This is a genomic window from candidate division WOR-3 bacterium, assembly GCA_016934535.1.
In the GTDB taxonomy this organism is placed as follows: domain Bacteria; phylum SDB-A; class SDB-A; order SDB-A; family SDB-A; genus JAFGIG01.
Window position 1 is genome coordinate 1 of sequence record JAFGSQ010000024.1, and the last position, 57,671, is coordinate 57,671.

At 43.5% G+C, this 57,671-nt stretch carries 47 protein-coding genes, 1 tRNA gene and 1 pseudogene (1 of these 49 running past the window's edge); 20 read left to right on the forward strand and 29 right to left on the reverse strand.

From position 1 onward, the window contains the following. Both JXL83_04440 and JXL83_04445 read left to right on the forward strand, forming a co-directional pair. A partial coding sequence (locus JXL83_04440; GenBank protein ID MBN2363362.1) for a T9SS type A sorting domain-containing protein occupies positions 1–1,333 on the forward strand: 1,333 nt, incomplete at its 5' end. A 55-nt stretch (positions 1,334–1,388) separates the two neighbouring features. Further along, positions 1,389–2,690, forward strand: a complete 1,302-nt coding sequence (locus JXL83_04445; GenBank protein ID MBN2363363.1) for a T9SS type A sorting domain-containing protein — start codon at positions 1,389–1,391, stop codon at positions 2,688–2,690. A gap of 32 nt (positions 2,691–2,722) precedes the next feature. Here the strand turns inward: JXL83_04445 and JXL83_04450 are convergent, their stop codons facing one another. The 5 genes from JXL83_04450 to JXL83_04470 are packed head-to-tail and all read right to left on the reverse strand — an operon-like array spanning position 2,723 to position 7,452. Then, positions 2,723–4,066 carry a hypothetical protein gene (locus tag JXL83_04450; GenBank protein MBN2363364.1) on the reverse strand — a complete coding sequence of 448 codons (1,344 nt, stop codon included), beginning with the start codon at positions 4,064–4,066 and terminating at the stop codon, positions 2,723–2,725. An 11-nt stretch (positions 4,067–4,077) separates the two neighbouring features. Beyond that, on the reverse strand, positions 4,078–5,154 hold the full coding sequence (locus tag JXL83_04455) for a hypothetical protein (GenBank protein MBN2363365.1): 1,077 nt from the start codon (positions 5,152–5,154) through the stop codon (positions 4,078–4,080). Further along, positions 5,151–6,509 carry a long-chain fatty acid--CoA ligase gene (locus JXL83_04460; GenBank protein MBN2363366.1) on the reverse strand — a complete coding sequence of 453 codons (1,359 nt, stop codon included), beginning with the start codon at positions 6,507–6,509 and terminating at the stop codon, positions 5,151–5,153. Before JXL83_04460 ends, JXL83_04455 begins: the two co-directional genes overlap by 4 nt. 6 nt (positions 6,510–6,515) lie before the next feature. Further along, positions 6,516–7,214, reverse strand: a complete 699-nt coding sequence (locus tag JXL83_04465; GenBank protein ID MBN2363367.1) for an SDR family oxidoreductase — start codon at positions 7,212–7,214, stop codon at positions 6,516–6,518. Continuing rightward, positions 7,207–7,452 carry a hypothetical protein gene (locus tag JXL83_04470; protein ID MBN2363368.1) on the reverse strand — a complete coding sequence of 82 codons (246 nt, stop codon included), beginning with the start codon at positions 7,450–7,452 and terminating at the stop codon, positions 7,207–7,209. Before JXL83_04470 ends, JXL83_04465 begins: the two co-directional genes overlap by 8 nt. A gap of 225 nt (positions 7,453–7,677) precedes the next feature. Between JXL83_04470 and JXL83_04475 the strand changes: the two genes are divergently transcribed. Genes JXL83_04475 through JXL83_04500 form a run of 6 tightly spaced genes read left to right on the forward strand, consistent with a single transcriptional unit; the run spans position 7,678 to position 17,314 of the window. After that, on the forward strand, positions 7,678–8,628 hold the full coding sequence (locus tag JXL83_04475) for a flippase-like domain-containing protein (GenBank protein MBN2363369.1): 951 nt from the start codon (positions 7,678–7,680) through the stop codon (positions 8,626–8,628). Next, complete coding sequence (locus tag JXL83_04480) at positions 8,606–11,041, forward strand: hypothetical protein (protein MBN2363370.1); 2,436 nt, start codon at positions 8,606–8,608, stop codon at positions 11,039–11,041. The genes JXL83_04475 and JXL83_04480 overlap by 23 nt, the downstream gene beginning before the upstream one ends. Continuing rightward, positions 11,038–11,751 carry a polyprenol monophosphomannose synthase gene (locus tag JXL83_04485; protein MBN2363371.1) on the forward strand — a complete coding sequence of 238 codons (714 nt, stop codon included), beginning with the start codon at positions 11,038–11,040 and terminating at the stop codon, positions 11,749–11,751. Before JXL83_04480 ends, JXL83_04485 begins: the two co-directional genes overlap by 4 nt. Then, positions 11,748–13,136: a sugar transferase gene (locus JXL83_04490; GenBank protein MBN2363372.1), complete on the forward strand. Its 1,389-nt coding sequence runs from the start codon at positions 11,748–11,750 to the stop codon at positions 13,134–13,136. The genes JXL83_04485 and JXL83_04490 overlap by 4 nt, the downstream gene beginning before the upstream one ends. Before the next feature lie 16 nt (positions 13,137–13,152). Beyond that, positions 13,153–15,300, forward strand: coding sequence for a T9SS type A sorting domain-containing protein (locus tag JXL83_04495; GenBank protein ID MBN2363373.1), 2,148 nt, complete (start codon positions 13,153–13,155; stop codon positions 15,298–15,300). Between the two features lies 1 nt (position 15,301). Continuing rightward, the gene (locus JXL83_04500) at positions 15,302–17,314 is read left to right on the forward strand and encodes a hypothetical protein (protein ID MBN2363374.1); all 2,013 of its coding nucleotides are present in this window, start codon (positions 15,302–15,304) and stop codon (positions 17,312–17,314) included. Here JXL83_04500 and JXL83_04505 read toward each other — a convergent pair. The 19 genes and pseudogenes from JXL83_04505 to JXL83_04595 form a co-directional block, all read right to left on the reverse strand. Continuing rightward, positions 17,311–18,567 (reverse strand): glycosyltransferase, encoded by a 1,257-nt coding sequence (locus tag JXL83_04505; GenBank protein MBN2363375.1) that lies wholly within the window; start codon positions 18,565–18,567, stop codon positions 17,311–17,313. The genes JXL83_04500 and JXL83_04505 overlap by 4 nt on opposite strands. Positions 18,568–18,573: 6 nt before the next feature. Beyond that, entirely contained in the window at positions 18,574–19,578 is a 1,005-nt protein-coding gene (locus JXL83_04510) for a hypothetical protein (GenBank protein ID MBN2363376.1), read from the reverse strand. 2 nt (positions 19,579–19,580) lie between these two features. Then, entirely contained in the window at positions 19,581–21,530 is a 1,950-nt protein-coding gene (locus JXL83_04515) for a hypothetical protein (GenBank protein MBN2363377.1), read from the reverse strand. Then, positions 21,521–21,898, reverse strand: coding sequence for a YraN family protein (locus JXL83_04520; protein ID MBN2363378.1), 378 nt, complete (start codon positions 21,896–21,898; stop codon positions 21,521–21,523). Before JXL83_04520 ends, JXL83_04515 begins: the two co-directional genes overlap by 10 nt. Continuing rightward, a pseudogene (locus tag JXL83_04525) lies at positions 21,840–22,487 on the reverse strand (ribonuclease HII). Before JXL83_04525 ends, JXL83_04520 begins: the two are co-directional and overlap by 59 nt. Before the next feature lie 17 nt (positions 22,488–22,504). Continuing rightward, a complete protein-coding gene (gene rplS / locus JXL83_04530; GenBank protein MBN2363379.1) occupies positions 22,505–22,849 on the reverse strand; it encodes a 50S ribosomal protein L19 in 345 nt (114 codons plus the stop codon). Positions 22,850–22,853: 4 nt separating this feature from the next. Beyond that, complete coding sequence (gene trmD, locus JXL83_04535; protein ID MBN2363380.1) at positions 22,854–23,531, reverse strand: tRNA (guanosine(37)-N1)-methyltransferase TrmD; 678 nt, start codon at positions 23,529–23,531, stop codon at positions 22,854–22,856. Between the two features lie 45 nt (positions 23,532–23,576). Further along, positions 23,577–23,828 carry a KH domain-containing protein gene (locus tag JXL83_04540; protein MBN2363381.1) on the reverse strand — a complete coding sequence of 84 codons (252 nt, stop codon included), beginning with the start codon at positions 23,826–23,828 and terminating at the stop codon, positions 23,577–23,579. 10 nt (positions 23,829–23,838) lie between these two features. After that, the gene (gene rpsP / locus JXL83_04545; GenBank protein MBN2363382.1) at positions 23,839–24,087 is read right to left on the reverse strand and encodes a 30S ribosomal protein S16; all 249 of its coding nucleotides are present in this window, start codon (positions 24,085–24,087) and stop codon (positions 23,839–23,841) included. A 50-nt stretch (positions 24,088–24,137) separates the two neighbouring features. Next, positions 24,138–25,472, reverse strand: a complete 1,335-nt coding sequence (gene ffh / locus JXL83_04550) for a signal recognition particle protein (protein MBN2363383.1) — start codon at positions 25,470–25,472, stop codon at positions 24,138–24,140. Then, entirely contained in the window at positions 25,457–26,590 is a 1,134-nt protein-coding gene (locus tag JXL83_04555; protein ID MBN2363384.1) for a glycerate kinase, read from the reverse strand. Before JXL83_04555 ends, ffh begins: the two co-directional genes overlap by 16 nt. Next, on the reverse strand, positions 26,587–28,635 hold the full coding sequence (locus JXL83_04560) for a hypothetical protein (GenBank protein ID MBN2363385.1): 2,049 nt from the start codon (positions 28,633–28,635) through the stop codon (positions 26,587–26,589). Before JXL83_04560 ends, JXL83_04555 begins: the two co-directional genes overlap by 4 nt. Continuing rightward, positions 28,632–30,254, reverse strand: coding sequence for a hypothetical protein (locus tag JXL83_04565; protein ID MBN2363386.1), 1,623 nt, complete (start codon positions 30,252–30,254; stop codon positions 28,632–28,634). Before JXL83_04565 ends, JXL83_04560 begins: the two co-directional genes overlap by 4 nt. A gap of 9 nt (positions 30,255–30,263) precedes the next feature. Further along, positions 30,264–30,866, reverse strand: coding sequence for a hypothetical protein (locus JXL83_04570; GenBank protein MBN2363387.1), 603 nt, complete (start codon positions 30,864–30,866; stop codon positions 30,264–30,266). After that, a complete protein-coding gene (locus JXL83_04575) occupies positions 30,805–31,713 on the reverse strand; it encodes a PHP domain-containing protein (GenBank protein MBN2363388.1) in 909 nt (302 codons plus the stop codon). Before JXL83_04575 ends, JXL83_04570 begins: the two co-directional genes overlap by 62 nt. A gap of 6 nt (positions 31,714–31,719) precedes the next feature. Continuing rightward, entirely contained in the window at positions 31,720–32,313 is a 594-nt protein-coding gene (gene purN / locus JXL83_04580; protein MBN2363389.1) for a phosphoribosylglycinamide formyltransferase, read from the reverse strand. 16 nt (positions 32,314–32,329) lie between these two features. Continuing rightward, the gene (locus JXL83_04585; GenBank protein MBN2363390.1) at positions 32,330–32,941 is read right to left on the reverse strand and encodes a hypothetical protein; all 612 of its coding nucleotides are present in this window, start codon (positions 32,939–32,941) and stop codon (positions 32,330–32,332) included. Beyond that, positions 32,934–33,791 (reverse strand): carboxylating nicotinate-nucleotide diphosphorylase, encoded by an 858-nt coding sequence (gene nadC / locus JXL83_04590; protein ID MBN2363391.1) that lies wholly within the window; start codon positions 33,789–33,791, stop codon positions 32,934–32,936. The genes JXL83_04585 and nadC overlap by 8 nt, the downstream gene beginning before the upstream one ends. Positions 33,792–33,812: 21 nt before the next feature. Then, the gene (locus JXL83_04595) at positions 33,813–34,916 is read right to left on the reverse strand and encodes a GGDEF domain-containing protein (GenBank protein MBN2363392.1); all 1,104 of its coding nucleotides are present in this window, start codon (positions 34,914–34,916) and stop codon (positions 33,813–33,815) included. A 106-nt stretch (positions 34,917–35,022) separates the two neighbouring features. On the opposite strand from JXL83_04595, the gene JXL83_04600 reads away from it, so the two are divergent. Next, positions 35,023–38,892, forward strand: a complete 3,870-nt coding sequence (locus tag JXL83_04600) for a tetratricopeptide repeat protein (protein ID MBN2363393.1) — start codon at positions 35,023–35,025, stop codon at positions 38,890–38,892. Here JXL83_04600 and JXL83_04605 read toward each other — a convergent pair. The 5 genes from JXL83_04605 to JXL83_04625 form a co-directional block, all read right to left on the reverse strand. Next, positions 38,836–40,584, reverse strand: a complete 1,749-nt coding sequence (locus tag JXL83_04605) for a tetratricopeptide repeat-containing sensor histidine kinase (protein MBN2363394.1) — start codon at positions 40,582–40,584, stop codon at positions 38,836–38,838. The two genes, JXL83_04600 and JXL83_04605, sit on opposite strands and share 57 nt — an antisense overlap. A 204-nt stretch (positions 40,585–40,788) precedes the next feature. Next, positions 40,789–42,672, reverse strand: a complete 1,884-nt coding sequence (locus JXL83_04610; GenBank protein MBN2363395.1) for a T9SS type A sorting domain-containing protein — start codon at positions 42,670–42,672, stop codon at positions 40,789–40,791. A gap of 123 nt (positions 42,673–42,795) precedes the next feature. Next, on the reverse strand, positions 42,796–44,013 hold the full coding sequence (locus tag JXL83_04615; GenBank protein MBN2363396.1) for an asparagine synthetase B: 1,218 nt from the start codon (positions 44,011–44,013) through the stop codon (positions 42,796–42,798). After that, positions 44,010–45,416, reverse strand: a complete 1,407-nt coding sequence (locus tag JXL83_04620) for a CCA tRNA nucleotidyltransferase (GenBank protein MBN2363397.1) — start codon at positions 45,414–45,416, stop codon at positions 44,010–44,012. Before JXL83_04620 ends, JXL83_04615 begins: the two co-directional genes overlap by 4 nt. Next, positions 45,406–45,711 (reverse strand): nucleotide pyrophosphohydrolase, encoded by a 306-nt coding sequence (locus JXL83_04625; GenBank protein ID MBN2363398.1) that lies wholly within the window; start codon positions 45,709–45,711, stop codon positions 45,406–45,408. Before JXL83_04625 ends, JXL83_04620 begins: the two co-directional genes overlap by 11 nt. A 116-nt stretch (positions 45,712–45,827) precedes the next feature. Between JXL83_04625 and JXL83_04630 the strand changes: the two genes are divergently transcribed. From JXL83_04630 to JXL83_04680, 11 genes are all read left to right on the forward strand, one after another. Continuing rightward, the gene (locus JXL83_04630) at positions 45,828–46,697 is read left to right on the forward strand and encodes a CPBP family intramembrane metalloprotease (protein ID MBN2363399.1); all 870 of its coding nucleotides are present in this window, start codon (positions 45,828–45,830) and stop codon (positions 46,695–46,697) included. Between the two features lie 57 nt (positions 46,698–46,754). Beyond that, positions 46,755–47,156: a hypothetical protein gene (locus tag JXL83_04635; GenBank protein ID MBN2363400.1), complete on the forward strand. Its 402-nt coding sequence runs from the start codon at positions 46,755–46,757 to the stop codon at positions 47,154–47,156. Continuing rightward, on the forward strand, positions 47,146–49,998 hold the full coding sequence (locus tag JXL83_04640; protein ID MBN2363401.1) for a BamA/TamA family outer membrane protein: 2,853 nt from the start codon (positions 47,146–47,148) through the stop codon (positions 49,996–49,998). The genes JXL83_04635 and JXL83_04640 overlap by 11 nt, the downstream gene beginning before the upstream one ends. A gap of 5 nt (positions 49,999–50,003) precedes the next feature. Beyond that, on the forward strand, positions 50,004–50,936 hold the full coding sequence (locus tag JXL83_04645) for a sugar ABC transporter permease (protein MBN2363402.1): 933 nt from the start codon (positions 50,004–50,006) through the stop codon (positions 50,934–50,936). A gap of 49 nt (positions 50,937–50,985) precedes the next feature. Continuing rightward, complete coding sequence (locus tag JXL83_04650) at positions 50,986–51,747, forward strand: carbohydrate ABC transporter permease (GenBank protein ID MBN2363403.1); 762 nt, start codon at positions 50,986–50,988, stop codon at positions 51,745–51,747. After that, positions 51,744–52,994 carry an ABC transporter substrate-binding protein gene (locus JXL83_04655; protein MBN2363404.1) on the forward strand — a complete coding sequence of 417 codons (1,251 nt, stop codon included), beginning with the start codon at positions 51,744–51,746 and terminating at the stop codon, positions 52,992–52,994. The genes JXL83_04650 and JXL83_04655 overlap by 4 nt, the downstream gene beginning before the upstream one ends. A gap of 55 nt (positions 52,995–53,049) precedes the next feature. Further along, a tRNA-Leu gene (locus JXL83_04660) sits at positions 53,050–53,131 on the forward strand. A gap of 39 nt (positions 53,132–53,170) precedes the next feature. Next, positions 53,171–54,445 carry a trigger factor gene (gene tig / locus JXL83_04665; protein MBN2363405.1) on the forward strand — a complete coding sequence of 425 codons (1,275 nt, stop codon included), beginning with the start codon at positions 53,171–53,173 and terminating at the stop codon, positions 54,443–54,445. Next, entirely contained in the window at positions 54,432–55,082 is a 651-nt protein-coding gene (clpP, locus tag JXL83_04670) for an ATP-dependent Clp endopeptidase proteolytic subunit ClpP (GenBank protein MBN2363406.1), read from the forward strand. Before tig ends, clpP begins: the two co-directional genes overlap by 14 nt. Further along, positions 55,066–56,352, forward strand: a complete 1,287-nt coding sequence (clpX, locus tag JXL83_04675; protein MBN2363407.1) for an ATP-dependent Clp protease ATP-binding subunit ClpX — start codon at positions 55,066–55,068, stop codon at positions 56,350–56,352. The genes clpP and clpX overlap by 17 nt, the downstream gene beginning before the upstream one ends. Before the next feature lie 28 nt (positions 56,353–56,380). Further along, positions 56,381–57,671 carry the 5' portion of a hypothetical protein gene (locus JXL83_04680; protein ID MBN2363408.1) on the forward strand. 158 nt of this gene lie beyond the right edge of the window, so 1,291 of the gene's 1,449 nt are visible here — the first part of the coding sequence; its start codon is at positions 56,381–56,383; the stop codon falls past the right edge of the window.

Genomic DNA, 57,671 nt, shown 5'->3' on the forward strand with positions numbered 1-57,671 from the left:
AATCGCTCCGACGATAAAAAACAACATTATTACAGACTGCTCGTACGGTATCCATTTTCAGAATACCGGAAACACCATAGCTCCCAACCTTGATTTCAATGACGTCTGGAACTGCGGGCAGAATTACATAAATATCTCGGATTCAGGCGAAAATTCAATAAGTGAAAACCCGATGTTTACGGATCATTTGGCTGTTTATTGCGGATCGCCATGCATAGACAGAGGGAATCCGATTTACTTTTTCAATGATCCCGACGGCACGAGAAACGACATAGGCGCCACACCAGTTTTTCAGGTTCTCGGTTACGACGACATCCAAACCACTATAAATGATTTACACGATTATAATGTCATTGCTCTTCATTCAGGAACTTATAGTTTAAGCGAACCTCTTGATTTTCAAGGAAAAGACATTATTTTGATGTCTCATGATTATTTTTCGAGAGCCACAATTACGACATACAACGACACACTTGATTTGTTCGTTTTCGATGAATCCGAAACCGAATCGGCTGAGTTGAGAAACCTTATTCTTGAAGGCGGAAGGATTGCCGTTTGGTGTAAAAACTCTTCTCCCACAATAAGAGGAAACTTGATAATTAGTCAAAATGTACAGAACTGGGCTGCGATTGCTCTCTCAGGTATGAATTGGGCAAGTTCAGGAAATTCTCCGGCAAGGATAATAAACAACACAATTGCCAATTCTGCAAACGGAGGCATCTCGTCATTTTCAACATCCGCCCCGGAAATAAGAAACAATATAATCATCAACTGTACGTACGGAATTCATAAGCAAAGCCCTTTTTTGCCGCTTGTCAACGACTACAACGACGTCTGGAGCTGCACTAACAATTATATTAACTGCTTGGTCGGATCAAATTCGATATCTTGTGATCCGGATCTCAATGAAGATTTCCTTCTTAACGCTAATTCTCCATGCATTGACAGCGGTGATCCTGACACTGTATACAACGATCCAGACGGATCCCGAAACGATATGGGCTGGTTTCCTTACTGTCAATTATCATATGACCAATATGCATGTAGTGAATCGGATCATTCCCCTGTATTGTGGTTTAATTGTTCCAGTGTTTCCGAAGGATTTTCAATCTCTTTCCATCTGTCGTATCCATCAGATGTCAAAATTGATATCTACAGCGTTGATGGAAGACTTGTAATAAATTTTATGGAAGATTATCTGAATCAGGGAACACACGTTATCAATTGGAACGGAAAAAATATTTCCGATCAGATCGTGTCCAACGGTGTTTACTTTTTCACTTTCAGAACAGGCGAAATCATAAAATCCTTCAAATCTGTTGTTATAAGGTAAAAGCATGTTGCAAATTTGTATTTAAGTTATACAATATTAACAAAAGGAGGCGGTTATGTTTGGTACAATTCTGAGTTTTTTAATGTCGCTAGTCTCAACTCCTGAAGGCGCATTTACTTTGACAGGTCAATACGACACCCCTGGCTGGTCTCGTGATGTATTTGTTAGAGATAATTACGCCTACGTCGCTGACTATGATATGGGTTTGAGAATTATTGACGTTTCAAATCCCTCCAATCCCCAGGAAATCGGATTTTGCTCGACACCCGGATATGCATTCGGTGTTTTTGTAAAAGACAACTACGCTTATATTTCCTGCGATGTATATGATTATTTCTGTATTGTCGATATTTCGAATCCTTCAAATCCCGTCATCACCAGCTACACTCAAATATTCGGCTCGGGATACAATGTTTTCGTATCAGGAAATTACGCTTATCTTGCCGTCGGTGATTACTTGGGCGGATTGTACATATACAATGTTTCCAATCCGTATGAGCCTGCAATGACAGGATATTATTGGACATATTCCTCAATTGGGGTTTATGTTGTTGACAATATTGCTTTGCTTGCGGCCGGTTACCTTTTCACAATCGATGTAACAAATCCCAACAATCCGGTGCCGTTAGACAGTTATTATGACAATTACAACGAATACGCATACGACGTCTGTTGTGAAGGCAATTACGCATATTGCACCTTTGATTACGGCAATAAAACAAGTGAAGAAAATGACGCTTTGTTTTATTCAAAACTTCCAAAGTCAAATAATTCCGAATGTCTTGTTTCAAACGGCGGATTGAGGATTATTGATATAGCAGATCCTGCGAATATCCAACTTGCTGGCTACGTCAATACTTCCATGGACGCTTTTGGAGTATCCGTCAATGACGGGTATGCTTTTACCACGGGCTGGATAAACGGGGGAATACAGGCTGTAAATGTAATAAATCCTCTCAATCCTTTTCTTGCGGGATCATACAACACTCAGGGTGAAGCGAGAGATGTTTTCTGTTATGATAATTATATATTTCTTGCCGACGGTCAAAGCGGTTTGAAAATATTCCAGTATTCGGCGCTTGGAGTTGAAGAACAACCTGACAACAATGTACATAACAACAGTCTGACTATTACACAAAACCAAAACCGAGAAGTAACTTTTAATTATTTTCTCGAAGGACCTGCCCAAATTGAATTAAAGATAATTGACGTTTCAGGAAGAATTGTTTTTGAGTCCTCAGCAGGATTTCATGGCGGGAATCAACAATTCACATTCCGTGCTGAAAAAGCGGGCACATATTTTTTGATTTTCAAGAATTCAGAAAATATTTTAAACAAAAGCTTTATTGTTTTATGATTTGAATTTACTGACGCTTATGGGCGTTGCTCTTAAACATTGAAGATTTTTTTTAACTGTTCAATGTCCGTAAATTCAGCGTTTTGACTTTTAAGTAAATCAAGGATTTCAGTGTATTTCTCGAGCCCTTTTTCAAATCCCCCTTCCTCGCAATTAATGTTGTGCCAAAGAAGAGTGAAAAGCCCTCCCGTGAATTTGATGTGACCAATGATCTCGTTCACAAGATCTTTTTCGCTGGAAACTTTGTTTCCTATGTATTTCGTGTAAGTCCTATCCATGAAATTCAACGGAAAAGCCGTGATTTTCAAACTTTCTCCTTCTGTCAAAGGATGAAAAGGAACGGTTATACCGCCCCTGAATCTGCACGAATCGAAAAATCCCATAGAAAAATCGTTCTCAATTCCGGCTTTTTCCGAACTTATCCAGCTTTCAGGAAATACCATGTTAATGTAATGCTGTCTGTTGGAAGTCACTTTTTCACCCAAAAACTTTTCAAGCAACATTTTCTCTTCCATCATTTTATTGGGATCTTTGTTTGCGTAAAAAGAAGTGTGAAGTGCTAAAGAATTTCCTGATTTTTTCAAACGCTCGAAAAGCCACCCCGTTTTTTCGACAAAAACTGTTCCGCTTTTCTTAAAAACAGCTTTCAAAAAATTACCACTGTCGGTTAGAAAGAAATAAACTGATCTCGCGTCTTTTTCAGCTTCAGCTTTTTCAAAATCGCCGATGCAATTTAAATAGGGATTAGACCTGCCAAAAACCCTCAGAAAAGTTCTCATTGAGAAAACAATTTTAAGTTTTAATAAAAGCTGGAAGCTTCTCGCCAGCAAAAACAATCTCCAGGACGACAAATAGTCAATGTCGTGAGTCAATAATACATAAAATTTATCTTCACTGTTAAAAATAAATTTTTCGGTTTTCAAATATCCGTATGCAGATTTCAATATTTTTGCATAGTAATTTACGCTGGGAATACTCAAATCTTCATACAAAACATTTTCTCGGCTTATCACGCGTCCGTATTTATCCAAAGGGCTTTCTTCTTCATATTCGAGAGAAATAAGATACTGCGAGGATCGGACAGGGTCAAAGCGCAAAGCAATAGAATTCAATTCTTTCGAATAATAAGCCGCCGCCGATCCGTCTTCAAAAAACAGCATGATCTCGCCTTCAAAATCGGTTTCCGATGTGAAATAAACCGGTATCTTTTTTTCATCGATCACTATGACTTTTCTTTTTTTTTCAGTTGATAATATTACTATTTTGTTCTTCTTGTAACTGTCAGACCATTCGATCGATGACGCATATTGCGTTTCAGCAGGTAAAACCGAATCGAACAGTTTCAATATCTGATCTTGTGATTTTATAAGGTCCATGTCACCTCTTTTTATAGGGAAAGAAAAAATGAGTTGAAATCAATGTTTTTACTCCGTATGAAATCAGAATCTTTGCTTTTTATGTATATGTCAAAATTCATTTTTTTTCCAGGAAATAAATATCTTTTTAAACATGACATGACCTTGTTTTTTTGACTTTTATAATAAGGCATGGAAAATTCAGGAAACACGACACATGATACTTTTTTTTTCTTGGCAAGGTATAAAATATACTCGAATATACCTGAATACAGATTCAAATCCGCAACGTTCCAATATACTATCCAAATTGAGTTTTCCGGCTTTGTGCTTTTCCAAAGAATTATCCTTTTTTTGTTGTCCTCAAATTCGAGATTAATCAATCTTCCTGATTTAAAAAACCAGGAAACTGTTTTTGGATCAAGAGATATTCCCCACTGATTTTCAGTATATTCTTTTGTATACAATGCTTCTTCCGGTTCGTTTTCACTGTAACGAATATTTCCTGTTGAAACATTTGTAATAGAATTTTTCCAACTGTTCAATTTGTCAGACATTATGTTCAAAGCGAATAAAATCTTTATCGATATTTTTTGAAACGCGTTTTCAGCTGTTTCTTCCATGCTTTTATGTGAGATAATATTAAGGTACATTTTTTCCGACATGGAAATCTTTTTAAATCCGGACAATTTATTTATTAAACAAACACCGGGGTTCATGCTGATCGCATGAATTGGATCCACACCGTCTATCATTGCCGCATTGTATAAACTCATAACCATACCTGAAAGAAGCGGCGTATCTTTACTCCCGTCGAAAACTGCTGATTTTCTGTATTTTTGATCGAGAATCATGGCTTCCGATTTGCCGGATTTCATTTCTCTTCCATCTTTTATTATTTTCACGGGAATTACAGAGCAATGACCGATAATTTTTTTTCCATCGTAAGCGAATGAGTGGTATGAATAACCGTAAGGATTTTTATTGAATTTATTCAAGCAGTAATCAAAATCAGCAAACCGTGAATCGAATTTCCCGTACAGATCCGAAACAGTTTTGATTATTTCTTCACTCAATGGTCCTTTGACAGCTTCTACAGATAGACTCATGTATCCTTTTTATTTCTTGTTTTTTTTATTACAGAGGATTGCCCGTAAGATTCCATGAAATTCACCTCAACCGGTATTTTATATTCTTCGAGTTTTTTTCTGCAGTGAGCACGGATTCTTTTTTTAATTTCATTTTTTGTTATTTCTGATGTAATTAAAACATCGGCAGCGACAATTTTTCCAAGAATCGGATTGTTTTTACCATAAACCACAACTTCGGAAATTTCAGGCATTTCGTAAATGACGTTTTCAACCTCTAGAGGCAGGACTTTTTCTCCACCGACATTAATCACATCGGATTCCCTGCCCAGGATTTTAAAATACTCTCCGTCAACTTCTACTAAATCCCCTGTTGGATAAAATCCTTCTTCGTCAAACGGATTTTCTTCGTTCAAATATCCAATCATTGATGATTCGGTCTTAATGTACAATTTCGAATCAATTATTTTTGTTTTCAAAGATCCGTCATTCATTTTTATCCACTTTGAGTCCTTGCTCCTGTTTTTTGTCCTGAAAGAACCCGTCTCAGTCAAACCATATTTCTGGATTATCTTTACATGAGGAAATTGCTCATTGAGTTTCATCAAAACGGAATCCATTATGGGTTCAGCTCCGTAAGTAATTATTTTTAGAGAAGATAAATCGTGTTTTTGATACTCTTTGGACAACAATAAAAGATTTAAAAAAGATGGGGTTGTCGGAAGCAGTTCGATTCCGTACTTTTCAATTGCTCGGCATACCGAATACGGATCTCTGTTACGAACAGTAACTACCGTTCCTCCGTTAAGAAGAACATCAAAAAGGGTGTCGAGACCTCCGATATGATCAAAAAACATAAAAGGTATTGTTCGGAGAGAGGCGTGAACCGTGTTTTGAAATTTTCGCAGGAGTCTTGTCAAATCGTGTAAAACTCCCTTGCTCTTCCCCGTAGTCCCCGAAGTGAATAATACAATCCCGGGTCTGATTTGCTTCGAAAAATCTATTATCATTCTGTTTTTGGGATTTCTGCCAGTGTCTGTAAAATTCAATTCTCCGTTCTCGAGAATCACTGCCTCGCGTGAGACATCCGCTTCCTCGAAAAACTCACGTTTTCTCTGCGGGGAATTTGCCACGGGAACAATGATGTTGCTGTTTTTTATAAGCGCCATCAACAGCGAAATCGATCCCATGCTGAAATCAGTTGCCAGGCCGACTGTTTCGCCGCCAGTTATTCCCTGGGATAAAATACTGCTGTATAACATTCCTATTTTGTCTATTAATTCGCCGTACGTTGCTGCTTTATTCTCTTGAATAACAGCTTCTTTGGCCGTATCAATACCTTTGAGTCTTTCAAATAGCCAGGAAAGTTCATGCATTAAAAACTACCTGACACCGCCGAGATATATGACCTGACCTGTTATAAAATCGCTTTCAGGTCTTATAAAAAAATCTATGACATTTGATATATCTTTGAATTCTCCCAATCTTTGGATAGTTTGACGTCCGATCAAAGAATCCATTTTTGATTTTGGAACATTTTTAATCAAATCGGTATAAACAGGTGTCGGACCAACTGCGTTGCATGTGATGTTGAAAGGAGCGAGCTCTTTTGCCATGATTTCAGTCATGCTTTCGACAGAGCTTTTAGAAGAGGCGTAAGCCATTTCACCTTCAAGTCTTAAAGGAGTAGCCACGGTCGCGAAATTTATTATCCTCCCGTATTTCTTTCTCATCATTATTTTTGAGCTTTCTCTCGCAAAAACAAACGTCCCCAAAACATTTGTTCTGTATATTTTTTCCATGGAAGCAAGAGGTGTCATAATGAAATGATTCATGGAAGCGATGCCGGCATTGTTTATCAAAACGTCTATTCCGCCGCTGTCTTTGCTGACCGCCCTTATCATTTTTACAACCGCGCCTTCATCTGATACATCAAGATTGAAATGACTGTATCTTCCGTGTTTTAAATCGGATTCTCCACGGCTGCACCCTGCAACGGTTTTCCCTTTTTCAAGATAATATTCGGCAAGATATCTGCCTATCCCTTTGCTGGTGCCCGTTATAACGAATACATTATTCATCGTGTTTGCTGTTCATCAACTTAAACACATAATCAGTCAAAGCGGCTATCGTTCTGAACGGTGAAGATCTCTGGCTCATGGCTCTTTCATCCGCAATTACAATTTCTTTTTTATATTCGTCCGATATTTTTTGCTCGACAGATGTCAAAATATTGACGAGCCCCAATGAATCGACGATTCCGTTTTCTCCATATAGAATTGTGTCATCGCCAGGATTTTTCCTGGTTTTTATGTTCATCTCTTCAGTCGTTTCAACGACAGAATGAATAATTATGGATTTAATACTTTCGATATCCACTCAAACTCCCTGTCAATAAAAATTTTGAATATTATAGACACCAAACAAAATAACTATAAAACGTACTTCTCGGATTGTGCTGAATTTTTACCTATGATATATTATTGAACAATTTATGTCAACTTTTGGGACCATTGAGTAACGTTTTGGAATAATTCAATAATAATGAAGAGTAAAATATTCAATGCATTAATGCTTGCCCTGCTTTTGATTTCAATCGCTTTTTTAATTAAAAACATATATGGCAATTGGAATCAAATCAGAAACGTTTCATTTAAACCTAACTATACTCTTTTGACAGCCTCATTTTTACTTGAAATATTCATCCAGTTCTTCGGAGTTTTTCTGTGGCTGAGAATTGTCAGACTTTTTAAAGTCAATGTGTCGTATAAAAAAGTGTTAAAAATCTGGTTTGTTTCATCTCTCGGCAGATATATTCCTGGAAAAATATGGCATTTCGCCGGAATGACATATTTTTTAACAAAGGAAGGCGTCAACACTGAAGTCTCTTTCACTTCATCATTTATTGTACAGATATATTCTATTCTAACAGGGGCGATAATCGGCGCTTTCACCTTGGTCTCAATTACTAAAAATCTCAATCCCATAGCTTTGGGAATTTTCATAATTTTATGCTTCGTTCTTGGATTAATTGTTTCGAATAAAAAATTGATTAACTCATTTTTATATTTTATCGCCGAAAAAAGAAAACAGAAAAAACAAGAGATTGAATTCAGTTCCTTTTATCTGCCTTTATTCCTGCTTCTGTATGTTTTCTTTTGGTTTGTAAGAGGACTTAGTTTTTATCTGTTCATAAAATCTTTTACGATGCCGGAAGTGAATGCACGCGTGTTTTCCTGTGAGTTTTTAACGGCCACATCTGTATTTTCAGCAAGCTATATTTCAGGTCTCCTCTTTTTACTTTCTCCAGGCGGAGTAGGAATCAGAGAAGGCGTAATGTCATCGTTGTTGAATAAATGCATGGGAATCTCTATTGGGATTTCATCAATGATAACTGTTTTTAACAGGATCATGCTTACCGTAACAGAATTGCTTTGTCTTTTTATCAGCCTGGCAATCAACTGGAGGAAAAGTGGGAAAACAATCAAAAAATGACCTCAAAGTATCATTTAAGTTTAAAACCTATTGGTATGTGATCATTATAGCCGTTTTATTATTGATTTCATTCGGTTATATGCTGCTTCCGGGAAGAATGCTCGATTGCGGAGATCAGCTTCTCGGGTACTCAAACAAATTATTCTCCTCTTCTAATATGCTCCACGGAAAGGGCATCCCCTTGTGGAATCCTTATCTTTTTTCCGGATTGCCTTTCATAGGGGCAATGCACGGAGACATACTTTATCCTTCTCTTTTTCTTCGCCTGATTTTTCCTCCTGAATATGCGCTTGCGCTTTTATTTTTGCTTCATTTTCTTTTTGCGGGAATTTTTATGTTTTTCTTGGCGAAAGAATTGGGTTCGGATAATTCTGTGTCCCTTCTCATAGCCTTTTTGTACATGTTCACCGGAATAATTATTTCACAGGTAAATCCGGGGCACGACGGCAAAGTAATCGTGGAATCTTTCACGCCAGCTGTTTTTTTGTTTCTCACAAAAGGGATTCGCACGAGAAGATTGTTCTATTATCTTGTCAGCGGGGGATTTATCGGACTGTGCCTTTTGGCGCCGAATGTCCAGTTGACTTATTACATGTTGATGGGAACCTTGATATGGTTTGTATCGGAACTCGTAGGTAATTATAAAAAAGATTTTAAAAATTACTATAAAAACATTTCTTTTGCTTTGATAGCTTTGGGATTCGCTTTAGCGGTTTCTGCCGCTCAATTTATACCATTTCTCGAATACAGCTCTCTCTCACCAAGACAAACAACCAGAGGATGGGAATTTGCAACGAGTTGGTCAATGCCTTTACCCGAATTTTTCGACGCGATGATTTCCGGATTTTCAGGTATTAAAGAAAAATACTGGGGTGAGAATTTTTTTAAACTGCACACAGAATACATGGGTGTCATTCCGTTTTTATTCGCCCCTTTGGCTTTATTCTCAAAAAATAACCGAGACAGGAGAAGAGCATTTACGTTGGCAGGAATATCCGCCTTTTTCCTCATTGTTTCATTTGGAGGTCACACGGCTTTTTATAAACCTCTCTATATACTTATACCGGGATTCAATAAATTCAGAGCGCCCAGCATATCTTTTTTCATGTTCTGTTTCTCTCTAATTGCATCGACGTCTTTGACCATGAAAAACATACTCGCATCAGAAATTAAAAAGATGCCTTTGATTGTATTTTCGATCTTACTTTTAATTCTGATTGCATTGAGTCCGGCCCTGGCCTCAAAAATTGCTCAAAACTCCGATAAAATTGCTTTAGCTGCTCAAAACACGAAAGAATTAAACAGCGGAGCGATGATCTCATCTTTCGTTTTAATTTTTTCTGTTGCATCCATACTGCTCTGTTTAAAATACCCCGAAAAAAAACGCTACATTTTCTTTCTTTTCTGTTTCGTCGCTTTTACTGATTTATACAGAACTAACAGCAAATTCGTACAATTCATCAGGGATGATTCAGGTAAATACCTTTCGGCGGAAGAAATATACAAACCGGATTTTTCCGTTAATTTTGTAAAAAACAACGATTCTCTTTACAGAATAATGCCAACTACATACTTCGATCTGCTGATAACTCAAAACGGAGTTCGTCCTGTTGACAATCATTCCAGCGACAACTACCTGATGGCGAACGGACTTTATTCGCCGGGCGGATATCACGGAAACCAGCTTCAGAGATATCAGGACCTCATAGGTCTTCCGCAGACTATAATGTTCCAGAACGGAGGACTTCTGTCGGAAAACATAAATCTTTGCAGACTTCTCGGCATCAAATTCCAGCCTCTCAGCAAAATCCTGTACTCGGAAATCGTGAGACTTTCCTCCGAAGATCCCGACAGGGCCGCTCAGCTCGCAGACATGTTCGGGCTTTGTAAAACCGGTCGCATCAGGATGGATTCAGGCGTTGTCGTAGACGCGGGCAACATGGTTTTGCTTGTAGACACTCTCGCTCTGCCTAAAGCCTTTCTCGTTCCTTCATGCAGAGTAATAACTGATGACGAAGCCTGCCTGGCCGCAGTCCACGACGAAAACATCGATTTCTCCAGGACTGTTATTCTCTCTGAAGAGCCCGGTATTGCCGGCTCATCAGGAGGAAGCGCCGAGATAACAGAATACTCGCCCGACCGAATAAAAGTTTCAATCACTACTGAAGGGCCCTCTTTTCTCGTCATAAACGACAATTACGCCCCGGGTTGGAAAGCATACGTAGACGGAAATAATACCGAAATTTTAAGGGCGTATTACTCTCTTCGGTGTGTTCCGGTTTCATCGGGCGGAGAACACGAATTGCTGATGATTTACGATCCTCTTTCTGTTAGAATTGGATATGCAGTTACGCTTGCGGCTATAATCTTATGGTCAATCCTCATGATAATCAGCTGGAGGAAAAAAATATGAAAGCCCTCGTAGTGATACCGACTTACAACGAAATTGAGAACATTGAAAAAATATTAATCAAGATACTCGAACAGGACGACAGACTGGATGTCCTCGTAGTTGACGATTCTTCTCCCGATAACACAGGCGAAAAAGTCCTCGAAATGAGAAAAAGCAGACCGAGGATACATCTCAAAAGACGTTCCGGAAAGATGGGGCTCGGAACGGCTTATGTCGACGGATTCAAATGGGCAATAGAGAATAAATACGACTGCGTTTTCGAAATGGACGCGGATTTCTCTCACGACCCGACGATGCTTCCCGTATTTCTCGAAAAAATAAAGAAATACGACCTGGTAATAGGTTCAAGATACATAAACGGAGTCAGCGTAATCAATTGGCCCATGAGCAGGCTTCTTTTGAGTTATTTCGCCAATAAATACGCCTCTCTTGTCACAGGCTGCCCCATAAAAGACCTTACCGGCGGATTCAAATGTTTCAGAAGACAGACGCTCCAATCTCTCGACCTGAACAGGATCCATTCCGACGGATATTCCTTTCAAATTGAAATAGATTTCAAAGCCTACGCCAAGGGTTTGAAAATAAAGGAGATTCCTATTATTTTCGCCGACAGAACCGAAGGCAAGAGCAAGATGTCGAAAAAGATAATCTGGGAAGCAATTTTCATGGTCTGGCGTCTCAGAATGGCAAAGATTTTCAGAAAATTATGATAGTCAGCAAAACCGAAAAAATAAACAAATTTTTCTGTCTTTGGGACATACTTGCGACAATTCTTCTTTTCGTGTTTCTCCAGTTTTTCGTTCAGATGTTTTTCGCCGAGACGACCTATCAAACTGCCTTGCAGAGACTGCAGAGGCTTCCCTGGGTACTGCCGCTTACTGCAGTTCTCTGGGCTTTTTTCCTGAATGCCTATCAAACATATCCGAAATCAGAAACCCGTAAAACGGCTGAACTTCTCCTCCCTGTATTGAAATCAATTGTAACTTCGGGAAGCATTTTAGGCCTATTTTTCTTTTTGACGAAGTCATACATACAAAGCAGGTCGGTTTTCGTTTTGTTCATGCTTGCGGATCTCGGCATAATACTGTTAAACAGATTCCTGCTTCTAAAGATAAGGAACAAGCTGATGAAACTGAACATAATCATCATCTCCGACGAACGCAACAGCAGAAACATAGAAAAGATAATAAGGAAAAATCTTTCAATAGGAAAAAGGATACTGGATATCATCAGAATCAAAGAAGAAATCACCGATGAGAGAATGAGTGAAATTTTCGACAAAATAAGCCTCGGAACTGTGGATTGGATAGTAGTAGGACTCGGTCCTTCCAACTACGTACATTTTAAACCTCTCGTCGAGTTCTGCGAAGAAAAAGGCGTGCCCGTCTCTCTGCTGATAGACACTTCGATAAAACCTAAAATATCCTGGCTAAAAGTCGAAGAGATATCCGGTTTTCCGTTTTTCACTTTTTACACGACTACGGGAAGAGTGTGGGGACTCATATCCAAAGACATTATTGACAAAGCGCTTGGAGTACTCGGAATTATTGTTTTATTTCCTCTTCTGGCTCTCATAAGCGCAGCCGTAAAAATATCTTCACCGGGAACTGTAATTTTCAGCCAAATCCGGAGCGGACTTAACGGGAAACCTTTCAAAATGCTTAAGTTCAGAACAATGCGGGAAGGTTCCGAAGAGCTTCTTCCATCTCTTCTTGAAAGCAATCTTATCCAGGGTTGTGCGTTCAAACACCCTAAAGATCCGAGAGTGACAAAAGTCGGCAAATTCCTGCGCAGGTGGAGCCTCGATGAACTTCCACAGCTCGTTAACATAATTAAAGGGGAAATGAGTTTTGTCGGTCCGAGACCCCCTCTTCCAGAAGAAGTAAAAATGTACAAGAACTGGCAGAAAAGAAAATTGTCCATGAAACCGGGACTGACTTGCCTTTGGCAAATAGGCGGCAGAAGCAAAATACTCGATTTCGACAAATGGGTCAAATTGGATCTCGAATACATTGACAATTGGTCGCTGTGGTTAGATATTAAGATCATGATCAAGACTCTTCCCGCCATAATAAGCGGGATGGGTGCTTACTGATAAACACGGAGGTATTATGTTTATATTAGCATTCCTCGCTTTTTTATTATCCGCCGGAGACGGGATAACGATTTACACTTCTCACGCTCAAGTCAACAGACTTGAGTTTCTCGGCGGGAAACTAGTCACAATGAGTTCGGGAGGGATCTGTGTTTCCGACTCCTCGGGACACGAAGTAGTTATTAATAATTCCGACGGACTTCTCGACAACAACGCTATGGACGCAGTCTTCGACGAAAACGGGAACCTCTTCGCCGGGACTTCCAGCGGGTTGACTGTTTTTTCAAGGGACTTCTCGGAATTCATTCAGCTGACCTCTTTTTTTCAGGGTATACCTCACGGTGAAATCAGGGAACTGGAATACAGAGACGACACACTTTGGGCCGGAGGAGAGAACGGCTGTTGGTGCTGGAACACCGGGGGCAATCCTCTCACATTTTCCTACGGACATTCATCGAGATTTTTATCGGACAGAACCGTCAACGCTCTTTTACTGAACGGAGATATTCTCGCGGCGGGAACAGTAGGCGAACTTTTTTTCATACCCGCCGGAACATTCGGGGACACAACAACATACTCCGGTTTCTCAAAAGGATTAAGCGCGCAGGAATCAGTTCTCTCAGTTGTCGTTTACAACGACACTGTATGGATTTCGACGAGCAGTTACGTTAAATTCCTGTCGGGAGACAGTTTCGTCTCTACAGGGATAAATTCGCGAAAAATGCGCTTGTCCGTCGTTAGAGACACTCTTTTCGTCAACGATTACGAAAACTGGTCGGTCAAAAGATGGAACAACGGAACGTGGAATCAATACGGTCCGGGAATTCCGTCGAGACCGGTCAGCGTTTCTTTGAATCCCGACGGCCGTTTATGCGCGGGAACAGCCACTCTGTCGAATTATTGCTACGAATCAAATTCGTGGAGACAAGTCATGCCTCCGGGGCTTTTTAAACCGCTCGTTTCATCCGCCGCCATGCTCCCTAACGGTATAATAGCCGCCATACATTTCGGCAACGATTACGGAGACGCTGTCTCCCTGAGATATCCGGACGGAGAATGGGAAATATTAACTTCTCTCAACTACGACACAACCGGTGACTGGGGAGCGGGAAGGTTTATTTCCGTCAGGAACGATTCTACTTTTGTAATAGGGGTCTGGGGCAGGCCGGGCGCTCTGATTTTCCTTTATCCCGGTAAAACGAGCGCCGACTCCTCCCGTTTCGAAAAACTGGCTCTGCCATACACTCCAAGCGATCAGCAACAGCCGATAAGCGCTTTGACCGTCGACCCCAACGGAGACGTATGGTGCGCTTCTTTCGACAATCAGGGCCCGTATCTATTCAGGGTAAAACCGGACAACTCGGTAATAACTTATTACAACAATCTTTTTATATATATTTATTCAATATGCATGCTCAAAGACGGAAGAGTGGCTTTCGGAACGGCTCATTTGAACGCCAACGGTTTCGCAAGCATTTTCAATCCGTCGGATTCCTCCGTTTCCCCTGAAATACTGACGCTGTCCGGAAACGACATAAACTCAATAGACAACTTTAAGGACCATCTTATCTTCATAGGGTCCAACGGCGGTATAAACACATTCGACTTAACCTCTTACACGGTCACAGACACAATAACTAATTCAAACACACAGGGCGGTTTGATAGGTCCTTCAGTGGTTTCTCTCCTCTACATTCCCGGAAACGGTCTTTGGGCGTTGTGCGATAACGCGGGGCTCTCGCACAGGAAAGAAGACGGCACCTGGGAAAAATTCGAACAGCCTTCGACTCTTCCGGGCATTCCTGTAGGAGATAACAGAGGGGGTCTTTTCTATCATGCCGATTCAGGTATTCTGTTAGTCCCGACGAGCAAGGGACTTTGCCTGTTTCCAGTAAAAAGCGAATCCGACGCAACCGAGGGTGAACTGCTTGTTTTCCCTAATCCGTGGCGCCTTGACTGCCCATTGACTTTAGTGACTGACAGCGCAGAATATTTTTACATTTATTCTATGGACGGAATGCTTGTATATTCTTCGGCTTTATCAGACAATGGAAATCTAGTAATACAACCTCAATCGCTAAGCGAAATTGCGTCCGGTCTTTATTTCGTCGTCGCTAAATCAAACAAGACGACTGCGAGAGGAAGGCTCGTTATCGTAAGATAATATGGGAGCCTACATCCAGCTTTCGGATTTTCTTTGTTCAGCTGAATCAAGTTCTTTTTACTCTGAAAAGCTTAAAAAGCAAGGTTACGGACCATTCGCTTCCCACACGCTTAGGCTGACAAGATCTGTATCCGGCGCATCTCATTCGAAACAGGCTTCTTTATTCGTCGAGAAACACAGAAAAACAGGTGTTATAAGAGTTTCTTTCGAAGGCAATTTAAAAACCGAACTGTCGGATATGCTTTTAAAGACTTTGACCAAAAAAAGTTCCGAAAAAAACATTGATCTCGAAAAAACTCTCTATCATCTGTATTCGAGGATTTCGGAGACTGATCCTGATCTGATCCCCATTCTCGATGCGTCAGTCTATAAACTGGCTGAAATAGCTACCGCTCCAGTATTGTTCTCGCTTCCTGCAAAAGACGCTGTAAACAAAGCCAGTTCTGTAGCGGGAAGGCTAAGAGAAGCCCTCAGAAGCGTCAGAAAACTTTTAAAAAGCAGAAACACCTCTTTCAATCTGTGGCTCGATCTGACAATTTTACCTGTTGTAGGACCTGTGTGGGATGATCTTTCACTTGAAATTGCGTCAAACATAATTAGCGAACTCGGTCTGCCACCGACTATTTTTTCGTCAATTTACAAATCGGTTTCCAAATACGCTATATCCAGAGAAATCGCCAAGTTCACCGATGAAAAACCGCGATTCAGCTCGGAAGACCTCTCAATACTTGAAGAGAGGATAAACAGACTCGGTTCGGAAATCTCGATTGAGGACCTGAAAAAACTTGAAAAATCGGCCAAAAAAAATCCTGTTGAAATCGGCAGAAGCTTTCATTTGATGTCCGAAAAACAATCACTAAGTTTTTCTGATGTAATAAACTCATTCGAAAATCTTTTCGAACTGATAGCTTTTCCTCCGGGAGACCTGCTCAATCTGATTTCAGACGAGCTCACTCAGCAATACAGGTTCATTTCTAAAATTGATAAAAAAGATTCCAAAATTGAACAGGAAAACATAATTCTTAGAAACCTAAACCTCGCGGGAAAAAAATACATGGCTGACGCAAAAGGCGCGCTCGATGGCGTCAGAGCTATTATTGTAGGTGTTTTCGAACCCATAATGACCGCAAAATCCTTTATCGAGACACTGAGAATCTGGCCTGACGAAGAACTCAACGAGAGTTGGAGCCCCTGGGACGTAGCCAATCACGCCGCTCTTGTCCTGGTCGAAAACGAGAATTTCTATCGTTTCGGACTACAAGGAAAAGTCATTCTCGATAGGGACAAGGACCAGCCGCTATTCAAAGAAATTAACGAAAAAATAAACTCTTCGTCGGCAATCCTCACTCTCGTCTTCGGAGACATAGAGACTACATCGGACGAAGACACCGAAGGTCTGTTTTCGAGCGTCTCTGAAATAATAGACCACATTAGAAAAGCGAATCTTTCGATCCGGTCTTTTGGCCCGTTGACTTTTGCTGTTACGGCTGATAATTCCGAGGGAGGAGCCATGAAGATTGCCAAAGTGCTTGACGCGCTCATACCCTTCGACGAAACTCCCGTGCCGGGGATAGGCATAGCTTCAGCTCCCTACGGAGAGGGTTTCTTAGCCAAGACTTACTCCGAAGGCGTTCTCGTAGCAGCCGGAGAAACAGTCAAACGCTCCATGATACTTTCCAGGCTTTCATGGAGCGTCAAAAGGGTTCTGTGTGATCTTTCATCGACTCTTTCCCTAATAAAATATTGCGACGAATTCAGGATACTCCCATACAGAAGCGCTTCCTTTCCGCAGTTTGACGACCCGAAGGAAATTCTCGCGAATATTCTGTACAGAAGGACAGAACCTCACGACATCGCTATGATGTCTCCCCCTCTTCACTTTCAGTTTTTCGGAGCTCTGAACAAGTCCCGCCAGCTGATTTCAACGGACGATTACGGCGGAGATTTGTCAACTCTGACGGGAAGCAACATAGAAGGTCCGGTTTTTTCGATCACGAAAAAGCGTCCGGATTAAAAGCTTTCATACCTGATTTTGTCGAGTTCTTCGCAAAGACTCCCCGTGAGTTTTTTCCTGTCGTAATCAGGATGCGATCTGCGTGAATTTAACGACCGCCTTGATTTTTTTTTGATCAGGTCTTTTATTTTCTCAGAAAGTGTTTCATGGTCGTCGGGGGAAACCACATCTCCGGCTCCGGTCTTTCTCAAAACTTCTGCGGCGTCAGTATTGTTCGGAATCGAAGCGATTATCGGAAGTCCCGTTCCGAGATAATCAAACAGCTTGCCAGTTGAGACGGCATCTCCTTCCGAAGGAGAAATGTAAAACCACAAAACATCAGATTTCATTGCCTCTTTAATTGCGTCTTTGTGACTCAGGTAGCCAAGGCTCTCAATTTTTACTTTCAGACCTTTCTCTTCGGCCGTTTTCAGAGCGCTGTCGGAATTTTTTCCTATAAACACAGCTTTGATATTTTCAAATCTGAGCAGGTCCAGAGCTCTGAGAAGGACGTCAGGTTTTCTCCCTCTCAAAAGCGAACCCATATGACAAACTGTGAATGTCTCCCTGCTTTGCAGAACCATTTCGGGAAAATCATCCGGATCGTAACCGTGAGAAATTACGGCGGTGTTTTTCGTGCCGTGCCTTTCTAATATGCTGTTTCTGATTTTTTCGTTTATAGTTATGATCAAAGACGAATTCCTGACTACCGATTTTTCCAGTTCAAGATTGAACCACGCGTGGTATTTCGTCGCGCTCGGAAATAGTTTTTCGTCAATCCAGGGATCTCTGAAATCTATGGCGAGCGGCAGTCCGCATCTTTTACTGACCAGAAGTCCGGCGAGGGCAGATGAAAAAGGAGGAACAGAACACATGACAGCGTCGAATTTGATTTTCCCGCAAAGTCTCACAGCGTAATCGGCGCAGAAGGGCACCCAGCCGATCTCCGGATCTGGAAACGCGAAAGAACGTGATTTTCCAAAATTTGAAAGTTTTTCCTTTTTTGGCGACAGAAAAAATTTTTCGAAAAATGGAAGATGAAAATGGTCCAAAGAAGGTATTCTGTGGATATCAGTTTTATTCCTGATTTCTTCATACATTTTTCTGTCGAAAGCGAAGTACCATCGAGGTCTGGATGTCAGTACAGTAGCTGACCAACCGAAATCAGGCATGTATTTGCAGAATTTAGCCTGTCTCTGAACGCCCGACAATCCGAGAGGGGGGAAAAAATATGATATGAAAAGAAGTTTTTTGACTGTTTCGGTTTTTTTCAAGATGAATCAGCGTTTCACGGCATCATACAGGATTTTTCCGCCGACTCTTCTGAAATTGATATCAAAATATCCGGTCTCGAGTCTGTCTTTGTAAGGATAAACTCCTTCGGCGACAATTGTGCCGAGTATTTCCTTTTCGTGAACCTTTTCTTCTTCTAAAGATACAGAGCCCCTGCCAATGAGGAATTCGTCTCTCGAAAGGAAAATAGCGGTTAAAGTCAGTGATGCGCTCAGCAGAAAAATAATCACGGCAAAAACAATAACCGTCATAAAATTAAAATCTATCTTTTTGTCCGGGTCTTCCCCTTCCGTCTTCTTCTTCAAAATACCTATCGCTTTTTTCTGATTCAGAGACGCCAGAATTTTGTAAATCTTGACCCTCGAGGGTATCGGCAGATGAAGAATTTCGCCCAGATATTTCTTGTTCCCGACGAAATTATAAAGAAAACGCTCTTCCCTTGTGAGTTTTTCAACTGAAACACTGTTCACAGAGATAAGCGTTTCTTCGTCGCCAATTGATTCAACTATAAGCTCCATGTTTTCGACGGACTTCAGGTAATCGTTCCAGAGCGATTCTATGTCCTCTTCAATTTCGAGTTCCGATTTATGATAGAGCAGCTCGTTTTCAGCGAACGTAGTTCCCGCTATCTCTTCGTTTTTAAGGGAAAAGACATTGAACGCAATGTCTCGTATCTTGCCTTTTATAAATCTTATTCTCTTTTCAGGCGACAGGTTCCCCGAACCTGATAAAAGCTCTCCGGTGCTCAGATCTTTTTCCTGCGCAGTTTTTTCGAGTCCGGAGAATTCTTCGTCGCTTATCAGTTCGCTGTTAGTCTGAAGGTAGAACCAGAGAGGCACGGCCTTCCCGTCCTTTGTCTGCCAGATTGCGGCACTGATCTTTCCCGATGAAATGTTAAGAAAAATGTTGTCTCCCAAAGATGTGATTATGGAGAATATTCCGTTTCTCTCTTCTTTGCTCAACTTTATCATCATATCGTATATCATGCTCATCGCTACGCCCCTTCATTCCTTGAAATCAAATATGAAAACAAGCCGAAAAGTACGTAAACAGAGGCAAAAACAGCTAAAGACAATATTAATAAAAAACCGCTCATTCCTTTTGCATTCACGTAATAAACGGTAAACAAAGTTACTATGCCTGCGGTCACTGCCGCGAAATCGAATCTGAATCCTTTTCCTTTTATGTTGTGAACGAAACCGGGAAGAAGCATCGAATAAGCGAAGTAAAGTCTCTTTCTCTTGTTCTTCAATGATTCTGAAATTTCATTCACTATTCCTTTTTCGTCGGCGAGTTTTCCAAGTTTTTCAACTCTGGAAATGCAACCTGAACAAAGCAGTGTGCCTTTCTGGCTTCTCTTGCATAGATTGCAAACCGGAGCTCCGCAGAGGTCGCAGAATTCAACAGTAATTTTCCTGAAAGCGACAAAGTTGAAGAAAAGCCCGGCCATCAGAAAAACCGACATCATCAATGCGGTTTTCCTGAGTCTCGTTCCGAATACAGCAGAAAACCTGTTATCGTATACGGATCCCTGAGAAAATATCCGGGAGGGAACGAGCATTTTCTGCGGAATTATCTCTATAGTCAAAAATTCCGAAGTCGGCAACAGAGAAAGCATGCCGAAACTTTTTTCCTCGAGAAATCCCGGTGACAGTTTTTCCAGATTCAATTTGAAAAGTTCGGACTTGTCTTTTTGGAAAGTTTTGAGGTAATACACGTAGAGATTGTAATTAATTTCGGGGTCGGTGCTGTCAATTCTCCACGCGCTCTGAAAACAATTATACGCCGAATCTCTTATCCCCATGTCGAAAAATACACAACCTCTGTTGTTTAATATTATCTGTTTCGGCATAGCGGGTGCCGCGCGGGAATACAGTTCCAGAGCCGATCTGAAATCCTTGTCTCTGCGACACAGAACAGCCGATGCGAAAACTTCTTCTTCAGCGGCTCCTTCCTCAGGATAGGGATTACCTCCTCCTTCGAGAAAAAGTATTTTCTCGTAAATGCTTCTTCCAGGTGAATTTAACGAAAATCCCCTCAGTGCGGCGCTGATTTCAACCGATAGAAGAGACAGAATAAAAGCTCCGAGTCCCGCCGCTGTCATTGTAATTTTTTCTTTTTTCCCGAGCATTGAAAATGAAATTCCAAAAAGAAACGAACCGAGATAGAAAGGTTTGCTTGCGAGAATAAAAAATGACGACAGAATCAGCGAAGACGAAAATTTCGAAGAAAGATCGAGGCGCAGAAATTTTTTGGAAAGATGATATATGCTGTGCCAGATATACACCGCGTTCTTGAAAAAGGCGCATATAATAATGTAGAAACCGAAAGCAAGCAAAAATACCGCGAAAGCATATAGAGGAGTCTGAATAAAGTCGAGGGCGTTGTATGGTTTTCTCAGCAATGAAAAGTACGCTATAACTTCAGACACCAATTTGGAAAACTGCTTTTTTTTCCAGTAAATAGACATAATCTCCCTGGAAACCGCCTGATTTTCAGCGAAACTTCTCGACAGATTCAGAAATCGCAGTTTTTCATCTTCGCTGACGGACTGCCCGGCTTTAAGATAAAAATATCCGCTGAGATGTTTTGACCCCTTCATTCCTTTTGAAGAAAGGATATCGCTAATCCACTGCAGTTCTTCTTCCTTTACTGAGTCATTGTCTGAAAGCATGAAAAAATAGAAATGAAAAAAAAGATTGTTAGATGCGATGCTGTCAGCTTTTTTGAGGCTTTCTCTGTCGTCAGAGAGTACAAAAATCCTGAAAGCGTTGTCTTCATGCGCTCCGCTGAGTATGGTTTCAAGCTTTTCTTCCGGAATTCTCAGGATGCTGTCAATTGAAGATGTCTGGAAAGCTTCATAGATCTCTATCTGTGCTTTTAGAAGGTCGGCGGGAACAGCAGAACTGAAAACAGAAATCACTAAAAAAGTTATCAGAGCCATAGATTGTCCGTCAAAGCGTTTTCAATGTGAGTCAGTTCTCCTGATTCAAGGTCAACACAAATAAAATCCAGCCTCACGTCGGTTTTTCCCCACATTCCGTTTTCAACAAGATACTTTTTTACGGCTCTGAGAAACGTTTTTCTTTGCTTGGCGCTCCAGGATTCAAGCTCACTGTCCCAGCTATCTTTGCTTCTCGTTTTAACTTCAACAAAAACAGCGGTAGTCCCATCACGCGCTATTATGTCTATCTCAGCCTTCCCCTCTCGAATGTTTCGCTTTTCGACATTGTATCCTTTTTTTTTCAGATATTCAACGGCGATATTCTCGCCATAGATCCCCGTTTGAATTTTCAGGTTTTTTCCCGGCACTTGAATCCTTTCTGAGAGGTTTGAAACTCATCCTGTGAATGGGTGAAGGACCTATCCCATCAAGGGCTTCGAGGTGTTTTTTTGAAAGATACCCGGCGTTTGTCGAAAATCCGTATCCCGGATACAAAAGATCATAAAGCTCCATCATTCTGTCTCTTATGACTTTAGCAATTATGGATGCCGCTGCGATTGAATAACATTTTGAATCACCTCTGACAACAGTTTTCTGAACGATTCCGGGCACTGGTATTTCAAAAACGCCGTCAACAAGTATGAAATCCGGTAAAACAGACAGAGAAACCACGGCGTTTTTCATGGCTTCAAGAGAAGCTTTTAGGATGTTTATCAGATCAATCTTCTCGGGAAGAACGTAACCTATGCCGATTTCAAGAGCGGCGCATTTTATTTCGTGATAAAGAATCTCTCTTTTGTTCCTGGTAAGCTTTTTAGAATCTTCCACGCCCTTAATTTTTTTTTCTATAGGCAATACGCACGCCGCAGCCACTACAGGGCCTGCGAGAGGACCCCTTCCGGCTTCATCGACTCCGCATATAATTCTCGCCCCTTCTCTTCGTGCTTTCCTCTCAAAGAAGAGGTTCGGCAAAATTACCGCCTTTCTTTTATCTTTGTAGCTTTGCCTTTTCGTTCTCTCATGTAATAAAGCTTAGCTCTTCTCACTTTCCCTTTTTTGAGTAATTTTACGCTTGATATTATGGGCGAGTGAATAGGGAAGACTCTTTCGACGCCGACTCCGTCCGAAATTTTTCTTACCGTAAAAGTTCCCCTTGCTCCTTTTCCATTATTCATGGCTATGACTGCGCCTTTAAAAAGCCTAATGAGTGTTTTATCGCCTTCTTTAATCTTTATCCTGACTGCAACAGTGTCGCCGACGGATATGTCGGGAACTTCCTGCGTCATCTGGGACGCTTCGATAGCTTTCACCCTTTCCATTTTATCACCTTTTTTCCCTTTCCTTTTTTTTTCTTTTTTCTGTTCTTTCTATCCTTCTCGACTCCCGCCAAAGGGCAATTTTACCATGGTCTCCCGACAAAAGGACATCGGGAACTTTATTTCCTTCAAACATTGAAGGCCTGGTGTAAAGTTCCTCTTCGCACAGTCCGTCCGTGGAGAAGGAATCGAGGATCAGATTTTCTTCATTGTTGAGAACTCCCGGAATGAGCCTTACAACAGCTTCGGCGATTACGAGAGCCGGCAGTTCTCCTCCGGACAACATATAATCGCCAATCGATATCTCTTCATCGACGAAATTATCTATGAACCTCTGATCAACTCCTCTGTACCTTCCACAGACAAGTATCAAGTGCTTTTTCCTGGAAAGCTCCCCTGCTTTTTCGCGGTCAAACAAACATCCCTGAGGGGAAGTGAGAACTATCCATGATTCGTCGTCTTTAAGTTCCTTAACAGCAGCGGCGAGCGGAGGTGCCATAAAAACCATACCGGGACCTCCTCCGAAAGGGTAATCGTCCACTCTGCCGTGCGGATCGTCGGAATAATCCCTGAGATTGACGAAATTCAAAACAGCGAGATTTTTTTCTGCGGCTCTCGACAGTATTCCGAATCCGGCGTAAGGCATTATAGCTCCCGGAAATATTGTAATTATATCTATTTTCATTATAAAGAAAAGCCGCCAGGGGAAACCCTGGCGACGTATTAAGATTCAGTCCAGTATTTCGAGAATGGCTCGTTTTCCGGTTTTCATAGCCGCGGCAGAGACTATATGTCTGAGAGCTTTTGCCGTCCGGCCTTCTTTACCTATAATTTTTCCGAGATCGCCTGAACCGACTTTGAGTTCGAGATAAACTGTTTTCTGATGGTCGGTTGTTGTCACTTTGACCTCGCCGGGATCGTCGACGAGTTTTTTCGCAATGAACTCTACCAGTTCCTGAACCGACTGATTTGAATTGTTCATCTTCCGCTCCTTACTGAGATTGTTCTTTTTTGTGTCTGCGAATTAGGGATGAAACCGTTTCGGTTACGGAGGCTCCTTTTTGCACCCAGTTTGTGAGTTTTTCGTAATCCAAGCTGAACTCAGCCGGTTTTCTCGGATTGTAATAACCGAGCTTTTCGATGCACTTTCCGTCTCTTCTGTGCCGCTTGTCTGCGACAATTATGTGGTAAAAGGGCGAATTTCTTTTTCCGAATCTCGCAAGATGTATTCTAACTGACAAAGGTTCGATACCTCCTCTTAGTATTATTAGTGATGAACGAAACATTTATATTATCTTTTCTTTCTTTTCTTTGTCAAGCCCTTTGTCAGGGCCATTTTTGCCAAAGATTGCCTGCCTATTATACCTTTGAGCATTTTTTTCGACGATTCAAACTGTTTTACCAGGTTAGTCACGTCTGAAATTTGAGTTCCGCTTCCGGCCGCTATCCTCTTTTTTCTGCTCGCGTTAATTATTTCGGGGTGCTGTCTTTCTCCGGGAGTCATTGAAAAAATCAGGGCTTCGATTTTGTTTATTTCTTTTTCGTCAATTTTCACGTTCTGGACGGCAGTGCCCGGCAGCATAGACAGAAGGTTTTCGAGAGGTCCCATTTTTTTCAGAGTTCTGAGTTGGTAGACAAAATCCTCCAGAGTAAAAGAAAGATCCGCCATTTTTTTTGCCATCTTTTCCGCTTCGACCTGGTCCGACGCTTCCCTGGCTTTTTCTACCAGCGAGGCTATGTCTCCCATGCCGGTTATTCTGGAAGCCATTCTTTCGGGGAAAAACTCAGATAATTCTTCGGCCTTTTCCCCTGTCCCTACGAATTTCACAGGCGCTCCCGTTGCTATTTTCATGCTGAGAGCTGCGCCGCCTCGCGCGTCTCCGTCAAGTTTTGTCAGCACAATTCCTGTGATGCCGACTTTTTTGTCGAAGGATTCTGCTACTTGCAGGGCGTCTTGACCAGTCATGGCGTCCACCACGAGTAGTACTTCATGCGGCTTGAATTTGTCTTTAATGTCCGCGAGTTCCTCTATCATTTCTTCGTCTATGTGCAGTCTTCCGGCCGTGTCGAGCAGGACCGCTCCTTTCATATTTTTTCGCGCTTCGGATATCGCGACTTCGACGCTTTTCATTGCGCTTTCTGTGTTTACTGGCGAGAAGGACAAGCCATATTTCGCGCAGAGCACTTCGAGCTGTTGAGAAGCAGCGGGTCTTTTCACATCACAAGCGGAGAGGAGAGGGTCTATTCCTTTGTTTTTCAGAAACAAACCGAGTTTTGCGCATGTTGTCGTTTTGCCGCTGCCCTGCAGTCCGACAAGCATAATCAGAGGAGGATTTCCGCTCAAACGCAGTTCCTGTTTTGAGCTTCCGAGCATGATCCTTATTTCGTCGAAGACAATTTTTGCGACTACATCACCGGGAGAAATACTTTTTAGAACTTTTTCTCCGACAGCTTTTGTTCTGATGTTTTCACAAAAATCGCGGGCAATCTTATAATTTACGTCTGCTTCCAGCAATATTCTTCTTATTTCCCTGAGGATTTCGTCAACATCCTTTTCCGTTAGATGTCCTCTTCTTTTCAGTTTTGCGAATACTTCAGAAAAGTTTTTTGTCAGGTTTTCAAACACTTGACTTGTCCTTTTTTTACAATTTCAAAAACAATTTCAGCCATTTCCCGTGCCGTCCTCGCAAGATTGTTCTCCGCGGATTTCAAAGCTTCATCGAGATTCATTGGCCCCGGCAAAATGGATATCACTTGTGACCCTTTCAAGCGGGCGTCAATCCAACCTGTCAGCGTCAGAACAGAGACGCCTGCAACGGAGGCTTTTTTCGCCACGAAACCGGTTATTTTTCCGGAACCGGAAGTTGTGTCGACTTTTCCTTCTCCCGTCACGGCGAGAAAGCATTCAGACAGTCTTTTTTCAAATGAAGCCAAAGAAGCTACGTATTCTGCTCCGCTGACAGTTCTGCTGTCGAACAAAACTTTCATTAATGAGGGAACTCCACCGGCGGCTCCTCCGTGTTTTATCTTTCCAGCGTCTTTGCCGGTTTTTTTTAATAACACTTGCCTGAAGTTTTTGAATGATTTTTTTAGAAATTCAACCTCTTCATCCGTCGCCCCTTTTTGTCTCGAAAACACCTCCACACCGCCCTTTTCTCCCAACAGCGGATTTTTGACGTCGCAGAGAACGATAAACTCGGCTTTGAGGGCGCAAGAGAATATATTTGCTGTGTCAATTCTTCGGAGACGCATCAGATCGGCTCCTCTTGACTTGATTTTTTTCCCCCTCGAATCAAAAAACCCGGCGCCAAGGGCTTCCATGATCCCCGTTCCTCCGTCTGCCGTCGCAGATCCTCCCGCACAAAGATATATTTTTCCGGCTCCAGCTTCCAAAGCTTTTTTTATTACTACACCGGTTCCATATGTGCTGCCGAAAAGTGCGGGTTTCGAAGTCGGGTCTACCAGTTTCAGACCCGATGAAAGGGCAAGTTCAACGAGGGCTGTTTTTTTATCGAGCATTAAAAATTCAGTTTCGATGGGTTTCCCGAAAGGATCGAATGTCCGGACTCTTTTTGTAACCCCTCCGGAAAAATATTTCACGGCCTCCAGAGTCCCGTCTCCTCCGTCAGCGAGTGGAAGTTCTATCGTCGAAAAATATTTTACGAACTCAGCGGATATAATCCTGCAAGCTTTTACAGCTCCTAAAGATCCTTTGAAGCTTCCCGGACAGACAAGTACTTTCACAATCCGAAGTAAGCGTAGGACTGATTGAAATGCGAATCTATCGCTTTTATCATGATGACTCTGTCCGCAACACCCGTGAGCGTCACATGAAAATTCTCAGTCTTCGAGTCGAACACTCCGTCTTCAGGTTCAACTTCCGTCCAGTTTATTCCGTCAAAACTGAACGAGACATTTACTATCCTCGACCTTGAATCTGCCGCCGAAAAATTCGCCGCAGTCGCTGAAGTCGAAAATGATACTATCTGAGGTCCGGTATTGTCAATCGTGAATGTTTCCGTAAAGGCCGTGTCGCATAAAAAAGAGCCGGCGGAATTGGACAAGCTGTCCGAGGCTATTACCCTGAGAATATATTCTCCGTCTGCAAAAAACAACCGGTTGAAAGCGAAGTGTTTTTCTTTTAACTGCCATCCTATTTTCATCCAGTCCGTTCTGTTTTTATCTCTTATAAAAACCTCGTATGTAATGCTGTCACCGTCAGGATCGCTCGCTTCAAAAGATACCCCCTGATGTGTCGGTTGTATCGAAACAGGATTTTGAGGCGTCTGCCATCCCCCCAGATTCATCATTCGTCTTTCGGCGTCGCCAAGAGAATTTACCCTTAATTCCGGCACTGTCTGCGAGACACCGTAGGAAGCCGAACCCGGAGCAAATACAACAGGTCTCTGGAGTTCCGGTTTCCTGTTCCCGGAGGAATAGAGAAATTCGAATTTCTCTACGTAACCGTCAAAGAGCACTCTGAATTGGATCCTCTCTCCGGGCGGCAATTCGTCTTTCACGGAACCGAAATCCGTTGTTTCTCTGGTCCAATCCGACCACATAGCGTCAGGAGAAGCCGTGTTTCCTGTTCTCGCCTGGATTCTCACATTACCTTCTCCAGTCCACAAAAATTCTCCCCACACGGGAAAATCTCCCGCGTCGAGAGTCTGAGTCGTGTAAATTCCTTCGCCGGAACGGTTTTGACTCATTCTGAATAACGTCAGCGGGTTTGTTCCGAGAAGCATTGGTCCGCTGTGAACGGATCCGGCCCAGGCGGTAAAAATTCTCTCTTCCGGAGCCCTGAAAGAACTCAGTTCGTTTTTTTCAGTGTCGAAAATAAGCACAGTCCCGTCCGGAGATCCTATAGCGCATATCTCTTTTTCAGAAATCCAGAAAAGCGATGTCACAGGAGGGTTGGGCGAAGCGAAAAGCGCTTCAGATCTTCCGTCTTGATATTTAAAAACACGCGAAACGATTTCAGCGGAAGACGGTGGAACGTTGAAGTAAGGGTCCACAGTCAGCCTTAAAGATGTAAGACCGGTTATGTCTATATTTCCGGATATTGACGAATAGACTATAAAATTTCCGAACGTACAGATGCTGTTCACTTCCGATCCCTCCGGATCAGCTGCGGCATACGCCGTAGCTGACGAAAGCGAATAAGCAAAAAGAAAGCCCTTTCCAGATGTTCCCGCGTAAAGAGTGTCGCCGCTGACTGCGAGGCACACTGCAGCTTTGTCGCCGGTCTCGACACTGTCCAGGAGAATTCCCTCCACAGACAGTAAAAAGATTTTTCCACCGGTGGAAGTGGCTAAAGCGAGTTTGCCGTTTTCAACGCATATCATGTCCCAAACAGACATTGAATCCCTTTTAAAAATTATCTCTGCCTCATTTCCTCTGATCCGCAATATCTCGCCACGGGGAGACACTGCCGCATAAACGTCTTTTCCGTCTGTGCAGATCCCGAACACTCCCCCGCTTTCATATTGAACCACTGTGTCCAGGTCGCTGCCGTTCCCGTTGCATGCGAAAACGGCTGCCGGCGAAGCTGAAGAGATGTAATACTTTCCCCTGCATTCCACCATACGCCAGCCGTAAACGACGTTCATCTGGAGTAATTTATTTATCTCACGCGAAACGCTTATAGTGCCGTTGTAGTTCAGTAGAACATTTTCAAACTTTCCGGGTGTAAAATCCGAATAAGAATTGATGATCCAATTCTGGGTTTTGCCTGCAAAAGCACCATGAAAAATAAATATCAAACCTGCGGCAATAAATCGAATCTTCATCTTCCCTCCACTACGATCCTGTTGACGACTGCTCCGCTTACGACAGAGTTCACCTCAATTTCGAGGAAATTTATTACGTTCAGAGCCGTAAAGTCAGGTATCGCGTTTATGTTTCCGTATTTCAGAACGCTCATGACCGACACCGGCGTTTTTTCGAAAGATTCCTCTCCGAAAGCCATATCAGTCTGCTTTTCATAAAGAACGATATAAATCTTGTTGTTAGAAGGAATTTTTTTTATGGCTTCCAAAAGCCCGTCAAAACTCCTGTAATCCACCCATAGAGGATTTTCCATTGAGAAAAACAGGGAAAGATTCATGGCGTCGCAGGCGATTATTCCAAGAGTGTCCGGAGCCAATATTCCCTCTGCCGCCATATCCACGCTCAGGACTTGTGTCCTGGAATCGTCCAAAATTAGGGAGACCGTCACTGAAAAAGTTTCCCCTTCCCGGATTCTCGATGAACTCAGCATTAAATCGTTAATTTTCGCCGTTCTTGGTTCTCTGTAATTGTGTACAGTTATATCTACAGAATCAGGATAAATCATGCTGTATGTGTTGGACGACAGGACATTCAATGTAAGCATCATGCCGTATGACCAGCTTTCGTTGACAGCATTTATGCCGTTGTATGAATTGGAAAGCGTAAGTTTTTGCTCCCGTGGAAGATAAATATTTGTGTTAATGTCGCAAAATCCTCCGTAACTGTACAATGAACTGGTCTGAACGGCGCTCAAAGCTAGCACTGGAATGAGAACGGGCGTGAACAAAGCGCTTCTGCAAACCCAGAATTCGTATTTTTTTTCCGTCCCTTCTGAAGTGACCGTCACTTTTACAGGCGTGATCTCAGGCACTGGTCCTATTATTCCTGACACTCCAGTCGATACGTCGCTTGTCAGAGTTCCGATCACGGCTGTCGGCGAAGTCATTTTGAAACCGAGTGTCGTGAGCGGCATTACGGTATTGACAAAACCTCCCGCCATAGGGTATCTGCACGCTCCTTCTCCGAGAAATGGGTGCCCGAAGCCGATCACCGTGTCTCCATTTACAAGGGTAACCGTTCCCGTGGCGGCTACCGTGGCGTCTCCGCCGGCGAGAATTACGCTCAGGACGCCGCCGGGAGTTATTTCAGTCTCTTCCTGTATCTGGCGCGAGCCTTCAGTCAGTGTAAAATTCCCGGGAAGATTGCTCTCGAGAAGGATTTCAGCTGCAGCTGACAGCCCTGAACTCATCAGGCACACTTCATAGTTTTTAAGCCTCTCGCTTTCCGTAAATCCCGACAGTCCGAACCTGACATCTTCCAGCATCTCGTCTATAGGTGTTATTCCCGCTATCGGTTCTCTGCTGTCCTGCCATGCAGCTGAAATGGCGCCTATGAGTTCACCCTGGTAATAAACGGGACTGCCGCTCATCCCGTAAAGAACACCTGTTCTTTCGAGATATTCGCCCTCGCATCTTGCTATTATCATGTTGCCTGAAATTCTTCCTGAGTTTATTGTCGTCATGTAAGTCAGGTCGAAAGTGTCTATCTTCGTGCCTTTGAACACGGACAATCCTGTTAGGCTTGCTCCTTCCGGTATCGTGACAGCGGAAATCAGACATGAAAAAAATATAGTGAACATTTATCCTGCCTAAATTGAAACAGCCACGTTGTTCATGTTGAACAGCATGTGGTCTAAATGGTACCCTTCGGATTCGGCAATTTTAGTCAGACCGATGGTTTTGTTGAATCTGTTAGAATAACCTTCCGGAAATTCAGGGAACTGAAGAATGAACCACTTATTGTCTTTCGCTTCTATGCGGATAATCCTCTGGTCGTACGCAGTCTTGTGAAGGTAAGTTTTTCCTTTTACAGTCACTCCGAAATCGTTTATTCTGACCATCACTGTGGCGAGATGAGCTCTTTCCTCGACGATCCTTTTTTCCGGTTTGTTGCCGGTAGGAATCATGGGTTTGAGATCGAAAAGAAATATGATGTCTGCCGCCGGAATCTGATAACTCGTGTATACTCTCAAAGGGGGATTGTCCCATCTGCTTTCTCCCTCGACGACAAGTTCCGACACTTCCACGTCTCCTCCGTGAGGAGAACCGTAAAAATTAAGAAAATCTTTACGCCCGACGTTGGACCCATTGAGCAAAAAACCTTTATCGATGCTTCTTACGAAATTTTCGTCAATCCATCCCACTATCTTTGAAGTTTTTGTCATCACGAGCGTTTTTCTCATCCCCGGCATGAGCATAGATTCCTCCTCTTTCTTTCAACTTTTCAATGATATTATAATCAATGTCGTAATTGAATTTCAACATATCTCTTCCCGAAATGCCGTGATAATCAGTTCCGGCGGTCATAATCAATCCAAAGTCTTTTGCCTGCCTGGAATATTCGAATATCTGGATGTGAGTGTGCGAAGGATAATAGACCTCTATGCCGTCGAGGCCGTTGTCTACCAGTGAAATAAATATTTCCTGATAAACCTCTCTGGACGTATATCCTTCACCCGGGTGAGCAAGAACTGCCACTCCGCCGGATCCGTGAATCATCTCTATGCCCTCCTTTATCCCGGATCTGTATCTCGGAGCGTAAGCTTTTCTGCCTTTGGCTATGTATTTTACAAAAGCTTCGTGATGGTTTTTTACAAAACCTCTGGCGAGCATCGCCTCAGCTATGTGGAGGCGTCCTATATTCACTGTTTTTCCAGCGGCTCTGACAATCTCGCTGTAGTCCATGTCAAGTCCGGCTTCTCTCAGCTTGCTCAAAATCTCGCGGTTCCTGTCTTCTCTTGAAAGAGATATTTTTTTCAATTTATTTCTTAAAAGAAGGTCGTCCTGGTTGAAAAGATAACCCAAAAGATGGCAAGTGGCCTTGTCGCCGACTTCCAGGCTCAACTCTACGCCGCTTATAACCTCTACTCCGAGCTCCTCGCCTTTTTTCTTTGCGCATGACACGCCCTCTACCGTGTCGTGGTCTGTTATCGCTACGATTTTCAGGCCGGATTTACAGCATTCGGACACGGTTTCTTCAGGACTTGTCAATCCGTCCGAATAATTGGTGTGCACGTGCAGGTTTATCTGAGGAAGCATCGTATTTTACCGGAGTCCGATCTCGCCCCTGCTTATCTTTCCGACAATTTCCGGATATAATCTGTGTTCGACAGTGAGTACTTTTTGGGCGAGAGTTTCGGGAGTGTCGTCTTTCAATACCGGCACGGGTTCGTAAGCCAAAGTCCTTCCCGAATCGTAATCTTCATCAACAATGTGTATCGTGGGGCCGGATATTTTTGTTTTGCTCTTTATTACGGCACGATGAACTTCCAGTCCATACATGCCTTTCCCTCCGAACTGAGGAAGCGGCGCGGGATGAATGTTTAAAATCCTGCCTTTGAAATCCGAAAGAAGAGGACACTTTACGAGTTCGTCGTATCCGGCCAACACGACAAAGTTGATTTTTAGACTGTTAAAAAGCTGCGACATGTAAAAATATCTCTTCTTTGGATAATTGTTCCTCGAAAAGATAAAGACCGGCGTCCCGTTATCTCTCGCGGCTTCAATTCCTTTGGCCGTCGACCTGTTTGAGACGACGCAGATTATCCTGCCGTCAATTCCTCCGGCGTCGCATGCTTCCTTGAGAGCCAGCATGTTCGATCCCTTGCCTGAAATCAGGACGGCAATTCTAAGGGACATCCCTGGCTCCGCGGCATCATTGCCTGAAAAACGGCAGGACCGACATGAAAACGGCAATAATTGAAGCTATGAGCGCCACTATGGATGCTATCAGCGGTTTTATGTCATTTTTCTGTTTGGCAATATCAGATATCAGGTTTTGCTGTTCAAAATATTTTTTTTTCAGGGCTTCAATTTCCCTGGTCAGGTCTCCGGTGTTTTGCTTTCTGTGGTCGTCGAACCTGCTCGGTCTTTCAAATCTGTCGCCGCTTTTTGAAAAATCTTTTTTAGGTTTTTTGAACTGCTGTGAAGCCTGCCTGTTGTCTCCGTATTTGAATTTCGCTTCGCCGTTTCCGGAAAATCTTTTTGAATCTCCGTAAGAATTTTTCTTTGGATAATTCTTCGACTGTCTGTTTTTATTCTCTATGGAAATTGAATGCTCTCTGCTTTCGATCGGCTTGCTCTGCTGTTCGCCTTTATTTTGGACCGCATCGTTTGCCTGCTTTTCCATTTCTTTAGCCATCACTGGGATTTCTGTGTCTTTGGGTCTTTCTACTTTCACTTCGGTCTTCGTAAAATTATCCGTGTTAACTTCCACATCGTGCGCGGATCCTCTCGATCCAGGTCCTTTTCTCTTTGTCTCATCCATTTTCAGCTCCTTTTTTCACTATATCGAGGGCTATATCGAGCGATTTGTATGAGTGGGTTAGTTTTCCCACTGAAATGAAATCCACTCCAAGAGCCGAGACGGCTCTCACTTTTTTCTCGTTCATTTTTCCCGAGACTTCAATTTCACATCTTCCGCCGATTATTTTCACGGCTTTTTCGATATCCCTCAGCGTCATGTTGTCGAGCATTATCCTGTTCACGCCTGCCCCGAGGGCGGCCGAGATTTGCTCGAGACTGTCGACTTCGACTTCGACGAATTTTCCCGGAAAGCGTTTTTTTACTTTTGCGATAGCGGAAGACACGTCCGAACCGCATACGGCTATGTGATTGTCTTTTATGAGCGCCATGTCGTATAGCCCGAACCGGTGGTTCATGCCGCCGCCTTTGAAAACGCTGTATTTCTCGATTTTCCTGGAACCGGGACAAGTTTTTCTGGTGTCCAAGATTCTTGTTTTCCCCGTCGCCAGGCCAACAAATTTTCCGGTGATTGTAGCTATCCCGGACATTCTCTGAAGATAATTCAGAGCCACTCTCTCTCCCGTCAAGATCGCTTTCAGTTTTCCTTTTATTCCGATTAAAACGTCTCCTTTTTTTATTTTTTCACCGTCGGTTTTTTTCATTTCAAAAAAACACTTTGGGTCCAGCATCCTGAATGTTTCTCTGGCAAAATCCAAACCGGCCACTATCCCCTTCTCGCGAGTAATAATAACAGCAGAGGCGATTATGTCATCTTCTACTACGGCTTCCGTCGTCACATCGCCTGTGCCCACGTCCTCCTCCAGAGCACGAGCGACACAGACACTAATTTCTTCTTCTGTAAATATTATCAGGAAATTCTCCCGGTCTCAGAATCAGGCGGTTTCAGAAAACAAAACAGTGCGGTTTTTCCCGCGTCTTTTTGCTTCATACATCGCTTTATCGGCATAAAACAGCAATTCGTCTTCATTCTTTATCCCGCCTATCTTTGAAGCTTCGGCAACTCCGAGGCTTATTGTTTTCTTAAAATTCGTGCTTCCTGTTTTGAATTCGATTTCTGATATTTTTTTTCTTATTTTCTCGGCGATTCGTTTCGCCTGATCTTCGTCCGTATTAGGAAGCAAAACGAGAAACTCCTCTCCACCGAAACGGCCGGCCGTGTCTTCTTTTCTTATCCCGTCAAAAATGACGCCGGCAATTTTTTTGAGTACTTCGTCGCCGACGAGATGGCCGTATTCATCGTTGCACTTTTTGAAATCGTCAATGTCTATCATCACGCAGGACAGAGGGGAGCCGTGCCTTTTGGTTCTGCTGAATTCCTTTTCGAGGGAGTCCATTACGTAAGCCCTGTTATGGATGCCTGTGAGCCTGTCAGTTATAGCCGTCCTGTAAAGTTCAGCATTCTTTTTCTGAAGCTCCGAGTTAAGGTTTTCGATTTTCTCGTTGATGTTTTTAAGATCTTCGTTTCTTTTCTCCAGTTCAAGTTTAGCGTTTTCCAGCTGTTTGTACAGGTCTTTTATCTTTTTTAGATATCCGAGAGTCAGTACGCTGACACCGTCGGATCTTCTCAATTTCTCGATTATCTCATCTACGATGTTCGAATACGTTTTCGGAAGAACTTCGAATATCTTCGAAAGTTCCCTGGGTTCTATGACGGCTATTTTTGTGTCTGAAACCGCGTAAACACTGGCAGAAGTTGTCTTGTCGTGACCCAGAACACCCAGCTCTCCGAATATTTCACCTTCTTCCCTGTGAGCTATGTGAACTTCCTTGTCGTCGGACATTGATTTGGCGACCTTTACCTGGCCTTGAAGAATGAGATAAAGATTTCCGGCTTTTGAATTTTCCTGAATAATGGTCTCGTTAGGTTCGAAATCCGTTATTGTAAAAAATTCCTCGGGTATCTTTTTTATGTCATTTGCGGCTACGTTTCTGAAAAAACGGTTTGCCGCCAGTTTGGAAATTACAATTTCGTCCATATTTTCGCCTGATTTGAGCAAAAGGATTCTATAACATCGAATGTCTTTTTTCAACAACTCTTTGCTTTCTGTTGACAAGCCAGGCCCGTTAACTATACATAATCCTATGCGCGATTTGATCCCTCAATTCATAGCGGCAAATTATTCCAACGGAGTTAAATGCGGCAAATTTGACGGTGCAGTCATTTTCGCAGACATATCGGGATTCACGGAGATGACTAAAACCCTCATGGAAAAAGGCACCGAAGGTATAGAAGTACTCACCCTTACCATAAACGACGTTTTTACCCCGGCTCTTTCTATCGTCAGTTCCTCAGGCGGATTCGTGACGGTTTTCGGAGGAGACGCTTTCTACGCCGTTTTCGATTCCTCTTCAGACGATTTTACATCGAGAGCTCTTTTTTGCGCGCAGGAAATCACGAAACTGTTCGAAGAGTCAGGAATAAAAAAGACATCGTCAGGCGTATTCACTCTATCAGTCAAAACCGGTCTTTCCCTCGGTGAAATCAACTGGGGCATAATTGAAAATCCATTTCAGAACTCGTATTATTTCAAAGGGCCTCCGATAGATTCGGCGGCAAAAATCCAGAGTTTCTGCAAAAAAAACTCTGTCGCCGCAGACGGTTTTTTCGCGGCTTCTTTCAAAGACCGCAGGATGTTTCATCAAACAGAAAACGGCGTCTTTTCAACGCTTTGTAAAGTTTCTCCCACAAAAAACAGGCTTCATCAAAAAAAGACCGCTTTTTCTGTTGCTAAAAGTTTCTTCCCTGCCGGAATTTTAGAGACTACGGTTAAAGGCGAGTTCAGAGAGGTAGTAAGCGTTTTTTTTTCTTTCAAAGACACTCCTTTTACTTCCGATAACATATCAAAAACAATAAGCCTCGTCGCGAAGACCGGAGGATATTTCAACAGAGTGAGTTACGGCGACAAAGGCGGTTTCGTTCTCGCTTTTTTCGGCGCACCCTCCGGTAAAGAACTGCTCTGCGAAAGAGCTTCAAAAATGGCGCTTTCCGTCTCGAAAATACCGGATTTTATGATTTGCGCCGGAATTTCTTTCGGAATGTGCTTCGCCGGTTTCACAGGAAGCGAAGAAAGAGCAGAATACACCTGTCAGGGTGAAAAAGTTAATCTCGCAGCGAGACTAATGTCGCTCAAGGACGAAAACCTGCCCCGGGAGCCCAGAATTCTCATAGATAAGGAGGTCTTCGGTAAAATTAAAGACGGGTTCTCTGCGGAATTCCTGAAAAACGCCACCTTGAAAGGTTTCGAAGAACCGGTTCCTGTCTATCTGCTGAGTGATGACAGAGAAGAAAGATCCCGCGTTCGTAAAGGCGGGAAAATAGTCGGAAGACAGAAACAGCTCAGAGCCGCATCTGACCTTTTAACGAAGGCAAAGGAAGGCGCCGGAGGAGTATTGATGCTGAAAGGAGACGCGGGGACAGGAAAAAGCTTTTTTATAGAGGAGCTGGCGTCGCTTCATCCTTCCTTCACTTGGATATTCATGCCCTGCGATCAGATATTCAGATCTTCTCTGAATCCCGCTTCTCATTTCATCAAGGATTTTTTTTCCATATCAAAAAATGCGAATTCCGAAAATACTCTTGAATCGATAAGGGAAAAGACAAAAAAAATTATGATGAGCGGCGAAATCCGCGACAAGAGAGAACATGATATAATCGTCTATTATTTTGCAACTCTCGCGGGACTGAACCCAAAAGACTCTTTTCTCGACTCTCTCAATCCGAAGAATAAAAAAGATGAAACCGTCTATTATGTCAAATCGCTCATAAAGTCGATGTCCCAAAATAATCCGACGGCGGTTTTCATAGACGACCTTCACTGGATTGACGAAGATTCGAAGGTTCTTCTCAAGGATATTTGTTCAAACACCCTGAACTTACCTCTCGTCGTAATAACGGCTCAGCGCCCGATTGATGAAATTGTTGAAAGATCTTTCATGCAGGACCTGCCGGGTCGGGTGACACAAATTATGCTCGAACCGTTTTCCCGCAGTGATTCATACGAACTCGTCCGCGAACTTCTCGGCTCTGACGAAGTCCCGCTGTCTACACTCGACAGAATACACGACAAATCCGAGGGCAATCCCTTCTTCATTCAGCAGACAGTGAGTTTTCTGACTGAAAATAAAATTTTGTCCGATGATTTCAGATTTTCAGAGGGCACGGATTTCATACCGTCAGACGTCCGGACAATTATCGTCTCCAGGGTGGACAGATTTGAAAAATTCCTGAAAAATGCCGTTTTGAAAGCTTCCGTCCTCGGAAGAGAATTTTCATCTGATATCCTGGCCTCCATGGATCTGGAAAGACCTCTCGAAAATGTTATTGCCGATGGACTCCGGACAAATGTATGGAGAAATATCGGAGGACGGAAATTCGAGTTCACGCACGCACTCATAAGGGACTCGGTTTACGATATGCAGTTAAAAAGCGACCTGAGGGCGCATCATGCCAGAGCCGCGAGAATTTACGAAAATTTGCCCGGGGACAGGCGGGAATCCGATCCGGGTATAATTGCCCATCACTACGATATGGCTATGGACTCGGAAAAAGCGCCCTTTTTTTTGAAAAAAGCGATTGAAAAAGCTGAAAATAACTTCGCAACAAGTGATGCACTGCGGTTTTGCGACGCTCTCGACAAATATCTTCCTCCGGGAAAAGAAAAAATCTCAAACTCAATAGAAAAAACAAAACTGATGCTTTTGGATGGAAATCTCAACGAAGCGGAGATTTTCGGAGAAAAAATTCTTTCGGAAATCACAAAAAGCCGCGAAAACGATTTTCTGCCGAAATGCCTTCTCCGTTTGATAGAGATCACTCAAAGACTTTTCAAACTCGACAAAAACATGTCTTATATTAAACAGGCCAAAAAATATCTGGCGACATTTAAAGACGAGGATTTCGAAATGGACATCCTCAAAGCCACCGCTTTTTATTGGCACAGCAAGGAAAATATAAAAAAAGCGTTTGAATATTTTGAAAAAGCCCTCGATCTTTCCCGCAGACTGAAAGACAAAAAATCGGAATCACACCTGCTGTCGGACATAGCAATATTCTGCGGCAATGAACTCGGATTCGACAAAGTGCTGGATTATCTTTTTGAAGGTCTGAAAATCGCCGAAGAAATCGGAGACATAAAAAATGAAGAGATAATCTACTCAAACATCGCTCTTTCATACCAGGAACTTTTCCTCGACGTCGAAAAAAGCTTCGAATACTATCAAAAAGCGATGTCTCTTTCACAAAAGTTCGGTGACAAGCCGGCGCTGATGAATGAACTGAATAACATTGCTATAATTTATCAACTGAAAGGAGATGACGAATCCGCACTCGATTGCTTCAACCGGTCCCTCGACATGGCTGTTGAAAAAGGACACAAAATGGCTTCAGTTAACGCTCTTGGAAACCTGTCGGCTTACTTCAGATTCTCGGGTAATTTCACAAAATCCCTCGGTTACATAGAAAGAGCAGAAAGAATGGTAGAAAACACGCCGATGGAAGAACTGCTCCTGAGGATACTCATGGACAAATTCGAAACAATTCTCGGGCTTAAAGATTTCGAGGCAGCGGAAAAACTTCTGGAAAGGATAAATTTAATACACCGAAAACTTCACTCCTGTGACTGGGAAAAATACGCCTTCGGAAAATTGAGAATTTTTTACCTCACTACGGGTGAAAAACATGCGATAATCTCAATGGAAAATGAAGCGGAAAAAATAAAGGAAAAGTCTGTCAAGGCGTCTTTTTACTTGAAAATATGGGAAATCACAGGTTCCAGTAAATACGCGGAACTGTCACGCGAATTTTTCACAAGAATAATAGAAGAGCCTCCTGAAAACTACAAAGATTTCTACTGGATTCTGCAAAGAAGAAAACTTGAAAAGTTTCTCGAAAAAAATTCAACCGCAGACGGGAAGCCGGAAAGTGAAAACACTTCCGGCACATCCTTCGGATGAAACACTTATGTTTCCTCCGTGAAGTTCGACCAGTCTTTTGACTATTGAAAGACCGAGGCCTGTCGTCTGTTCTCCGTTTGTTCCCAATCTCCTCGCTTCGGTGAATTTGTCGAATATTTTTTTTTTCATGTCATCGGGAATCCCTATTCCGTCGTCGGCTACGGAAACGACGGCCGATTCTGAATGATCAGCATTCTCTTTTCTCAATGTCACTGATATTTTTCCGCCTTTGCTCGTGAATTTGAGAGCGTTCGAGAAAAGATTCTGCATAATCTGCCAGAATCTGTTGAAATCGACGCGGCAAATACATTCTCCGGATTCGTTTATCCATTCAAAGTCGACGCCTTTTTTCTGTGACAATCTCCTAAAATCTCCTGAAAATTCCGTTATCAGGCCGGATATGTCAAGTTTCTGAAGATCGAGCGAAAAATCCTCGCTTTCGATTTTGTTGACTTCAAGTATGTCATCGACAAGAACGAGAGCCCTTGTTACGTAATGATTGATTACATTGATCGTCTCTTCAACCTCATCGTTGAGTTTCTGCTGCAGGGACAACATCTGCGACAGAGGCAGAATGGATCCTATAGTACCTTTGAGGTCGTGAGAGACCACTCTCAGTATTGTGTCTTTGGACATGTTTATAGCGAGCAGTTCTTCGTTTTTTTTGGCGAGTTCCGCATTCTGGTTTTCTATTTTCGCGTAAGCACTCGCCAGTTCTTCATTTTTCATTTTATATATTTCCGCTTCCCTTTCCTTGACCCTAACTTCGAATCTTGCGTCCATTTCAGCTATTTTCGCGGTTTTTTCCTCGTTGAAAATGGCTTCCATTTTTTCAGCGCGGACCCGGCTGAAATAAAGAGCGTTTTGCAAATCTCCTTTTGTCTCAAATAACTCCGAAAGTATTTTTGCCGAATTCATCTGCCCCAAATTGTTTTCCGTGGAAAAATAAATGTCAAAAGCCTCTTTTGCGTATTCTAAAGATTTTTCAACATCCCCTTTTTCTTTCATCACAAGGCCAATATTAAAAATCGCAGGAGCCTCCCCGTTTCTGTCTCCTAACTCATGCTTTAATGATAGAGCTTTTTCGTAAAATGTCAGGGCTTCGTCGAGATTCCCAGTTTCCCTGTATATCTCTCCGATGTTGTTGAAAATAAATGAAAGCGCTCTTTTGTCGCCCGTCTTTTCCGCGATTGTCCTCGCCCGTTCCAGGTATTCGAGACCTTTCTTGAATTCGCCGAAGCTTCTGTAGACGTTTGCTATGTTGTTACAGCTCTGCTGAATCCATTTGTCTACATTTTCCTTTTCTCTTATTTCAAGGGATTTTTTCATATATGTCAGCGCTTTTTCCCTCATATTCATCTTGGCAAAGACAATGCCTATTCCTTCGTATGAACTGGTCAGGGGATCAGTGTCCGTTTCCGTCTGGGCGACTTTGTGAAAATATTCGAGGGCCTTGTCGAAATCAGACATCTGAAAGCAAAGAAAACCGAGACGCAGAAGAGCCTTGCTTTTTTTCCCGTCTATGCCTTTTTTTTCACATATCTCAAGGGCAGTCAGAGCGCAGTTGAATGAAGGAACTATTTCGTATTTGTCGAAAAATTCTCTTGCTTTTTTGAGGAGAAAAGTGACCTTTCCCTCATCAGATGAAAGAGTCTCTACTTCGTCAAGGACATTTTCAGCTTTATCTGCCATCAGACTCCTTTCGAAACTCTCAACCGATTTTAAACGAGTTCATTCAATATTGTAAGTGCAATTATTTTTTTGGCACTTTTACCGGTCTGATGCAATTTTTCACAAAAAAAAGGGGGCCAAAGCCCCCTTTTTTCATCTCGTACAGAGATTATCTTTTCTAATTCATTTTGCTATGTCAAATGTAATTTTAACTATCGTTAAAATTTATCTGACAATATTGACCTTCAATGATCTTTCTGTTCCGTTTACAGTCGCTCTGAGGAAGTAGAGACCTGATGAAATATCTTCAGAGTTAAATCCGAGACTGTGATTTCCCGCTGAAAGTGTTCCTGAGAAGATATTTCTTACATTTCTTCCCGACACGTCGAACAGTGAAACTGAAACGTCGGATTCGGTAACGACAGAAAGGCTGAAAACAGATTTCGCTGTGACAAAAGTCGGACATGCGAGCCTGAACTGAGAAGGAACGGTTATTCCGATCTCGTCTACGCCGACCGAAGTCCACGTTCCAAAACAGGCTACCCAGACATCCTGCGTGGAAGACTCTCTGGAAGGTGCCCATGATCCGGTAAACTCGTAAGCTCTTCTGCTTACGGCTCCCGGAGGAACTGCGCTGGTTCCTGTCGAAAAAGTGGTTTGATTTACAGTGATCTGACCGACGTAAAAAGCTCCGTCGTTTATTACGACTGCAGGGCTGACCGGCGCTTTGAACCACAATCCGGCTTGTGCAGTCGTCACAGGTAATCTCGTCGAAAACAGTATTGTTCCAGGTCCGCCGTCGGTTCCATCGTCGTCCATAATAATCAGTTCGACATCACCGTTTGCATCAACAGAAGCCGGGAAGAATCCTACTGAATCTATAGTGAAGGGATAATTCGGGGGTTCGTACATGTTGCCGTATCCGGATGAATCTCCGTTCCATGAAGATCCGGAAGCCGGTATTGTGTCGTTTCCGTAATTAAACCAGGCCGGAGCTGTAAATGCCTGAAGCCTTAGTGTTATCGAGTCGTTGCCGGGGGTCATGTCGCCGGTCAAATAAGTTCTGACCTGAACCCGGTAAGTAGTGTCTATATCGGGAAGGAGGAAAGAATCAAAATTACAGACAAAAACATCGCTGGGATTGAGAGTGGTCGTTACGGCAACCGTGTCAGCGAACAGAATTGTCGCTCCGGTTTTATTATATATTCTCAGTATAGCGTTGAAGTTTGTTTCAGGCTGATTACCGTAGTTTGTAATCTCTGCCACAGGATAATATACAGAACCCCTGTCCCTGAAAATACCGCCTGTTATGGGATTGTCTATGTACGAAATACCTACATCGTGAATCTGAAGGGTAGTTGATTCCGGCGGTATATAGGCGACTGCCATTCCATCTACAGGTCTGGCAGCGCCGGCACCTGCTGCACCGTCGCGGAAATACTGAAGACCTATTGTTCCTGTGTTATTTTCTATACCAGCCATATCGTGTTCTGAGCCTGAATGGTTGTAAGTTCCATTCTGCGGTCCGTACTGCATGGTTATGCAACTGTCAGCTTTAGTCAGAATGACCTGGAAAGTGTGATAAGTACCGGGAACAGCCCATTCCTCAACACTGTCAAATGTGACTATGAATGTATCCAATGTCGCAGATGTATAATGGTAAACCGAAGGTGATCCGACTCCCGGAGAATGATCAAGGTCTCCGGTGAATATTGCCAAAAGATCGTTCGGAGGTGTACTCAAGGGTATATTGTGAAAAGGATCAGCAAGGTTCGCGTTGCTTGAAAATGACAGGTAACCATTTGAACCTATGTATACATGATCAACTGTGTACCAATAGTAGGGAAAATCAAAACCGATCGGAAAAGGCCCTACTACATTGTCGTCCATAAGACCCGTCACTAAAGTCCCTGACGTCGATATGTCAATCCAGTTGTAAGTCGGACCGCCCGGGTCTCCGGATTTGACGTATACATATCCGTAAGCATCAGGCGTTCCCGAATCGGGAGAGAGGAAACTGACTCCAGAGCTCAGATTACTCCCCGTCCACGGCATTGCCGTGATTGCCGCTGCCGCGAAAATTGCGACGACGAATAACATTTTCTTCATAGCGCACTCCTTTCCTTATTTTTAAGGATAAAAGAATATTAAATACAATAGGTTTATATATGTCAAGGAAGTTATATTATTAACTAAAAAATTTTATTTAATTCATAATTATATATGATGTTTTCACGTCTTCAGTTCTTTCTTCTTGGCGGCAGGGAATAGGACGTTGTTGAGAATAAGCCTGTAGCCGGGCGAGTTCGGAAAAAAAGAGAGATTCGTCGGGGGATCGCCGACGTAGTGAGTGAAATCCTCGGGGTCGTGACCTCCGAGATATGCGAAACTGCCCTGTCCTATGTTGCCGCAGAGATATTTTATCTCGTCGGCGCCCGGCACGTCGCCGAGAACGGTTATCTCTGATCTGACACATGAACGCCTGAATCCGGTGCATTGACCGAGAAACTCCCTGACTGTCCCGACGTGATTCTGGACGAGCATCGTCGGAACGGGGTCCTCCTTCGCGCTGAATTCGTAGAGGGCGAAAAACACATCTTCTCCGCGCAAATGAGCCTCCTGCGAGACGTCTATCGTCGAATGTTCGTACACGTTCGGATCAGTGATTATCTCAAAACAGGTGAATGCCGGGGAGCTCGAAGTGTCCGGCGCCAGCGTTCCGACGGGATCTCCGTCGAAAGGCTCGGCTACAATGTCCCTGCCGTATGCGGCCAAAGCTATTTCCCACGTGTCCGTAGCCGAGCACATCGCGAACAGATAGCCTCCGTTTTCGACGTACTCGTAAAGCTTTCTTGCGACTTCGTGCTTGAGTTCCCAGACCTTGGAGAATCCGAGAATCCGGGCCGTCTCTTCGTTGAGTCTGACCTGATCCATGTACCACTCGTTGTTTCTGTACGAAGCCCAGAACTTTCCGTACTGACCCGTAAAATCCTCGTGGTGAAGATGGACCCATTCGTAATCGGAAAGCTTTCCTTCGATCACTTCAGCGTCCCATATTCTGTCGTAACGGATACCTGCATAGTCGAGCGCGAGGACGACCGCGTCGTCCCATGGCTGTGCCGTCGGAGTCTGATAAACGGCTACTTTTGGAGCTTTAAGCAGGAGGACGACGTCGGCGTTCGTGCTCTGGATTTCGGATTTAATAAGGGCTTCTTTCTCCGGTGAAATAACCGTGTACACTACTCCGGAAAGTTTGAGGTCGTCTTCAATTCCCGGATTGTCCTCCAATATGAAACTTCCTCCCCTGTAATTTATCAGCCATTCGACTTCCAGTCCCACCTCCAGTGACCTGTACGCGACGCCGTAAGCTTTAAGGTGGTTGGTCTGAGCCATATCCATCGGAACAAAAATCCTCGAAGAAAGCGCCAAAAATAAAATTCCCGCGGTCAAATCTGTTTCTCCGTTTCTTCTTCTAAAAGTTTCCGCGCAAATTTCAAGCCGTCTTCGAGGCAATCGAAATCCCCGTCGAGCTGAGCTTCGTAAATCCTGGACAAAATTTTTCCCATAAAAGGCGTGGATGCGACACCGAGTTCAAGAAGATGCCTTCCCATTACTATGGGTTTGAGCTGTTCACTGTCAATCTTCATTTCCTCGACAGTATTCTCGAGCCACGATATTTCTTCCGAAACCCCCAAAACCTGGCCTCTTCCGTATTTGTCGGCAAGAAAAAGGGGCTTCATCAGATCGAGCTCTGTCTGACTCATCAGCCGTCTCAAAGCGCCTTTTGTCACAATATCACGAGATTTCCACAAGTCGTATATCCTGTGGTGCGACATGACCAGAGACGAAACCCGTTCCGTGACCGATTTTGGAGCCCTCCATCTGTTGAGGACATCTCTGGCTATTCTGGCCCCGAGGGGCTGGTGTCCGGGAGAGATAATTCTGCCGGTTTTTTTACCCTCTTCAGCCTGTCTGGAAGTTACGGTCTTTCCTATGTCGTGAAAAAGAACGGCGAGCATCAGCACCAGCTTGTCTTCGTCTGATTTTATGTTTTTCCTCAACGTGGCCGCGACGTCGAGTGAAAGAACCGTGTGAATAAAAACACTCCCTTCGGGGTGCCACAAAATGTCCTGCGCACATTCCACCATCGAAGTGAGTTCAGGCTCCCGGGAAAGAAGAAAAAGCGAGTGTGCGGTCAAAAGCCCTCTGCCCGGAAAATCGGCCTCTATTAACATTTTCTTTATCTCTCCGAACACCCTCTCTGCCGGCAGGTTAGATACATCAATCCTTCTGCAAAGCTCCATGGTTCCGGTTTCTATGGGAAAACCGAGCGTAGCCGTAAACCTCATAGCCCTGTATGCCCTCAAAGGGTCCTCGGCAAAATGCTTTGGGTCGCAGGCGCGCAGAATCCCGTTTCTGATGTCCCTGACTCCTCCAAGCGGATCTATTATCTCGCAAGTCAGAGGGTCTTTCAGAATGCTGTTTACGGTGAAGTCTCTTCTTCTGCAGGCTTCAGGAAAAGACATCCCGGGAGCGATTTCCACTTCAAATTCCTTGTGCCCTTTTCCAATGCTTCTGTCTTTTCTCGGCAAAGATATTTCAAGTGTGCCGGTTCTGTAAACAGCGAAAGATTTTCCCGTAAGGTCCACTTTTCCGAATTTCCTCATAATTTTCTCGAGCTCGTCCGCCTTGAGTCCGTAAACTTCGGCGTCCATCTCGTAGTTTTTCCTTTTCAGACCCAAAATAGAATCCCTTACAGTTCCTCCGACTTCGAAAAGCCTTCCTCCGGAAGCTTTGACTTCCCGAGAGATATTTTTTAGCAAAACCTCGTTTTCCTGGATATTACAAGTCAAAAAAACCCTCACCTTCCGGACACGAACAGGGATTCCCGCCGCAGGAAGGACACTTGCCTAAATATTTTCCGGCGGCTTTCTCTACGTCCACTCCTGCGAGATTAGCGCAGGTCATCATCCAAGCCAGCACGTCGGCGAATTCGTTTTCGCAGTCCACCAGTTTTTTCTTTCTCAGCGCCTGTGCCAACTCTCCGACCTCTTCGACGAAATGGTTGAAGCTCTTTGAAAAACCGCGCCTTTCGTCTCTTTCACCGAAAAGATCTTTTATATTTTTCTGAAATTCCTTCACAGTCATTTTATTCCCTTGTTTATTGCCATGTTGATAACTTTTCCCCTTGATTGCTTGAAAAATATATTATATCTCTTTACACAAAGCGAAAAAGGATTTTTTATTCGACGTAAAATCTTAATATGAAAAAATCAATCAAAGAAATTCTTTTCCAGATCTTCCTGACGCGCGAAGCCTGGATATTCTGGGCATCAACTTACATAATCCTCGTCCTGATGTACAGATCCGCTCCATACTGGAGCTCTCTCGTTCTCAATTACACTTATTCGACTTTCCTTTTTCTCCTTCTGCCTTTGGCAGTGGCCTCTTTCCCGGAAAAGAAAAACTTCGGAAACATCCTTTTCTGGACAGCCGCCATGACGGCCGCAATTGTTCCGCTTGCCTCAGGCGATCTTCTGCCTGAACTGAGACAGCGGCTTTTCCCGCCTTATTCGCCTCTTACAGGCCCTTTGTATCCCTTTATAACAGGCGTTTTTGTGACGGTGCCCCCCGCATTGGTGATTTTTTTCTACTGCAGGCACACAGGATTCAGTCTGCGATCTCTGGGTCTCGGTATAGGAAAATGGAAATTCTGGCTTCCGCTTATACTGTCGCTGACCGCACTCATGACGCCCGTTCTTTTTTATTTCTCCAAAAAACCCGACTTCATAACCACTTATCCCCTGTTCAGGCACATGATAAAAACCACCGCGGATTTCTGGTCGGTTGACCTGACGTGGTTTTATTATCTGTACGTTTGGGAATTCTTTTTCAGGGGTTTTATGCTGTTTTCTCTCGCCAAAAAAATGGGACCGGTGCGCGCTATTTTCGTCCAGGCCGTAATTTTTTCCTTCGCCCATCTTGGAAAACCTGAAATAGAAGTATATTCCTCGATGATAGGCGGCGTGCTTGTCGGCGCTCTTTCCTATCTTTCGTGTTCGGTTCTTCCCGGCGCCCTCATACATTGGCTGATAGCGCTGATTATGGACATATTCGTGTTTTTCCTCAACTGAACACCTTGTTTGATAATATGATGAATAAGTGATATAAACTGACAAAAAGGAGAAGAAATGATTGAATACGCGATATCGTCTAACGCCGAGGAAATCCTCGCCATGCTGGAAAGATTCGTAAAAGAGCACAATTTTGTCGAAGGAATGACAATTGCCGACAAAGACGGCCTGTCTATTGTGAGCTATTTTCACACAGAATCGCAGGAAGAGATCCTCGCGGCCATTTCTCCGGTCATCATAAAAGATCTTTCATCCCTGCCCTTGGGAGAAATAAGGTATTTCATCGCGATGGGCAAGGACGCTTTTGCAGTAGTCAAACCCCTTGACACTCAGACTTTCCTTTCAATGTTCTCCCAGCTCGATGTCTGGAACGGTCTCATGGGACAGAAGGACATAATAACGGATTTTGAAATTCTCACGGCCCAGCTCATGAGAATGGGGTATAAAAATGAAATATAAATATCCGGCGCCGAAAATATTTTTCGTATTTTTACCGCTTCTCTTTATACACATCCCTATTCACTCTCAGTATTTCGGACAGAATAAACTTCAGTACAGGAGCTTCGACTGGAAAGTCACCGAGACCGAACATTTCAGGATATTCTACTATCAGGGCATGGATGAAATAGCCGATTTCGCCTGCCAGGTGTCCGAAGACGCTTATTCAGACATGTCCGTGAATTTCGATCACGATTTCAGCGTCAAAATACCTGTTCTGATATACAGAAGCCCCAACGATTTTTCACAGACCAACGTCATTCTCGATCTGATATCGGAATCGGTCGGCGGATTCACCGAATTTCTCAAAAACAGAGTCGTCGTTCCTTTTAACGGATCTTTCTCGGATTTCAGGCACGTACTCACGCACGAGATAACCCACGCCTTTCAAAACGACGTACTCTACGGCCACACCAACATATTCATGAAAATATATTCCATGGACGTACCGCTGTGGTGGTTCGAGGGCTCGGCTGAATTTGAATCCAGCGGATGGAATTCCGAATCGTACATGTACTTGAGAGACCTCGTCTTCTCCAACAAACTCGTCAGCCTTTTCGATCTTGATTATTACGGCGGATACATAATATACAAAGAAGGGCAGTCCGTCATGTATTTCATAGCCCAGAAATACGGAAGACAGAAAATCGGAGAAATATTTCACAACATAAAAGTCACGGGCTCTCTCAGAAGAGCCATACAAAAAACTCTGAACATAGACTACGAAACGTTCAATGAAGAATGGACAAAATTCCTTTATTCGCTGTACTGGCCCCATTACAACTCCTACGCTGAAATTGACGATTATTCAGTGAGACTTACCGACACCAAAAAACAGTCTAATTACATTAACCTCTCTCCCGTAATTTCCCCCGACGGCCTGGACGTCGTCTTCATCAGCGACGCAGGAGTTTATCTGGACATACTGAAAATGTCTGCTCTGACAGGCAAAGTGGAAAAAAAACTCGTCGGAGGGCAGAGAACGCCTCAATTCGAAGGTCTTCACATTCTGACAAGCCACGCTTCCTGGTCGCCTGACGGAAGCAGGATTATTCTCTCCTCACTGAGCGAAGGAAGAGATCTTTTCTGGATCATTGACGCGGAATCGGGACAAAGGATAAAGAAACTCGATTTCGACCTCGACATCGCGCGATCTCCTTACTGGTCTTACCAGAACATAATTTATTTCGTCGGCACCGTTAACGGAAAAACAGACATATACTCGACGGACCCGGAAGGCGTCCTTCTGCACAAGCTGACAGACGACATTTTTGACGACAAGGATCCCTTTGCCTCGAATGACGGAAAATACCTCTACTGGTGCAGTGACAGGAATGAGAACGATTCATGGGAATATGGCGATTACGCTGTATTCGAAATGGATCTCGAAAACGGAACTGTCAGGGAACTGACCCCGCGCAATTCGTCAGTGTCAAATCCCTGCCTTTCTTCCTCTTCGGAAAACTCGCCTGCCAGATTGCTTTTTCTCGCATCCTACACGCCCGGCAACAACCTTTACTCATGCGATCTCGAAACCGGCGAGATAACTCAACTGACAAATCTTCCCGGAGAGATACAGAGTTTTTCTATGGACGCTAAATCAAGCAGGATGGTACTCAGCGTTTACACATCAGGCAAATGGGACATATTCACTTTACAAAATCCTCTCGAAACCCTCGAAAAACTGGAATTTTCTTTAGACAGCGCGGAGTTCATAGACGTCTATACCGAAGTCGACAGAACCCAAGACACTCTCCTTTGGAAGAAACCGGGTATTGAGATCAGCGCCGATTGGGGTCAGGCTTCGATGGCGTATTCGAGTCTTTATGGATTCGCCGGTATTCTTACAATATACCTCAGCGATTTCATGGGAAATCACAGATTTTTGATTCAAACGGATCTCGCTCAGGACGTTCTGAAATCCAATTTCAATCTGATTTATTACTATCTGCCCAAAAGATGGGACGTCGGTTTTGGCGTCTATCAGCAAAGTTACGCCTACTGGTACAAGGACGACACGATAAACGTAGACAAGTATCTGGGCGGAGAAATACTTTTTTTGTATCCGTTCAACAGATTTCAGAGATTCGATCTGATGATGGACGTCTATCAGATCGAGAGAAAACACTATTATTACGATTCTTTCCAGGCTGAAGCTTTTTTTTCAGGTGAGACTTCCGAGGTTTTTATCGCCCCTTCACTTTACTACGTGTTCGACAACTCCCTCTGGGGCTACACGTCTCCTTTTCTCGGAACGAGAATGAGATTCGGAGGAGGAGTCGCACAGCGGATCTCGACCAATTCGAGATATTACTGGGGAAGTTTTGACTTCAGAAAATACTGGCGCATAACCCCGAGAAGCAACCTGGCTTTCAGGCTCTATCTTTCCGGGATACGAGGAACAAACCCGCCGAATCTTTATCTTGGCGGATACAACAACCTGAGAGGATACGATGTCAATGAATTAACCGGCTTCAACACCGGATTTGTTTCGATTGAAGCGCGTTTTCCGTTCGTTGATTATCTTGACGTGATCTTCCCCGTTCCATTGCTTTTAGGAGGACTCAGAGGCTGTCTTTTCATTGACGCCGGCGGAACGGCTGATTACATAAAAGAATTCAACGTCTTTTCGGACGACCAGGAAAGAGGATTCGGCCTTGAGGACATGAAACTCGACATAGGATGGGGAATAAGGATGTTTTTTATGTCTGCAGTACTCAAGCTTGACTTCGCCATTCCCACTGACCTGCGTAATATAGACAACAGGACGAAGATACATTTTTCAATCGGAGAAGATTTCTGAAACGGGTGTTTTTTAAAAATAAATCCCACTGGCTTTATCTCCTACCCGCTCTTTCTGTGCTCGTCGTGTTCAAGGTTTTTCCGATAGTCCTGTCATTCATCGTCAGCTTTTTCAAATGGAACATGGCGGGACCGAACGCGTTCATATTTTTAGGTAATTACGTTTCCGTTCTTACGGACTCTCTTTTCTGGCAGTCTTTCATCAACACGGTTTACTATACTCTTTTCAGTCTTCCTTTTTCGATAGCTATTTCAATGCTTTTCGCCGTTTTATTAAATTCAGTTACGAGAGGCAGGGCATTTTTCCGCGTCGTCTATTACCTACCTGTCGTAACTTCCATAGTCGCCGTCTCAGTCATCTGGAAATGGATATATCATCCGAGAGTCGGGCTCATAAATTCTTTTCTCTCTATTTTCGGCATAACGGGTCCGGCCTGGCTCGGAGAATACAGGGGCATTTTCGAGATCGCGGCTGGACGGAACCTGCCTTATCTGATAAAAGGTCCTTCTCTCGCTCTTGTCAGCCTAGCCGCGATGTCCGTCTGGAAAAATCTGGGTTACGACGTTCTGATTTTTCTGACCGGGCTTCAGGGAATTCCACAGGCATATTACGAAGCCGCGAGATTGGACGGAGCAGGCGCATGGCGCACTTTCAGGCACGTCACTCTGCCTCTTCTGTCTCCGACTACTTTTTACGTTTTCATAATGTCCACGATCGGCTCTTTTCAGGTCTTCGCTCCCGTCTGGCTCATGACCGGGCCTCCCGCCGGAGGACCCCTGGACAGCACGAATGTAGTTGTTTTTTATCTTTACGAAAAGGCTTTTCAATTTTTCAAATTCGGAGCGGCCAGCGCCACTGCGTTTATTTTGTTTTCTCTACTTCTCGTTCTGACGGCCGTTCAAAAAAAATATTCCGAAAGAAAGGTATTCTACGGTTAAAGCTAAAACCATTATCGTTTACACTGTTTTAGCCGCAGGGGCAGTTTCCATGGTTCTGCCTTTTTACTGGATGATAGTGACCGCTTTTAAAACACCTTCCGAAGCCATAACCGTCCCTCCGACATGGATCCCGTCGGAATTCACTCTCTCCAATTTCAGGGAAGCATGGACCAAGGTCCCATGGATAAGGTATTTTTTCAACACCGCGCTCGTCGCATTCCTGATACTGGCGGGAAATCTTATCACGTCTGTCATGGCGGGATACGCATTTTCCAATTTTGAATTCAAGAGCAAGGAAAAAGTCTTTCTTCTTTTTCTGGCGACAATGATGATTCCCATGCCGGTTTACATAATTCCAGGCTACCTGATACTTACTTACATGAAGTGGATTGACACTTACGCCGCTCTCATCGTCCCCTGGACAGTCAGTGTATTCTCCGTCTTTCTGATACGCCAGCACATGAAGACGATACCTTCAGAACTTTGGGACGCCGCGAGAATGGACGGCTGCGGAAGGTTCGGCTACCTGTGGAAAATAGTCGTTCCTCTTATCAAGCCGGCTTTGGCTACGGTTTCAATATTCTCCTTAGTCAGTTCATGGAACAGTTTCCTCTGGCCTCTCGTCGTTACCAATTCGAAAAATCTGCGCCCCATCCAGGTCGGACTGGCTTATTTCACACAAGAACAGAGCACCGACTACACTCTTCTTTCCGCCGCCGCGGCTTTCACGGCATTACCGCTGATAATACTTTTTTTGTTCGCTCAAAAACACATAATAAACAGTTTTACGAGATCCGGACTTAAAGAATGAAAAAACTATTTTTCATCATTTGTCTGCTCACCGGGATTTCCTGTACAAACGGTTCTCGCGGCAGGGTCACAGTCACTTTCTGGCATGCCATGGGAGGTAGACTGGGAACGGTTCTCGACAGCCTCGTTGAGGATTTTAACAGCAGACACGCGGAAATAAAAGTCGTCGCGTCTTCAGTCGGCAATTACGGCGCTCTCGCTCAGAAATTAATGGCTTCCGTTATGGCCGGTAAACCTCCGGTCATGGCTCAAAGTTACGAGTCGTGGACCGACCAGTTCAGGCAAGCGGGTGCAATAGTCCCGTTTAACGCTTTTATTAATTCCGACGCCGGCTATTCGCAGAGTGAAATTGAAGATTATTTCGCGCCCGTATGGATCAACAACACATGGGGAGACACTGTTTGGAGCATGCCGTTCAACAAAAGCCTTGGAGTCCTGTTTTACAATCTGGATTATTTCGACTCTCTAGGCATTCCTTTTCCTTCAACATGGGAGGGACTACTCGGCGTCTGCTCTCTCTATACATCCCCAGAAGAAGGACGCTACGCTTTTGCCCTGCCTTCGAACACGTGGTTTTTTGAGACCGCCCTTTTTCAAAGAGGCGGAGCGCTTTTTGACGAAAGCACAGGTGCGGTCCTTTTCGACAACAGCACGTCGGTTGACCTTTTGTCACAACTCGTCCGGCTTCTCGACGACTCCGGGACTTGCTATCTGGGAACCGGATACGAGGGTCAGGACGAATTCGTAACGGGTAGAGCGCTCATGATGTGGGGAAGCGTGGTCTCGTATTCTTTCATGGCAAAAAAGGCGCCTTCTTTCAGAATCGGAATTTCAACACTTCCCCCTCCTTCCGGAGGCAATGACGTCAGCGTGATATCGGGAACCAACATAATAATATTTTCAGGAGCCTCCCCGGAACAACAAGTCGCTGCGTGGGAATTCATAAAATGGTTCAATTCCCCTGAAGTCCAGGCGGTTTGGTCCGTAAACACAGGTTACATTCCAACCCGCGAAAGCTCGCTCGAAACAGACGAGATGAAAGCTTTCCTGTCGGAAATTCACGGCGCCGAATCGGTTTACCGTAAAATGGCCTCTGCCGTGGCTGAACCAAAAACAGGCGCGTGGTTTTCCGGAAGGATATATCTGTCGCAGTCTATTGAATACGCCCTGAGAGGAGTTGCTTCTCCCGAAAAGAGCCTTCGTACCGGTGCCGACAAGCTGAGACATGACCTTCTCGAGGATTTTTAGAGCTTAACTGTTTCATTTTTACAGACGGCTAAATAATGATATAATTCATTTCTCTGCGAGAGTGGCGGAACTGGCAGACGCGCTGGACTTAGGATCCAGTCCTTTTCGGGGTAGGGGTTCGATTCCCCTCTCTCGCAATTGTTTGATCCATCTCTTTTTGAAAAATGGAGGATATGTTGAAAGTTGTAGTTGAAAAAGCGTCTTCGGTTAAAAGAAACCTTCAAATCGAGGAATCTTCCGAAATAATAGACAGGGAAGAAAAAAAGATAATAGCCGAAATAGCAGCGAACAGGAGCTTCCCCGGCTTCAGAAAAGGAAAGGTTCCGCTGTCAATAGTCAGAAAAATGTTCGGTGACGACATAGCCGAGACGAGTCTTAACAGCGCCATAGAAAATCTGTCGCGCAATGCGATCGAGCAGGAGAATCTCAAACCCCTCGGCAGAATAGAAGAAAAAAACGTCAAAATCGAAAACGGCATGCTCAGTTTCACTATTACTTTTGAAGTCCTGCCGGAAATTGAAGAAGTCCCTCTTGAATCAATCGAAGTTGATAAACCTGTCTATTCGGCTTCCGAAATGCTTGTCAAGGAAAGACTAGACCTGATAAGAGAAAGATCTTCTTTTCTCTCATCCGTGGAAAGAGTTTCAAAAAAAGACGATTTCGTCCAGTGCGATTTTACAGTCCGGGATGAAAGCGGAGAAACGGTTTCCGAACTATCCTTCAAAGACAGAATGATAGGGCTTAACGAAAATGCCTTCTGGAAAGGTTTTTACGAAAATCTGACTGACAGAAAAAAGGGCGAAAATTTCACTTTTGAGTTCACTGTCCCGGAAGATGACTCTAAATACGGAGGGAAAAAACTGGTTTTCGGAGTCGAAATCAAAGAGATAAAAGAAAAAACTCTGCCCGAACTGGACGACGACCTCGCGAAAGAGTTTAATTATTCAGACATTGCTGAAATGAAAAACGACGTCGAAAAAAAACTTGAAGAGGATGTGGCAGTTAAAAGCGAGGCTGACTTCGAAAACAACATACTGAAAATCCTCGAGGAATCATATTCTTTTGAGGTTCCCTCAACTCTCGTCGAGAACGAGATCGAAAACATGCTGGACCTGCTGACAAAACATCTGAAAATCGACAAAAGCAGGGAAACCCTTCGGTCCGAAATAGAAGATTCGGCGAGAAAAAGAGCGAAACAAAACATAATCCTCGATCATTTGTCAGAAAAACACGGCATAGAAATTCCTGACGAAGAACTGAGGGAAAACCTGATAATGGCTATATCAAATGAAGTCGGTTACGATAAATTGAGCAGACCGGCAATCAAGAACAAACTCGACGATCCGGAATTTGTCAAAGACGTATACTGGAAAGTCAAGAGAAGAAAAACGCTCGAAAAAATAAAAGAACTAATAACGGTCAAGGAGGTTCGCGAAAATGAACCGGAATGAAAACCAATCATATGTCATCCCCCTTGTCATAGAAAGGACTTCGAGAGGAGAACAGGCTTACGACATATACTCGCGCCTTCTCAAAGACAGAATAATATTCATAGGATCCCCCATTGATGACAACGTGGCGAACGCAGTGGTCGCTCAGCTTTTGTTTCTCGAAGCCGACGATCCTGAAAAAGACATAAATCTCTACATAAATTCCCCCGGAGGCAACATCTCCTCGGGGCTTGCCATCTACGACACGATGAGATTCATAAAACCCGACATTTCAACAACTTGCCTTGGACAGGCTACGAGTATGGCTGCGGTTCTGCTTGCTACAGGCAAAAAAGGCAAAAGGTACGCCCTTCCTCATTCAAGAATAATGATACATCAGCCGTGGGGCGGTGTTCAGGGACAGGCGGTGGATATTGAGATCGAAGCGAGAGAGATACTGAAACTCAGAAAAGAACTCGAAAACATCCTCTCCTATCACACCGGACAGCCTAAGGAAAAAATATCCGTTGATTCGGACAGAAATTACTGGATGAACGCCGAAGAAGCCAAAGATTACGGCATCGTCGACGAAGTGATCCTCTCAAGAGCAAAAGAACTCGAGAACAATAAAGAGCCCAAAGATGAAAAAGAGGGTTAAAGACGATTTCGGCAAGACATGTTCTTTCTGCAATTCCAGAGAGAACATAGGAAATTACCTGATTCACGGAAAGAACGCTTACATTTGCGTAAATTGCGTAAAACTTCTGTACGAATCTATTTTTAAAGCCCGTGAAAAACAGCCCGCGTTCGGCGCGGGGCACATCGAATTACCGCTTCCGGCAGAAATAAAATCCCAACTGGATGAATATGTAATAGGTCAGGACTACGCCAAGAAAGTAATTTCAGTCGCGGTTTACAACCATTACAAAAGAATAGTCAGCGCAATGCGAGAGTCGGAAGTGGAAATCGAGAAAAGCAACATAATACTTATAGGACCGACAGGTTCCGGAAAAACACTCATAGCTAAAACCCTCGCCAACATCCTACATGTCCCATTCGCCATTTCCGACGCAACAACCCTGACGGAAGCGGGTTACGTGGGAGAAGACGTAGAAAATGTCATAACAAGACTCCTTCAAGCCTGCGACTACAACATCGGCGAAGCTGAAAAAGGCATCGTCTACATAGACGAAATAGATAAAATCAGCAGACTCAGCGAAAACAGATCAATAACCAGGGACGTGTCTGGAGAAGGCGTACAGCAGGCACTTCTGAGACTTGTAGAAGGGACCATAGCCAATATCCCGCCGTACGGAGGAAGAAAGCATCCCGAACAGCAGTTCCTTCCTGTCAATACTTCCAATGTCCTTTTTATATGCGGAGGTACTTTTGACGGAATTGAAGGAATAATTGAAAAGCACATGGGTAAAAACACTCTTGGTTTTATGAAAAACAAACAAAGTTCCGGATTCTCTCACGAGATCTACCCGGACGCTTCAAATTCCCTCGGCGCGAGAGCTTTCGTAGAACAGGACGACTTAGTCAAATACGGAATGATACCTGAATTTGTAGGAAGATTTCCAATAATAGCGCCTCTTCAGGACCTCGACAAGGAAACCATGAAAAAGATACTGCTCGAACCAAAAAACGCCGTCTTGAAACAGTACAAAGAACTCGCAAAAATCGAAAACGTGGAACTTTCTTTCACGGACGACGCAATTGAGGAGGTCTGCGACATGGCCGTAAAAAAGAAAATAGGAGCCAGAGGTCTTAGATCGATAATTGAACAGACCATGCTCGATATAATGTTCGATATTCCAAACCTTAAAAAAAACAAAAATCTGAAAAGATGCCTGATAACTAAAGACGTACTGACAAAGAAAACCGCTCCCGTGTATTCTTTCACCAGAAAGGCTTCTTCTCAGTGAAAAAAAAACCGGCAACTCTTTTCCTGCAATGAAAAAATCATTTACAAGAAAAACGGCATACCTTCCTTTCGCTCTCAGAGTAACGCTTTACGTGAAAAAACACCTTACTCCAAACCGCGCTCTTCTGTCCGGCTTCGTTTTTTTTATCTTTCTGGGAGCTTTCCTCCTCAGCTTCCCGTTTTCTCACTTCGGTGACGGAACTTCTTTCATCAATTGTGTCTTCACTTCCACATCCGCGCTTTGCGTAACAGGACTGATAGTCGAGGACACCGCAGTCAAATGGACCCTTTTCGGAAAAACAGTAATTTTACTACTCATTCAGATCGGAGCTCTCGGTTACATGACTTTCGCCAGTTTTTTGATTATTTCACTCGGAGGCAAAGTTACGGTTTATCCAAGACTGATAATGAAAGAATCCCTTGCCAGTCAAAACATATACGGACTCGGAAGATTTTCTAAAAGAGTAATCCTCATCACTTTGTTTTTCGAATTCCTTGGAACCCTCGCTCTCTCATTCGTGTTTGTCCCAAAATTCGGATTCGTTCGAGGCTTGGGTCACGCTCTTTTTCAAAGTGTCAGCGCTTTCTGCAATGCCGGATTCTCTTCTTTTTCAGACAGTCTCGTAGGATTCAGGGCAAACCCGGCTGTTGTTTTCACCGTTTCCGCCCTGGTGATTGCAGGAGGCGTCGGCTTTGTCGTGCTTCTCGACCTCAAAAAATATTTATATCTTAAGTTCATGAAACTGTTTTCAAGAAATGATAAACTTCCCAGACCGGTTCTTATTCCATACACGAAACTCATTCTTTTTGCTTACGTCGTCATGATTGCCGTTCCTTTTATTTTTTTCTTTCTTCAGGAATTCTGGATCAGCCAATTCTCCTTTTCTGAAAGGTTTCTTTCGGCATTTTTCCAATCTGTCACACCCAGGACCGCGGGTTTCAATTCGATCGAACTGAACATATTTTCGAACACTTCACTTATCATAATCATGTTGCTCATGTTCGTGGGCACCGGTTCAGGAAGTACCGGCGGCGGTGTAAAAATTTCAACAGTCGCTTTGGCTATCTCCACGTTGATAGCTTCTCTTCAGGGACGTGAAAAAATTTCAATAATGAAAAGAAACATACCTTCCGTTCAGATATTCAGGGCTTTTTCCCTGATCACTCTGTCTATTCTCTGGATAATCATTATTTTTATTTTGATACAGCTTTTCAATCCGAGTTTCTCGAGCGAAAGAATCATTTACAAACTGGTGTTCGAGATAATTTCAGCTTTTGGAACCGTAGGTTTGTCACTCGGATCAAAAATTTATCCCACTT

Excerpts from the sequence above, each read along its gene's own strand:
- JXL83_04445 (MBN2363363.1), top strand. The coding sequence starts at position 1,389 with ATGTTTGGTACAATTCTGAGTTTTTTAATGTCGCTAGTCTCAACTCCT.
- JXL83_04450 (MBN2363364.1), bottom strand. The coding sequence starts at position 4,066 with ATGGACCTTATAAAATCACAAGATCAGATATTGAAACTGTTCGATTCG.
- JXL83_04455 (MBN2363365.1), bottom strand. The coding sequence starts at position 5,154 with ATGAGTCTATCTGTAGAAGCTGTCAAAGGACCATTGAGTGAAGAAATA.
- JXL83_04460 (MBN2363366.1), bottom strand. The coding sequence starts at position 6,509 with ATGCATGAACTTTCCTGGCTATTTGAAAGACTCAAAGGTATTGATACG.
- JXL83_04465 (MBN2363367.1), bottom strand. The coding sequence starts at position 7,214 with ATGAATAATGTATTCGTTATAACGGGCACCAGCAAAGGGATAGGCAGA.
- JXL83_04470 (MBN2363368.1), bottom strand. The coding sequence starts at position 7,452 with ATGAACATAAAAACCAGGAAAAATCCTGGCGATGACACAATTCTATAT.
- JXL83_04475 (MBN2363369.1), top strand. The coding sequence starts at position 7,678 with ATGAAGAGTAAAATATTCAATGCATTAATGCTTGCCCTGCTTTTGATT.
- JXL83_04485 (MBN2363371.1), top strand. The coding sequence starts at position 11,038 with ATGAAAGCCCTCGTAGTGATACCGACTTACAACGAAATTGAGAACATT.
- JXL83_04490 (MBN2363372.1), top strand. The coding sequence starts at position 11,748 with ATGATAGTCAGCAAAACCGAAAAAATAAACAAATTTTTCTGTCTTTGG.
- JXL83_04495 (MBN2363373.1), top strand. The coding sequence starts at position 13,153 with ATGTTTATATTAGCATTCCTCGCTTTTTTATTATCCGCCGGAGACGGG.
- JXL83_04500 (MBN2363374.1), top strand. The coding sequence starts at position 15,302 with ATGGGAGCCTACATCCAGCTTTCGGATTTTCTTTGTTCAGCTGAATCA.
- JXL83_04510 (MBN2363376.1), bottom strand. The coding sequence starts at position 19,578 with ATGAGCATGATATACGATATGATGATAAAGTTGAGCAAAGAAGAGAGA.
- JXL83_04515 (MBN2363377.1), bottom strand. The coding sequence starts at position 21,530 with ATGGCTCTGATAACTTTTTTAGTGATTTCTGTTTTCAGTTCTGCTGTT.
- rplS (MBN2363379.1), bottom strand. The coding sequence starts at position 22,849 with ATGGAAAGGGTGAAAGCTATCGAAGCGTCCCAGATGACGCAGGAAGTT.
- trmD (MBN2363380.1), bottom strand. The coding sequence starts at position 23,531 with ATGAAAATAGATATAATTACAATATTTCCGGGAGCTATAATGCCTTAC.
- JXL83_04540 (MBN2363381.1), bottom strand. The coding sequence starts at position 23,828 with ATGAACAATTCAAATCAGTCGGTTCAGGAACTGGTAGAGTTCATTGCG.
- JXL83_04560 (MBN2363385.1), bottom strand. The coding sequence starts at position 28,635 with ATGAAGATTCGATTTATTGCCGCAGGTTTGATATTTATTTTTCATGGT.
- JXL83_04565 (MBN2363386.1), bottom strand. The coding sequence starts at position 30,254 with ATGTTCACTATATTTTTTTCATGTCTGATTTCCGCTGTCACGATACCG.
- JXL83_04570 (MBN2363387.1), bottom strand. The coding sequence starts at position 30,866 with ATGCCGGGGATGAGAAAAACGCTCGTGATGACAAAAACTTCAAAGATA.
- JXL83_04575 (MBN2363388.1), bottom strand. The coding sequence starts at position 31,713 with ATGCTTCCTCAGATAAACCTGCACGTGCACACCAATTATTCGGACGGA.
- purN (MBN2363389.1), bottom strand. The coding sequence starts at position 32,313 with ATGTCCCTTAGAATTGCCGTCCTGATTTCAGGCAAGGGATCGAACATG.
- JXL83_04585 (MBN2363390.1), bottom strand. The coding sequence starts at position 32,941 with ATGGATGAGACAAAGAGAAAAGGACCTGGATCGAGAGGATCCGCGCAC.
- JXL83_04595 (MBN2363392.1), bottom strand. The coding sequence starts at position 34,916 with ATGGACGAAATTGTAATTTCCAAACTGGCGGCAAACCGTTTTTTCAGA.
- JXL83_04600 (MBN2363393.1), top strand. The coding sequence starts at position 35,023 with ATGCGCGATTTGATCCCTCAATTCATAGCGGCAAATTATTCCAACGGA.
- JXL83_04605 (MBN2363394.1), bottom strand. The coding sequence starts at position 40,584 with ATGGCAGATAAAGCTGAAAATGTCCTTGACGAAGTAGAGACTCTTTCA.
- JXL83_04610 (MBN2363395.1), bottom strand. The coding sequence starts at position 42,672 with ATGAAGAAAATGTTATTCGTCGTCGCAATTTTCGCGGCAGCGGCAATC.
- JXL83_04625 (MBN2363398.1), bottom strand. The coding sequence starts at position 45,711 with ATGACTGTGAAGGAATTTCAGAAAAATATAAAAGATCTTTTCGGTGAA.
- JXL83_04630 (MBN2363399.1), top strand. The coding sequence starts at position 45,828 with ATGAAAAAATCAATCAAAGAAATTCTTTTCCAGATCTTCCTGACGCGC.
- JXL83_04635 (MBN2363400.1), top strand. The coding sequence starts at position 46,755 with ATGATTGAATACGCGATATCGTCTAACGCCGAGGAAATCCTCGCCATG.
- JXL83_04640 (MBN2363401.1), top strand. The coding sequence starts at position 47,146 with ATGAAATATAAATATCCGGCGCCGAAAATATTTTTCGTATTTTTACCG.
- JXL83_04650 (MBN2363403.1), top strand. The coding sequence starts at position 50,986 with ATGGTTCTGCCTTTTTACTGGATGATAGTGACCGCTTTTAAAACACCT.
- JXL83_04655 (MBN2363404.1), top strand. The coding sequence starts at position 51,744 with ATGAAAAAACTATTTTTCATCATTTGTCTGCTCACCGGGATTTCCTGT.
- clpP (MBN2363406.1), top strand. The coding sequence starts at position 54,432 with ATGAACCGGAATGAAAACCAATCATATGTCATCCCCCTTGTCATAGAA.
- clpX (MBN2363407.1), top strand. The coding sequence starts at position 55,066 with ATGAAAAAGAGGGTTAAAGACGATTTCGGCAAGACATGTTCTTTCTGC.